This is a genomic window from Pectobacterium sp. CHL-2024, from assembly GCF_044751765.1.
In the GTDB taxonomy this organism is placed as follows: domain Bacteria; phylum Pseudomonadota; class Gammaproteobacteria; order Enterobacterales; family Enterobacteriaceae; genus Pectobacterium; species Pectobacterium brasiliense.
Genome location: NZ_JBIXKO010000013.1, coordinates 1 through 57,671, shown reverse-complemented (window position 1 = coordinate 57,671; position 57,671 = coordinate 1). Strand labels below are relative to the sequence as shown.

The following is a 57,671-nucleotide window of genomic DNA, read 5'->3' as shown; positions in this document are numbered from 1 at the left end:
CGAGACGCGCACGTACCGAGCCTGTTACTACCGGGCTGACGATTTCGAGGTGCGATGGGTTGAACGCCAGCGCCAAATGCACCAGACCACCAGCCGTCTCGAATTCAGACGAGAAGCCCTGGTGATATTTCACGTCACCGGTACCGAGGTGTTCTTTATGCTTGCCAGCGAACTCGTCGAACAGATCCTGAGATTTTTTGCCCAATACGTTGATCAGCACGTTGAGGCGGCCACGGTGTGCCATCCCCAATACGACTTCGCGAGTATCGTTTGCACCCGCATGGCGAATCAGCTCTTTCAGCATCGGAACCAATGCATCACCGCCTTCCAGCGAGAAACGCTTGGCACCAGGATATTTGGCACCCAGATAACGCTCCAGCCCTTCGGCTGCGGTTAACTCTTTCAGGAAACGGCGCTTCTCTTCCAGAGAGAATGACGGTTGCCCCATTACCGATTCGATACGCTGCTGGATCCAACGTTTCTCTTCCGTACTGGTCATATGCATATATTCCGCACCGATAGAACCGCAATAGGTGCGTTTCAGCGCGTCATACAGGTCTTCCAGCTTCATGGTGTCTTTGCCAATGGCAAAAGAGCCCACGTTGAAGGATTCCTGCAGGTCATCCTGCGTCAGGTTGTGGTAAGCCAGATCCAATTCTGCAACGGGTTCCTGCGGACGCAGGAAGATCGGGTCCAGGTTAGCTTGCTGATGTCCACGGAAGCGGAACGCATTGATCAGCTGCAAGACCTTGACCTGCTTAGCATCAATATCGGGATCGGTGACTGACGAGGTAAAGCGCGATGAGTCTTTCGCCAGACGGCGGAAATATTCACGCGTTTTGGAATGGAGTTGATCCGGTTTGACCCCACTCGTAGGCAATTGCTGGAAGATCGAGCGCCAGCTATGTTCGATCGAGTCAGGATCGGTTAAAAAATCTTCATAGAGTTGCTCTATGTAGGACTGATTCGCACCCGCCAAATAGGAGGAATCCAGCCAGGCCTTCATCGCGCCGTTCTGCATCATGATCCCTTAAGCTAATAAGCTTCAGTTTTCGCCGTGGTTAACATGTAATTAGTGTCCGTATATCGTTCGCCGTACAAACGGTTCACTTGTCGTACTTCGGTACGCGCTTAGGGTATCCATCCCCCCTAAGGAACCTTTAAAAACCGGTTCGGGCGCGTAAGCCGGTTTTTAAAGGTTTCCTGCGCTCCCTCTGAAGAATAGCAACTTCAGAGGGAGATACATGTTTTACTACTTAATCTTTATGCAATAACACGTTACGTTCTGACTACTCGTTACGCGCTACGGTGCAACAGCATCGATTTAATATGACCAATAGCCTTGGTCGGGTTCAGCCCTTTCGGACACACGTTGACGCAGTTCATGATGCCGTGGCAGCGGAAGACACTGAACGCATCGTCCAGGTCGTCCAATCGTGGCTGGGTTTCCGTATCGCGGCTGTCAATCAGGAAACGATACGCTGCCAGCAGCCCCGCTGGTCCGACAAACTTGTCCGGGTTCCACCAGAACGACGGGCAAGACGTTGAACAGCAGGCGCACATGATGCATTCATACAACCCATCCAGCTTGGCACGTTGTTCAGGCGATTGCAGATGCTCACGCGCCGGCGGATTTTTCCCATTATTCAACAGGTAAGGCTTTATTTTCTCATATTGAGCATAGAACTGTCCCATGTCCACTACCAAATCACGAACAACCGGTAATCCAGGTAAAGGACGGATAACAATTTTGCTGTTTCCGCGACGTAACGCAGAAACTGGCGTGATACAGGCCAGCCCATTTTTGCCGTTCATGTTGACGCCATCGGAACCACAGACGCCTTCACGGCAAGAACGACGGAATGACAGCGTTGGATCCTGCTCTTTCAGCAGCATCAGCGCATCCAGCAGCATCATGTCGCGGCCTTCTTCCGCCTCCAACTGGTAATCCTGCATCCGCGGAGCGTCGTCAACATCCGGGTTATAACGATAAATAGAAAATTCGAGTTTCATCGTTTGATCTCCGCAATTAATAAGTACGTACTTTCGGCGGGAACGCCGGACGCAGTTTAGGCTGCATGTTCACCTCACGGCGCGTCATGCTGTCGGTTTGCGGCAGATATAACGAATGGCACAGCCAATTTTCATCGTCGCGCTCTGGGTAGTCGAAGCGACTGTGTGCGCCACGGCTTTCGGTACGGAAGTTAGCCGACACCGCCGTCGCATACGCGGTTTCCATCAGGTTATCCAGCTCCAGACACTCGATACGCTGGGTGTTGAACTCGCTTGACGTGTCATCCAAACGCGCATTTTTCAGGCGTTCACGAATCACTTTCAGCTCTTCCAACCCTTTCGCCATCGCATCGCCTTCGCGGAAGACCGAGAAGTTGTTCTGCATACAGGATTGCAGCGCCTTGCGGATTTCAACCGGATCTTCCCCTGAACGGGTATTGTTCCAACGGTTCAGACGGTCGAGAGAGGCTTCAATATCGGAGTTGCTAGCATCACGGCTTTCGCCCTGCTCGTTCAACGACTCTTGCAGGTGGATACCCGCTGAGCGACCGAATACCACCAGATCGAGCAGCGAGTTACCACCCAGACGGTTAGCACCATGAACCGAGACGCAAGCGATTTCACCCACGGCAAACAGCCCTGGAATCACCACATCTTCGCCTTTCTCATTCACCGTCAATGCCTGACCGCTCACTTTGGTCGGAATACCGCCCATCATGTAGTGGCAGGTTGGGATAACTGGAATCGGTTCTTTCACCGGGTCAACGTGAGCAAATGTGCGGGACAGCTCCAGAATGCCCGGCAGACGGGATTCCAGAACATCTTTACCCAGATGGTCCAGTTTCAGCTTGGCATGTGGTCCCCACGGGCCTTCACAGCCGCGGCCTTCACGAATTTCGATCATAATGGAACGGGCAACAACGTCACGGCCAGCCAGATCTTTCGCGTTTGGCGCATAACGTTCCATGAAACGTTCACCGTGCTTGTTCAGCAGGTAACCGCCTTCACCACGGCAGCCTTCTGTCACCAGCACACCCGCACCCGCAATACCGGTCGGGTGGAACTGCCACATTTCCATGTCCTGCAACGGAACGCCCGCACGCAGTGCCATGCCCACGCCATCACCTGTATTAATGTGCGCGTTGGTGGTGGACTGGTAAATACGGCCTGCGCCGCCGGTCGCCAGCACGGTCGCTTTCGCTTTGAAATAGACAACTTCACCGGTTTCGATACAGATCGCCGTACAGCCGACCACCGCGCCATCCTGATTCTTCACCAGATCGAGGGCATACCATTCGGAGAAAATAGTGGTGTGATTTTTCAGGTTCTGCTGATACAGCGTATGCAGCAAGGCATGACCGGTACGGTCAGCGGCAGCCGCAGTACGTGCGGCCTGCTCGCCGCCAAAATTCTTGGATTGACCACCGAACGGACGCTGATAAATGCTGCCATCATCCAAACGGGAGAATGGTAATCCCATGTGTTCCAGTTCCAGAATTGCTTCCGGACCGGTTTTACACATATATTCAATAGCGTCCTGATCGCCAATGTAATCCGACCCTTTTACGGTGTCGTACATGTGCCATTCCCAGTTGTCCTCATGGGTGTTACCCAGCGCAACGGTAATACCGCCCTGCGCGGACACAGTATGGGAACGGGTTGGGAACACTTTCGATAACAGGGCACACGAAAGGCCCATTTGGGAAATTTGCAGCGCGGCGCGCATACCTGCGCCACCCGCACCCACAACAACTGCATCAAATTCTCTGACTGGCAAATTCATCACGCACCCCACACCACAATAGTTCCATAAATGACGTACACCAACAGCGCTACGACAATCGCCAACTGTAAAGTCAGGCGTAAGGCCAGCGGTTTAATGTAGTCGGTCAGCACTTGCCACATCCCTATCCAGGCATGAACCAGAATGGAAAATAACGTTAGCAGTGTGAATACTTTGGTGAGAGCCATTGCGAAGAAACCACGCCAGATTTCATACGTGATGTCGCCAGCCGTAGCAATAAAACCAATAATATAAATTACATACAGAACAATGACGATGGCGGAAGCGCGAATCAGTAACCAATCGTGTACGCCATTGCGTCCTAACGCAGAAGCATTGCTTACCATACGAGGACTCCAGCCAGAATTGAAAGCACGACAGTAATAATAAAGGAGATATTTGCAGAACGCTTACCTGCGGCAAAGTCTTCTTCTATATAGCCAAAATCCATCAACAGGTGACGTATACCACCAACAATGTGATAAGCCAACGCGACGAGGATGCCCCAAACGATAAACTTGACGATGAAGCTATCCATAATTTCCGCAGCGCGCAGGAACCCTTCCTCTGAAGAAAGAGAAGTGCCTAACAGCCACAGTAAAATACCGACAGCGACAAAGGTGATAACGCCGGAGACGCGGTGAAGAATAGATGCTATCGCAGTAACGGGAAACTGGATCGTCTGCAATTCCAGATTGACAGGTCTTTGTTTTTTCACGGATTTGCCCACACAGCTTTTATTATTGTTTCTTCCTCCGGGCCTGATGTGAGGTCAGACAGTATGAAAGTTACAGCCCTGAAAAGTGGGTTTACGATACGCGCTCAAACATCGACATTCCGGTGTCTAAACAGCGCATGATCCTTTCATACTGGGTGCTCCTACTGCAGGGTGATTCCGGAGACCTGGCGGCAGTATAGGTCCTTCACATTCCCATTACAATTCCCATACAAACTGTTTGGTGACATTTGCCCCGAACAGTGATTTAGATCACGAATTTCACAATTTATATAAAATTAATTATCTGATTTGACAAAAGTTCAACATTTCAATTACAACTAGGGGATTGAATTCCTTATGATGTGTTAAAGCACAACGGCGACACTTCCACACTGGCGTAACTTATGTAACAGTGGGGAGAGTCCACGTAAAAGTCATAGGTAATGACTACAATCTATTCAGAGCATTGTTAATTACCTGGAGAACGAATTTTTCATCCTGAATGCGGCTATCCGCCTTACTCTGTATCCTATTTGACGACTGTGTCACGACAGAGTTTCACCGGACATTTCTTCGCCCGGTGTACAGGCATGACGGTATTTCTTCAGTGAGAATATTTAAAATTAAAGCGCTAAGGAGACTGTAAATGGCTGATAAAAAAGCAACACTTACTCTAGAGGGTAAAGATCCAATTGAGCTAAATGTCCTATCAGGTACATTGGGGTATGATGAGATTGATATTCGTCCCCTCGGTTCTAAAGGTTACTTCACATTTGACCCCGGTTTTACCTCTACCGCATCTTGCGAATCCAAGATTACCTATATCGACGGTGACGAAGGCATCTTGCTACACCGTGGCTTCCCGATTGCCCAACTGGCTGAAAAATCGAATTATCTTGAAGTTTGTTACATCCTGCTGTTCGGTGAAGTCCCGACGGTAGAACAGTATGAAACCTTCAAGACCACCGTAACGCGTCACACCATGATCCATGAGCAGATTACTCGTCTGTTCCACGGTTTCCGTCGTGATTCACATCCAATGGCCGTATTGTGCGGCGTCACGGGTGCACTGGCGGCGTTCTATCACGATTCACTGGACATTAACATTGAGCGCCACCGCGAAATCGCGGCCTACCGCCTGCTGTCCAAAATGCCGACCGTTGCAGCAATGTGCTACAAATACTCACTGGGCCAGCCGTTTGTTTATCCGAAAAACAACCTGTCCTACGCGGGTAACTTCCTGCACATGATGTTCTCTACGCCTTGCGAAGAATATGTTGTGAATCCGGTGTTAGAACGTGCGATGGACCGTATCCTGATCCTGCATGCCGATCACGAGCAAAACGCCTCGACGTCTACCGTGCGTACCGCTGGCTCGTCTGGTGCGAACCCGTTTGCCTGTATCGCCGCGGGGATCGCCTCGCTGTGGGGACCGGCGCACGGCGGCGCGAACGAAGCTTGCTTGCGTATGCTGGAAGAAATCAGCAGCGTGGAGCACATCCCTGCGTTTATCGAGCGTGCAAAAGACAAGAACGATTCCTTCCGCCTGATGGGCTTCGGTCACCGTGTGTACAAAAACCACGATCCGCGCGCTACCGTCATGCGTGAAACCTGCCATGAAGTGCTGAAAGAGCTGGGCAGAAAAGACGACCTGCTGGAAGTGGCGATGGAGCTGGAAAATATCGCGCTGAACGACCCGTACTTCATCGAGAAGAAACTGTACCCGAACGTGGACTTCTACTCCGGTATCATCCTGAAAGCGATGGGGATTCCGTCTTCCATGTTCACCGTTATCTTCGCGATGGCGCGTACCGTGGGCTGGATTGCACACTGGAACGAAATGCACGACGACGGCATCAAAATCGCCCGTCCACGTCAGCTGTACACCGGCTACGACAAACGTGATTTCAAATCCAATCTGAAACACGATTAATCCATTCCGTACGCATAAAAAAGGCCGGATTTTCCGGCCTTTTTTACAATTGCACTAAAGGGATGACTTACAACCTAGACTTTGCGTGAATCGCAATAAATAACCATCCGGATCCTGTACCAGAAAATTACTTTCCCCGTGATACACCTCATGATCGCGATACCAACACGTATCCACCGGCCTGCGTAGCGTATAGCCTGCATGTTCAATCGCCGCCGCCAGCACCTGAACATCCGGGCACTCAATCGATAAATTCATACCGCGGCCAAACGGTGGTTCTAACGGTTCCACACGCCAGGGCGATTCGGTTAAGTAATCCTGTTCCAGCATCAGTTGGCTCCCATGAAATGAAAGGAATGCGAACTTATCTTCAGGCCTGTCGTACTCAATCTGAAATCCCAAAACATGGCAATAAAACGCCAGACTCTTTTGTAAGTCAGAGACAATCATTTCTGGAATTAACGTATTCATCTTGCGCATAAATAACTCACATTATTACTTCTGGCAGTGCGGACACCAATAGAACGGGCGTGATGACAGCATCGTTCTTTCGATGATCCCGCCGCAGCGCTCGCAGCGTTCCCCTTCTCGATGGAAAACCTTGAACGAAAAAATCGCCCCGTGATGTCGATTCTCATCAACGGTGCCGCGCGTGTTGTAGGACAAACGGGGAATCTCCAGCAGTGCTCGACTTAACCTCTGCAACTGTTCCTCATTCAACTGCGCTGCCGTGTGTTGCGGTGCTAGCTGTGCCTGCCAGAGAATCTCGACGCGCAGATAATTCCCCAGTCCGGCGAGAAAAGCCTGATCCAGCAGCAGCCCACTGAACTGGCGACGGCGAAAACGCGGTAATAACAGACGCTCACACACCTGTTCCGGCGTCAGTGAGAGATCCAAAACATCAGGGCCAATACGTTGCAGGAAAGGATGCGTCGAGAGCGTCTCCGGCGTCAGCATTTCAATATCGGACGCACTGTAAAGCAGAATGGCGCGATCTTGCGTTTCCAGCCGAACGCGCAAATCCCGTTTCGTTTCCGGCGACTCACCGGCATTCACGACTCGCCACACGCCATACAGTTGGTTGTGGCTATACAACACCCGATCGTTGCTAAAATAGGTCAGCAGCGCCTTTCCGCGCGTGTCGATCTGCCTGACCTGCTGCCCAACCAATTCTGCCTCGTATGGCTTCAGTTCTGGAAACGCAAACCAGACACGCGTCAGCGTTTTTCCCACAACGGCCTCAACCAGTTTATCGGCCGCCCGGCGAATTTCCGGTCCTTCCGGCATACCTTACTCCCTGAAAATCAGACGTATTGTGCGATTAACCACACTAGTGCAAAGCACCGCCAGTCACCGCTACATCAACCTGCTGCACCAGCGACTGCTTGATCATCACTTCCAGCGCCGCCGTGACTAACGGTGTAGGCATGCTCGGTTCACCGGGGTGGCGTGCGGCCTGTTCAGGCGAATAGGGAATGTGAACGAATCCGCCACGCACCACATCGCCCTGTTGATGTAACTGGTGTAAAAGCCCGTACATCACATGGTTGCAGACAAACGTCCCTGCGGTTTGCGATACCGAGGCGGGAATGCCCGCTGCACGCAATGCCTGCACCAGCGCTTTCACCGGCAGCGTCGAGAAATAGGCTGCTGGTCCCTTTTCCACCACTGGCGTATCAATCGGCTGGTTACCTCGGTTATCAGCAATGCGGGCATCATTAATATTAATCGCCACGCGTTCGACAGAAATATCAGCACGGCCACCTGCCTGCCCCACCGCGATCACCACTTCCGGCTGCCATTCGGCTATCGCGCGGTAAAGTTGTTCCAGCGACAGATCGAAGACGCAAGATAAACGACAGGCCACTACGCGCGCACCGCCAACTTCCCGCTGATGAAGGACTTTTACCGCTTCCCAGGAGGGATTAATCGCTTCGCCCTCAAAAGGCTCAAACGCCGTGATCAAAACGGTTTTCATCGGTTTCCCCGTCATATAAAAAGTAATGATTATGCCGCAGCAACAGCGATCTGATGCTGGCTAAAACAGTTACGCAGCTTGCGGGCAAACAACAGCGCGTGTTGTCCATCGCCGTGAATACACACGGTATCCGCCTGCACGTTCACCCAGGAACCGTCAATCGCTCTGACCCGCTGACGTTGAATCATCTCCAGCGTTTGCGCCAGCGCCAGTTCATCGCTGTTAATCAATGCCCCCGCCTGAGTGCGCGGCACCAGCGATCCGTCAGGCAGATAGCAGCGGTCGGCGAACACTTCCTGGCGCGTCTCCAGCCCCAGCCGTTGTCCGGCACGAATTAACTCGCTTCCCGCCAGCCCGACTAAGCGTAACGCCGGATTCACCACTTTCACCGCCTTGGCTATCGCATCGGCCAGTGCCGGTTCGCATGCCGCCTGATTGTAAAGCATGCCGTGAGGCTTAACGTGCGACAGCGTACCGCCTTCAGCGGCGACAATCGCGCTGAGTGCGCCAAGCTGATACACCACCTGTGCAAAGACAATTTCCGCAGGCACATTCATCGCCTTGCGGCCAAAATTTTCACGATCGGGAAAACTCGGGTGTGCACCCAGTGCGACACCATAGCCGATTCCCCAACGCACTGACTGACGCATGGTTTGTGCATCACCGGCATGAAACCCACAGGCGATATTGGCAGACGTCACCAGCTTGAGCAGCGCTTCGTCGTTCTCACTGCCTTCGCCCAGATCGGCATTCAGATCAATAATCATGCAGCCTCCACGCCAGCTGTTCGAGGTAACGTCGCTGTTCTTCGGCCGCTTTTTGCGCCTGTGCCTGCGTACAGTGAATAAAATGTATCGGTTCACCGAGCCGGATTTGCGCCAAATGGAATAAATCGGCTTCGATCACCGTCGCGATACGCGGGTAACCGCCGGTTGTCTGGGCATCCGCCAGCAGTACGATAGGGCGACCATTGTGCGGAACCTGCACCACGCCCGGCAGCAGCCCATGAGACGGCAGCTCGCGCGGTTTGCTACCCGGCAATGCGGCGCGCTGTAGTTCAGCACCCAGCAAACGGTAGCCCATGCGGTTACTTTGCGGGCTCAGTTGCCAAGACGTTCGCCAGAACAGCTCCTGCATCTCTTCACTGAATTCCTGATATTCCGGCCCCGGCAAGGCCCGCACGCGATTGCCGAACAGCAGTTGCTTGATACCGACTTCTCGCGTCAGTTCACGAGTTGGCGTTCCCAGCGGAAGTTCATCGCCATCCCTCAGCAAGCGTCCGTCAAAGCCCCCAAAACCGGCTTTCAAATCGGTACTGCACGACCCGAGCGCTTCCGGCACGTCCACCCCGCCGGACAAGGCCAGATAGCTGCGCATTCCGTTACGCGGCATGCGCATTTTCAACGTTTGTCCTGGCTTCACGGCGAAACGCCAGCCTGTCCAGAGCGGCTTACCATCCAAGTCGGCATGGCAGTCCGCACCGGTCAGCGCCACCCAGCAGGCGGTGGTGAATGTTGCGGTAAACTTGCCCAGCGTAATTTCCAGCGCGGCGGCATTCTCCGCGTTGCCCACCAGCAGGTTGGCCATTGTCAGTGCAGGCAGATCGAGCGCGCCTGACTGGCTGATACCCAAACGGCGAAAGCCGACGCGACCGCCGTCCTGCACCGAAGTATGCAAGCCGGCATGGATAACCTTCAGCATACGCCCTCCTTCTGTGGCAGAAACCGAACGTTATCGCCAGGACGCAGCAGCGTTGGCGGCATCGTTTGTGGATTAAACAGCTTCAACGACGTGCGGCCAATCAGCTGCCAGCCACCCGGCGTCGCCAGAGGATAAATCCCCGTCTGCGCGCCACCAATCCCGACCGCCCCCGCCGGCACGCGCAGGCGCGGTTCGGCACGACGCGGCATATGCAGCTTCTCGTTTAATCCACCGAGGTAGGCAAAGCCCGGCTGGAAGCCCAAAAAGTAGACCACGTACTGTGCGGCTGCGTGTGCTTCCACAACCTGACTCACTGTCAGGCCACTGTGAGCGGCAACGTCTGCCAGATCTGGCCCCGCTTCTCCGCCATACACAACAGGAATATCGATATCGCGTGGGTCAAACACCAGCGATTCACTCTCTTCCCACCAACGCTGCAAACGTTCAATCGCATCCAGCGCCACCTGCTGCGGATGCGCCAACAGCACCGTCAGATTGTTCATGCCCGGAATCGCTTCCAGCACCTCTTCATGATGATTCAGGCGCTCGGCAAGCCCCCATATCCGCTGCTGGCTCTCCAGCGACATTGGCGGTTCCAGTTCCAGAACGACAGCCCTCTCGCCCAGAAGATAACACCGTGCTCGTTGCAATCTTTCCTCCTGAATCGCGTTTTATCCGTCATGGTGAACATGGCTAAATGATTAGCGTTGCTTACTGATAAGTTTTCTTCTCAACAGCGAAGCAACAACGATGCCAATATCGAAAATGTGACATCAGTCCTGTGCGATCCCAAGACTTTCAACCCATCACGCCGGGTTAGGAATATCAATAAATGTCACATCAAAACCATGCTGTGCCGCCAGCCATTCGCCCAACGCTTTGATGCCGCCGCGTTCGGTGGCATGGTGTCCGGCAGCAAAGAAGTGCAGCCCCATTTCGCGCGCGATATGAATCGTTTGCTCAGACACTTCACCGGTAATAAACGCATCGACCCCAAAGCGGGCCGCTTGTTCAATAAAACCCTGACCGCCGCCAGTACACCAGGCCACGCGCTGTATCTGTTGCGGTGCATTATCCCCACAATGCAGCACGCTACGCCCCAGCCGTTTTTCTACACGGCGGCAAAAAGCGTCTGCCGTCATGGGCTGCGCCAGTTCGCCATACGGCACCAGCGGCTCGATTGCGCCCTGCACCTGAATCTCCAGCAGCGCCGCCAGTTGGGCGTTATTCCCCAGTTCCGGGTGTGCATCCAGCGGCAGATGGTAGCCGTACAGGTTGATATCATTGAGCAACAGCGTTTTCAGTCGGTTACGCTTCATACCACAGACAATCTGCGGTTCGTTTTTCCAGAAATAGCCGTGATGAACCAGAATCGCATCGGCCTGCTTTTCTACCGCCGCATCCAGCAGCGCCTGTGAGGCCGTTACGCCCGTCACAATACGTTTTACGTCCACACGCCCTTCAACCTGTAAACCGTTCGGTGCGTAGTCCTGAAACGTCGCCGTACTCAGTTTCTCGTTAATGATTCTTTCCAATTCCACATTACGCATACTTACTTTTCTCTTCTCGATCGTTATCCGCCATACCGATATTTTTGGCCGCCTCAAACGCCGCCAGCGTATTCTGACGCGCGGTTTTATGGTCGACGATGGGCAGCGGATAGTTCAGCTGATGGTGGTGTTTGTCAGCCCAGCGATGGGGCTGATGAATATCTTTATCCGGCACGGCGGCCAGCTCGGGCAGCCAGTGACGAATAAACCGACCTTCAGGGTCGAAGCGCTCGCCCTGCGTTGTCGGGTTAAAAATACGAAAATAAGGTGCCGCATCGGTGCCTGTCGACGCCGCCCACTGCCAGCCACCGTTATTCGCCGCCAGATCGCCATCCAGCAGTTGCGACATAAAGTAGCGTTCGCCTTCCCGCCAATCGATCAGTAAATCTTTGACGAGAAAACTGGCGCAAATCATACGCAGGCGATTGTGCATCCATCCCGTTTCATTCAGTTGACGCATCGCTGCATCCACAATCGGGTAGCCCGTTTTTCCCTGCTGCCAGGCGGCTAAATCCTCCGGCGATTCTCGCCATTTCACCCACTGCGTCCATGCGGTGAACGGTCGGTGTTTACATAGCTGCGGCCAAGACACAATCAGGTGGCGGTAAAATTCACGCCAGACCAGCTCGTTAAACCAGGTAAATGCCCCACCCTCACGCCGTTCCAGCATATCCGGGCATTCGGCACGCAGACGGTTAAAGCACTGGCGCGGCGATACGATCCCAAGCGCCAGATACGGAGAAAGTTTGCTGGTGCCGGGCAACGCAGGAAAATCCCGCTGCTGGTCATAATCCTGCACCTGCTCGCGGCAAAAACGGCGCAGTTGCTGCAACGCCGCACGTTCGCCGCTGGGGAAATCATCGCTATCCACCCCACGCTGCGGATAGCTGAACGGTACCAGTTCCACTGTGTTATTGATCGGCTCACTGCGCGCGTCCGGTGCCGGTACACACGTCGTATCCGACTCCAGCAGACGTTTGATAAAGGCCTGACGAAAGGGCGTAAACACTTTGTACATCTCGCCATTACCCGTCAGCACGCTACCCGGTGGTAACAACAGGCTGTCATGATAACCGTGACAAACTACGCTATCGGCCAGCCGATCTTTCACCTGCTTGTCACGCAGCCGTTCGTTGATTTCATACTGGTAATTGTAGAAAAGATCGGTGGCCTGCTGCTGCGCACAAAACTGTACCAGCCAGTCAACCGATGCCGAAAAATCAGCAGATTCGTGGTAATGCAGCGGGATGCCTTTCTCGGCCAGCGCCTGCTGCACCAGCGTCAGATTCTCCAGCAGAAAGGCCGCCTGACGCGGTGCCATATCGTGCTTTTCCCACTGCGCCGGCGTGGCGATAAAGACCGCCAGCACGGTGGCGTTCGGATCCTGACAGGCCGCGTACAGCGCCAGATTATCGGTAACGCGCAGGTCGTTGCGTAGCCAGACTACATGGGTGCTCATGAAATTCCTCGGGCGGTCAAACTAGTGTCCGTAACGCAGGCGTAATGCCTCGGGGTACGGCTCAAAGTAACGCTGCTGAGCCAGATACGCATCGGGGTATTCCGCCATGTAATGTTTTAACAACGTGATAGGTGCCAGCAGCGGCTGCAAACCCTGTCGATAGCGATCGATGAGCTGCGCCAGCTCCTGTCGCTGTTGAGAATTAAGCTGGCGTCGGAAGTAGCCCTGCACGTGCATCAACACATTGGTGTGATTGCGCCGCGTCGCGGGCGTCGACAGTAGCTTCATCAACCGCTTCCGGTATTCAACGATGTAGTCTTCCAGCGATTCCCACTTATCGATTCCCGCAACAAACGGCCCTAACTCGCGGTATTCCGGCTGCGAATGTGCCAACAGCAGGAGTTTATAGCGGCTATGAAAGGCAATCAGCGCACCACGGCTCAGTCCGTTTTGCCATAGCTGGTTCAGTTCGTGTAACGCATAAACGCGCTCAATGAAATTTTCCCGCAAGCCGGGATCCTGCAGGCGTCCATCTTCCTCAACCGGTAGCCAGGGCATTTGCCGCATCAGCTCCTGCGTAAACAGGCCGACTCCGCTTTTACGCGCATCTTTTTGCGCTTCATCGTAAACCTTCACGCGCTCCATACCGCAGCTCGGCGATTTGGCACAAACGATATAACCGCATAAGTGCTGAAGCTGGCTGACTTTGTCAGCGGAAAATGCCGTCATCTGCTGGGTGACATCCAGCGGAGAACCATTGCTGGCGCGCAGCGTGATATCGCTTGCCCCTTTGCGCACCAGCCTGAGCGCCGGACGTGGCACCGGTAAACCAATCGCCATTTCCGGGCAGACCGGTTCAAAACGAAAATAGGGTGCCAGTTGTTCAGCGGCAAACGTCAAACGCTTGTGCCCGCCATCAAATCGCACAGGATTACCGAGTAAACAGGCGCTGATACCAACAGGGATGAGTTCGAGCGTCATGATTTATCCTTACGCTGGTCAATAGGGTTTACCTTGATGGCATTCTGCAAACCCTCTGACCAGCATAGCGGATTTCACCACGATACTGTGCAGTCGCAGCGAAGAATAAAGTAATAAATCATGAGATTGATGGATTATGTCGATCAAATAAGCCGGTTTTCTCTGCGAGCGGTAGTGATATCCCAAACGTGCACCGCGGGTATCGTTTCGTCTGTCATCAAATAGCCTTATTCCCCCACTACAATCCCCATTCCGATATAGAGTCCCAAAGAGGATACCCCATGTTTTTTCCCCTGCTTTACTGGCGGGATGCTTTCCTATGCCCTTTAACCAGGCAGCCCGAAAGCCCCCGTCCGATCCACCGATATCAAAATGGATATCGCCTCCCGTTGTTGCACGGAGGTGATGATGACCACTGCTGAATTCGCCACGCCCGCCGCGATTGCAATCGACAAATTGTCGCACGCTTTCGCAGGCAAAACGGTGCTCGATTCCATCAGCCTCGATGTGCCAAAAGGTACCATTCTGGCCCTGCTGGGGCCTTCCGGCTGCGGCAAAAGCACGCTGCTAAAACTGCTGGCCGGTCTGTTACAGCCGGATGCGGGCACCATTCATTTTGGCGATCGTCAGGTTGCCGGTCATCAGCTATCCCTGCCGCCAGAGCAGCGCAATCTAGGCATGGTCTTTCAGGATTATGCGCTTTGGCCACATATGACCGTTGCACAAAATGTCGGATTCCCGCTGCTGATGAGGAAGGTTCCGAGCGATCTCTGCCGCCAACGCGTTGAAGTCACGCTAGCGCGCGTCGGTCTGGCTGATTTTGCCGATCGCAAACCGGCCGATTTATCCGGCGGCCAGCAACAGCGAGTCGCACTGGCGCGCGCCATCATCGCGGAGCCGAACATCCTGCTCTTCGATGAACCGCTATCCAATCTCGACCGGGATCTACGTGAATCGCTTTGTCAGGAGATGGCATCGCTCTTACGCCATCTTGGTACCACCGCCGTGTACGTCACCCACGACAGAGGCGAAGCCAACATACTGGCGCACCGTATTGTTCACATGTCGCAAGGCCACATTACTGATATCACCACTCTTTAACTTTGGGGAAAATGCAATGAAAAACACACTGTTTACCATGAATCAACGAGGCATCATTATGGGTATAGCTCTCTCATTAGCAGCGGTAGCAGGCAGCGCACAGGCTCTGACGCTGTACACCGCCGGACCGGGAGCACTGGCAAAGAAACTGGCAGCAGGTTATGAAAAGCAGACCGGTGTGAAGGTCGATGTTTTTCAGGCAACAACCGGTAAAGTCATGGCCAGACTGGAAGCCGAGCAGGCCAACCCACGTGCCGATGTCCTGATTTCCGCCTCCTGGGATACGGCGACAGATTTGCAGCAGCGTGGCTGGCTGTTGGAATTTGATAGCCCGAATGCGGCCACCGTGCCTGCACAGTTCAAAACCCCTTTCTACGTGGCACAGGGCATTTCCGCACTGGGCATTGTGTGGAATAGCAAGAGCGGCACGCCAGAGCCCAAAGACTGGAACGACCTCACCAAGCCTGAATTTAAAGATAAAGTCACCACGCCAGATCCCGCGCTGTCCGGTGCCTCACTCGATCTGCTGATTGGTTTGCAAAATGCGGAAAAAAATAAAGCCTGGGACATGTTCGATCGCCTAAAAGCTAACGGCATGATCATCGCCGGCCCGAACGCCCAGGCATTAACGCCTGTACTGCAAGGGGCGAAAGCCGCCGTCTTCGGGGCTGTGGACTACGTTTCTTACGGCAGCATGGAGTCTGGCGAATCCATTAAAGTCATTTTCCCTTCCAGCGGTACTGTCATTGCCCCCCGCCCGATGATGATCCTGAAAAGCAGCAAAAACCAACAGCAGGCAAAAGACTTCATCAACTACATGTTGTCGCCTGAAGGCCAAAAAGCAGTGGCTGAAGCCTGGTTGATGCCAGCGCGTCAGGATATTGATGCCAAACGCCCTCTGTTTAAGAGCCTGACGTTGCTGCCGGAAGGCGATAGCGCATCAGCGTCCCGTGCTGCCGTTCTCGATCGCTTTGCTACCTTATTTGGTCAGCGCTAAGCCTGTTCAGCCATCCCCCTGGATAGTTCGAATTACAGAACACGAGATAATGCCTTGCTGACGACCGTCAGCAAGGCTGGAGTATCAGATGAACAAGTTTGCTTTACTGCCACTGTTTACGGTGGCGGTACTTTTTACTCTGGTTGGCATTCCCGTATTGTTCGTTGCGCTACAGGCGATCTTCCCAAATTTGGGTGCGGGATCTTTTTCGAACCCGTTCTCGGCATTCGCGGACGTCTTTGCACAGGCGCGGCTATTCGCCCTGTTGAAAAATACGCTGCTGCTTGGGCTGGGTGTTGCTCTGTGCTGTGCGGTCATTGCTATTCCACTCGGTGCGTTACGCGGGCTCTTTGCGCTCCCGCTGGCAAGGTTTTGGGATTTACTGTTTCTCATTCCATTCCTGATCCCGCCTTATATTGCCGGGCTGTCGTGGATGCTGGCGCTACAGCCACGAGGCTATGCGGAACAGCTATTGCCCATTCAACTCGGTGAGGTTCTGTTTTCACTGCCCGGCATGATTGGTGTCATGACGCTGAATATTTTCCCAGTCGTCTATTTCGCCGTTTCACGCAGTATGGCCGCGAGCGGAAACCGTCTGGCGGATGTCGCTCGCGTTCACGGTGCCAGCGGCTGGCAGGCCTTCTTGCGAGTCACACTGCCATTATCACTACCGGCAACCGCGGCCAGCCTGCTGCTTGCCTTCACGCTGGCGATCGAAGAATACGGCATACCCGCTGCACTGGGATCGCGCGCCGGTATTCAGGTCCTGACGACAAATATCGAGCAACGTCTGGCGGACTGGCCGATCGATCTCTCCGGTTCAGCAGTGCTGTCTTTGCTGTTGGTCGCCATTGCGCTCTGCGCATTTACCCTACAGCGGGCGATAGTCGCCGGTAAGAATGTGGAAACCACCACAGGTAAACCCGCTGCCATTGTTACTCGTCCCTTAGGCGTATGGCGCTGGCCGGTATTAGTGCTGTTTAGCACCGTAGGTCTGCTGGCCGTCGGGATTCCACTGGCGTCCATGCTGATTACCGCGTTTTCTGCCACCATCTCTAGCGCGATTTCCTGGCAAAATTTAACGTGGCAGCACTTCACCATGTTGGCCGATTACGAAAACGACGCGCTACCCGCCTTGACGACCAGTCTGGGGCTAGCGGTCGGCAGCGCGTTGCTGACGGGGGCGGTCGGTTTTCTGGCATCGTGGTTTGTGGTCGCCAAGCGTATTCGGGGAGCCGCTGTGTTGGATGGGCTATCGATGCTACCCGCCGCGCTACCGGGCATTGTTGTCGGAGTAGGGTTGATACTCGCCTGGAACCAAAGCTTCTGGCCGATCACGCCCTATAACACCTGGGTGATTTTGCTGCTGTCATACAGTTGCCTGCTGCTGCCCTACCCCGTCCGCTATAGCAGTGCTGCATTGGCGCAAATCGGCAGTAATCTGGAGTCAGCAGCGCGTGTTCACGGCGCTAGCGCCATGGCAGCATTACGGCTGATTGTGTTCCCGCTGGTCTTCCCTAGTCTGCTGGCAGCGATGATGCTGGTTTTTGCCGTCGCGTCGCGCGAGCTGGTGACGTCACTCCTGCTTTCGCCTGCGGGTGTGCAAACGGTGTCCATTTTCGTTTGGCGTCAGTTTGAGCAAGGTTCCGTCGGAGATGGGATGGCGATGGCAAGCGTTGCCGTATTGATCAGCCTATCGGTGATGTTGCTGGCATTACGATTTCATGCGCTAAAAACAAAATAAGCGCCAAATCCGTAGCGGAAATGGCGCTTAATCAGTGCCGTTGACTGTTTCAAACTTGTGGCGTCAGTATGCAAAATTCAGTATGCATAACGTACTGGCGTCACTATTCACTACTACATTCACGACTACGCGCGCAGAGCGGTCAACGGTAACCTGGCGCGGTATTCTTAATAAAAATCGCAGGCGGCGGCTTCGGACTGCGCCATCCACACGGGTTTATCGCTGGTTTTCAGCCAGACGCGGTGTAAATAGCTGTAAAAACGCGCCCGATCGCGACGGAACAGCATCACCGGTAACGCCAGCACGCCGATGGCAACCACGGCAGCGCGACGCAGGAGAATACGGTGCAAGGGATAAGTAGTATAAAGCGACATAACGATCCTCCTCTGGGATAAGCACCCTCGCTCAGCGGCGCTTTTCATAACGATAAAATAAGAACTGTGACATTGGTTAAAATTTTACCGCCTTTTCTGAAAGTTTACTACTCATCTGACCAGTAAAAGATGAAATAATCGCCAGTTTTTTTCATCATCACGTTATTAAGTTACAACAACGTTAAAAATAAACTCACCATTAGTTAATTTATGGTTTTAGATTGGATCACTTTATCCCTTTCTCTTGATACCACCTTCCCACCGCAAACGATGTTGTTGGCACCGTAGTGCCATTACCGCTTCCATCGTCTACTTTTCAGCCCATTTTTATACTTTTTTTACGCCCACAGACGGGAAATTTGCACCTTCTTTTCCTGCATTTTCCTACCCTGACGCTGTCTATTTTGTTCTGGAGGTGTGTTGTGACGCTTAGCATCGTCTTAGGCGGCCTGTTCGTGCTGCTGTTACTGGTCTATCTGGTTTATGCCTTGTTAAAGGCGGAGGAATTCTGATGGCCGCTGACGCTTTTCTACTGATCTTTGGTCTGCTGCTTACCGTGCTGATCGTAGCCCAGCCGCTGGGCAGCGGACTGGCCCGTCTGATTGAGGGCGAAACGGGTGCGCTCCTGCAAAAGTTTGAAGCGGGAACGGCGCGCCTTTTCGCTTTCGATACGTCGGAGATGCGCTGGCAACAGTATGCGGCGGCTATTCTGACGCTTAACCTGATCGGCATTGCCGTCCTGTTTGTCCTGTTAATGGCGCAGGGGATTCTGCCGCTTAACCCAGAAAATATGCCGGGGCTGTCGTGGCATTTGGCGTTAAACACGGCAATCAGCTTTGTCACCAACACCAACTGGCAGGCTTACAGCGGTGAAAACACGCTGAGCTACCTGAGCCAGATGGTTGGCCTAACGGTACAAAATTTCCTGTCCGCTGCCAGCGGCATCGCCGTTGCTTTCGCGTTAATCCGCGCGTTTTCCCGCCGCTGCGTCGACACGCTGGGCAACGCGTGGCTCGATCTGTTTCGCATCACGCTGTATGTGCTGCTGCCGCTGTCCCTGCTGCTAGCGCTGTTTTTTGTCAGTCAGGGCGTGTTGCAGAATCTGCTGCCTTATCAGCATTTGACCACGCTGGATGGCGCAGCCCAAACGCTGCCGATGGGGCCGGTTGCCTCACAGGAAGCGATTAAACTGCTCGGCACCAACGGTGGCGGCTTCTTTGGTGCCAACTCGGCGCACCCGTTTGAAAACCCGACCGCGCTGAGCAACATCGTGCAAATGCTGGCGATCCTGTTGATCCCTACTGCGCTGTGCTTTGCCTTTGGTAAAGCCGTCAGCGATAAGCGTCAGGGCCACGCGCTGCTGTGGGCGATGGCGCTGATCTTTATCGTCGCCGCTGCCGTGGTGATGAAAATGGAGGTCAACGGTAACCCGCATCTGCTGGCACTAGGCGCGGACAGCGCCGCGAATCTGGAAGGTAAAGAGACGCGTTTTGGCGTTCTGACGTCCAGCCTGTATGCGGTTGTCACCACGGCTACCTCGACGGGCGCGGTAAACGCGATGCACGATTCTTTCACCGCCCTCGGCGGCATGGTTCCCATGTGGCTGATGCAGATTGGCGAAGTGGTGTTCGGCGGTGTCGGTTCTGGCCTGTACGGCATGCTGCTGTTCGTGCTTCTGACCGTCTTTATTGCCGGCCTGATGATTGGTCGCTCGCCGGAATATCTGGGCAAAAAGATCGAAGTCTACGAGATGAAGATGACGGCGCTGGCGATTCTTATTCCGCCCGCACTGGTACTGCTCGGTACGGCGCTGGCGCTGAGTACGGAAGCCGGACGCAGCGGCATTCTGAACCCCGGCGCGCACGGCTTTAGCGAAGTGCTCTATGCCGTGTCCTCCGCTGCGAATAACAACGGCAGCGCGTTTGCCGGTCTGAGCGTCAACACGCCGTTCTATAACGTTCTGCTCGCTGTCGCCATGCTGCTGGGCCGCTTTGCCGTCATGGTGCCCGTGCTGGCTATCGCCGGTTCGCTGGTCGTGAAAAAGCGCCAGCCGGAAAGCAAAGGCTCATTGTCTACTCGTAGTCCGCTGTTTATCGGCATGCTCATCGCTATCGTCCTGCTGATTGGCGCACTGACGTTTATCCCTGCACTGGCGTTAGGGCCAGTCGCTGAACATTTACAGTTCGGCCTGACTCACTAAGGCTGGAGACTTTTTATGACTCGTCACACGATGAATCATCAGGCAACACAGGAACCGACCTCTGCCCAGCAGGGCGAGGCTTCCCGCCACGTTGGCAAACGTAAACAGCAAGCGCTGTTTGACAGAGCGTTAATCCATTCTGCGCTGAAAGATGCGCTGAAGAAACTCGACCCGCGCGTACAGTGGCGTAATCCGGTCATGTTCGTGGTGTATCTCGGCAGTATGCTGACCACCCTCGTCTGGCTGGCGATTCTTGCCGGCAAAACGGAAGGGAACGCCGTGTTTACCGGACTGGTATCACTCTGGCTGTGGTTTACCGTGCTGTTCGCCAACATGGCCGAAGCGCTGGCGGAAGGTCGCAGTAAGGCGCAGGCAAATGCGCTGAAAGGCGTTAAGAAAACCAGTTGGGCTAACAAGCTCACCGCGCCACATCACGATGCCAGCTCGGAATCGGTGCCAGCCGACAGCCTGCGCAAGGGCGATATCGTGCTGGTGAGCGCGGGTGAAACCATTCCGTGCGACGGTGAGGTGCTGGAAGGCGGCGCGTCCGTCGATGAAAGCGCCATCACCGGAGAATCCGCGCCGGTAATCCGTGAGTCCGGCGGCGATTTCGCCTCCGTCACCGGCGGCACACGCGTGCTGTCCGACTGGCTGGTGATTCAGTGCAGCGTCAATCCCGGCGAAACCTTCCTCGACCGGATGATTGCCATGGTCGAAGGGGCGCAGCGTCGGAAAACGCCGAACGAGATCGCACTGACCATTCTGCTGATCGAGCTGACGCTGATTTTCCTGCTGGTCACTGCCACGCTCTATCCGTTCTCCTGGTTCGGCGTACAGGCGAATCACAGCGGCGATGTTGTCGGCGTGACCGTGCTTGTCGCCTTGCTCGTCTGTCTGATCCCCACCACCATCGGCGGCCTGCTGTCGGCTATCGGCGTGGCTGGGATGAGCCGGATGCTGGGGGCTAACGTGATTGCCACCAGCGGGCGGGCCGTCGAAGCGGCGGGCGATATTGACGTTCTGCTACTGGATAAAACCGGCACCATTACGCTGGGCAACCGTCAGGCTTCGGCTTTCCTGCCCGCACCGGGTGTGACCGAACAGGCGCTGGCTGACGCTGCGCGTCTTGCCTCCTTAGCCGATGAAACGCCCGAAGGCCGCAGTATCGTGGTACTGGCGAAGCAGCGCTTTAATCTGGCCGAACAAGACTTAACGTCGCTGGACGCGACTTTTGTCCCCTTTACGGCCCAGACACGCATGAGCGGCGTCAATGTTGGTCAGCGTACCATTCGTAAAGGTGCTGTCGATGCCCTGCGCCGCTACATTGAAGCGAACAACGGCGACTTCCCGCATCAGGTCGAAGAAGCGGTCTCCAACGTCGCACGCAGCGGAGGGACGCCGCTGGTCGTTGCAGAAGGCAAGCGCGTGCTTGGCGTGGTGGAACTGAAAGATATCGTGAAAAGCGGCATCAAAGAGCGCTTTGCCGAACTGCGCAGTATGGGGATCAAAACCGTGATGATCACCGGCGACAACCCGCTCACGGCAGCAGCGATTGCCGCAGAAGCTGGCGTCGATGATTTTCTGGCGGAAGCGACACCGGAAACCAAGTTGGCACTGATTCGCCAGTATCAGGCCGAAGGGCGGCTGGTGGCGATGACCGGTGACGGCACTAACGATGCTCCCGCGCTGGCACAGGCCGATGTGGCGGTGGCCATGAACTCCGGCACGCAGGCAGCAAAGGAAGCGGGCAACATGGTTGATTTGGACTCCAATCCAACCAAGCTGATCGAAGTCGTGCACATCGGTAAGCAGATGCTGATGACACGCGGCTCGCTGACCACGTTTAGTATCGCCAACGACGTGGCGAAGTATTTCGCCATTATCCCGGCGGCTTTTGCTGCCACCTATCCGCAGCTCAATGCGCTCAACGTGATGCAGCTGCATTCCCCCACCTCGGCCATGCTGTCGGCGGTGATCTTCAATGCGCTGATTATCGTGTTTCTGATCCCGCTGGCGCTCAAAGGGATTCGCTATCGACCTATGAGCGCCGCGGCGCAGTTAAGCCGCAATCTGTGGATTTATGGTCTTGGCGGGCTGCTGGTACCGTTCCTCGGTATCAAGCTGATTGATATGTTGCTGACTGGGCTGAATCTGGCTTAAGGACTGACGGGTATACGCTATGCGCTATTTACGTTCTTCTTTGTTTTTATTCTTATTATTGCTGCTGGTTACCGGTCTGGCCTACCCGCTACTGACAACGGTGCTGGCACAGTGGCTGTTCCCAACACAGGCAAACGGATCGCTGATTTACCGTGAGAATACCGCCGTGGGGTCATCCCTGATCGGGCAGTCATTCAGTCGGGCGGGCTATTTTCAGGGGCGTCCGTCCGCCACATCAGATGCGCCTTATAACGCGCTGGCGTCCGGCGGTAGCAATCTGACCGCCAGCAATCCGGCGCTGGACAAACAGATCGGCGAACGCGCCGCTCACTGGCATCAGGCGGTTGGCAATCAGCAGCCGGTACCTGTTGAACTGTTGACGGCATCCGGCAGCGGTCTGGATCCGCAGATTTCCCCAGAAGCCGCGCGCTATCAGGCGCTCTACATCGCGCAGGCCAGAGGAATGTCGCTCCAACAGGTGCAGCAACTGATCGATCGCTTTACCGAAACGAGTAAGCCCGCGTTCATTGGGCAGCCGGTGGTCAATGTCCTGTTGCTGAATCTGGCACTGGATAAGGAAAAACCCCTGCCTTAATCGGCAGTGCGTTACTATTAATCATCATACCCGTCATACTTCAAGCTGCTTGTGCGTTGGCTGCCCTTACTCACCCCAGTCACTTACTTGTGTAAGCTCCTGGGGATTCGCGCAGTTGCCGCCTTCATGCAGCTCGAATTATTTAGGGTATATACGGGGAGCCAGACTCCCCGCCGTCTTTGCTGCGGCCTGACCACCGTTCAGGCCGCGCTAATAAGGGATAGAACATGATTGACGGTGAAGATCGTCGCCCGGATCCCGATAGCCTGCTGGCTCAGGTCGGTGCGCCACCGCGCGGCAAGCTGAAGATCTTTTTTGGCGCCTGCGCGGGCGTCGGGAAAACCTATGCCATGTTGCAGGAAGCCCAGCGGCTACGCGCTCAAGGATTGGATATCCTTGTCGGCGTGGTCGAAACCCACGGCCGTAGCGAAACCGCTGCGCTGCTGGATGGCTTACCGCTGCTGCCGCTCAGGCATTTTCGCCACCACGGTCGCCATACTGTCGAATTCGATCTGGATGCGGCGCTGGCGCGCTGTCCGGCGCTGATTCTGATCGACGAACTGGCGCACAGTAACGTCAACGGCTCTCGCCACCCAAAACGCTGGCAGGATGTGCAGGAACTGCTCGATGCCGGTATCGACGTCTTTACGACAGTGAACGTTCAGCATCTGGAAAGCCTGAATGATGTGGTCGGCGGCGTCACGGGAATTCGGGTACGGGAAACCGTACCGGACCCAATCTTCGATCAGGCCAGCGAAGTGATTTTGGTGGACTTGCCGCCGGACGATCTGCGACAGCGCCTGAATGAGGGCAAAGTGTATCTGCCGCTACAGGCCGAGCGCGCCGTCGAGAATTTTTTTCGTAAAGGTAATTTGATCGCCCTGCGTGAGCTGGCGCTGCGGCGCATGGCGGATCGGGTTGACGATCAAATGCGTGCCATGCGTGCAGGAAAAGGACGCGAACAGGTCTGGCATACGCGCGATGCCATTCTGTTATGCATCGGCCACGGCACGGGTAATGAAAAACTGGTGCGTACGGCTGCGCGGCTGGCGGCACGGTTGGGCAGCGCCTGGCACGCCGTTTACGTCGAAACGCCGCGTCTGCACCGTTTGCCTGAACCCCAGCGACGCGCCATCTTGCGGGCGCTCAAGCTGGCACAGGATTTAGGGGCAGAAACCGTTACGCTATCTGAACCCGACGAAGAACTTGCCGTCCTGCGCTATGCGCGCGAGCACAACCTCGGCAAGATCGTTATTGGCCGCCACGTAGAGCAGCGCTTCGGCTGGTGGTGGCGCACACGCTTTGCCGAACGGCTCGGCCGACTGGGGCCGGATCTCGATCTGGTCGTGGTGGCCGTGCAGGATGACGCGCCAGCCACACCGATTAAAACGCCTGATGCCCGCGGGATAGTAGAAAAATGGCGTATGCAGCTGTTTGGCTGCGGGCTCGCCACGCTGCTGTGCGCCTTTATCACCCTGCTCGCGTCATGGTCGCCGTTCGCCATGCTGGAGCCGGTCAATCTGGTGATGATTTATCTGCTGGCCGTGGTGATCGTCGCGCTTTTCTTTGGCCGCTGGCCGTCGGTGTTCGCCGCCGTCATCAACGTCGCCAGTTTTGATCTCTTCTTTATTCTACCGCGCGGCACGTTCGCCGTGTCGGATGCGCAATATCTGGTCACCTTTGCTGTGATGCTTGGCGTCGGCCTGCTGGTTGGTAATCTGACCGCTGGCGTGCGCTATCAGGCAAGAGTCGCCCGCTATCGCGAGCAGCGAGTCCGCCATCTGTATGAGATGTCCAAGGCGCTGAACCGCAGCCTGTCCAGCGCCGATATTGTCGAAGCCAGCCAGCATTTTCTCAGCACGACGTTTCAGGCCAGAATCGCAGTTCTGCTCGCCGATAGCCTGCATCATACCTCGCCTGAACTCGCACAGCCCGCGCGGGACGGTCAGCAGTTGATTGTCGATCGTGCTATCGCCCGCTGGAGCTTCGATCATCGCGCACCGGCCGGAGCAGGAACGTCTACCCTGCCCGGCGTGTCGTATCAGATCCTGCCGCTCGCCACCACGCAGCAAATCTTCGGCGTGTTAGCGATCGAGCCCAATAACGCCCGCCAGTTGATGATCCCCGAACAGCAGCGCCTGCTGGAAACCTTTGCCGTGCTGATCGCCAATGCGTTGGAGCGTCTGCATCTGATGCAAAGTACGGAAAATGCCCGTCTGGATGCCGAGCGTGAGCAGTTGCGTAACTCGCTGCTGGCCGCGCTCTCGCACGACCTCCGCACGCCGCTGACCGTCCTGTTTGGTCAGGCCGAGATTCTAACGTTGAATCTGGCAAGCGAAGGGTCGCCTTATGCTCAGCAGGCCAACCAGATTCGCCAGCACATTTTAAACACCACGCGGCTGGTGAATAATTTGCTCGATATGGCGCGTATTCAGTCGGACGGCTTTAACCTGCGCAAAGAGTGGCAAACGCCGGAGGAACTCATCGGCAGTGCCCTGCAACAGTTGGAAAGCGCACTGGCGAAAAACACCATTCAGGTTAATCTACCTGATGAGATGGTTCTGGTTTATTGTGATGCGGGGCTGATGGAACGCGTGTTCATTAACCTGCTGGAGAATGCGCTGAAGTACGCCGGAGAACAGGCCACCATCGCGATTTCAGCGAGCGTTATTCCCACCAGCCTTGTCGCAGAGAACACAGCCTCGCAGTCTGGTACGCAGGAGAATGCGTTGGAAATCATCGTGCAGGACAATGGCCCGGGGATTGAACCTAGTCAAGAAAACATGATTTTTGATAAATTTTCCCGTGGTCACAAAGAGTCGTCGATTCCCGGCGTGGGGCTGGGACTGGCAATTTGTCGGGCAATTGTGGAAATTCACGGTGGCCGTATCTGGGCAACAAATGCGGAAAGCGGTGGTGCCGCTTTCCACTTCACGCTACCGCTATCGGCACCGCCGGATCTCGAACCGGAAGATATTGAGGAGCACTGAATCCATTGCAGGCCACTATTCTGATCGTTGAGGATGAAAAAGAGATACGTCGTTTTGTTCGTCAAGCGCTGGAAGGCGAAGGCTGTCGCGTGTTCGACGCAGAAACGATGCAGCGCGGTTTGCTGGAAGCGGCCACGCGTAAGCCCGATCTGATTATTCTCGATTTGGGCCTGCCGGACGGCAACGGTATCGACTACATCCGCGATTTACGCCAGTGGAGCAGCCTGCCCGTGATTGTGCTGTCTGCCCGCACCGACGAGCAGGATAAAATAGACGCGCTGGATGCGGGTGCCGATGATTACCTGACCAAACCGTTCGGCATCGGCGAACTGCTGGCACGACTGCGCGTCGCGCTGCGGCGTCATAGCAATACACAGCAGGAAACGCCGCTGGTGAGCTTCGGGAATATTACTGTCGATTTACTTAATCGGCAGGTGAATCGCGACGGTCAGGAACTGCACCTGACGCCCATCGAATTTCGCCTGCTGGCAACGCTGCTCGCCAGCCCCGGCAAAGTGCTGACGCAACGTCAACTCCTGACGCAGGTTTGGGGGCCGAACGCCGTCGAGCATAGCCATTATCTGCGCATTTATATGGGGCACCTGCGCCAGAAGCTGGAAAGCGATCCGGCAAGACCGCGCCATCTCTTGACTGAAACCGCTATCGGCTATCGTTTTATGCCGTAAAATCATCCTCCTGTATCAGGCAACGTCCGTGGAGAACCGCTCCCGCAGTACGTGCCTGTCTTTTCTTCAGGAATACGCCGTCATGAGTAGTTGGTTAATTTACGCCTTGCTGTCTGCTGTATGCGCCGCGATGGTCGCGATATTTGGCAAGATCGGTCTGCAAAATTTGGACGCCAATACGGCGACCGCAATTCGTGCCGTCATCATGGCACTTTTCCTGGTGGGCGTGGTGGTCGCACAGGGTAAGCTGGCGCTGGTCGGTGAGATTGTCGCCAATAAGAAAGCGCTGTTGTTCATTGTGCTCAGCGGTGTTGCCGGTGCGCTGTCGTGGCTATTTTACTTTGTGGCGTTGAAGAACGGTAACGTCGCACAGGTCGCGCCGATCGATAAGCTCAGCGTGGTCTTCGCGGTCGTGCTGGCAGTCATACTGCTGGGAGAAAAAATTTCGCTGATGGCGGGAGCCGGCGTGGCGCTGATTTCCGTCGGAGCGCTACTGGTCGCGTTGGGATAAAGGCGTTCTGCGTTTTCTGTCCGTACAAGATAAAAAAAGGCGCTGCAAGCAGCGCCTTTTCAGTTATTTAGCCGTTGCGAGTACCGCACTGACAATTTCTACCGCTTCTTTCTCGATTCGCTCGCGGTGTTCCGCCCCGAGGAAACTTTCACAGTAGATTTTGTAGGCTTCTTCCGTGCCGGAAGGACGCGCAGCAAACCAGCCGTTTTCCGTCATCACTTTCAGGCCACCAATCGATGCACCGTTACCCGGTGCCGCAGTCAGGCGTGCAGTAATCGGATCGCCCGCCAGCGTGCTGGCTGATACCTGCTCAGGTGACAGCTTGGACAGCACCGCTTTTTGCGCATGCGTCGCGGAAGCCTGAATACGGTTGTAGCTCGGCGCGCCAAAACGCTGTGCCAGCTCATCATAGTGCTGCTGCGGGTTTTTACCCGTCACGGCCGTAATTTCCGCCGCCAGCAGACACAGGATGATGCCGTCTTTATCCGTCGACCACGGCGTGCCATCAAAGCGCAGGAAAGACGCCCCCGCACTCTCTTCACCGCCGAAGCCAAAGCTGCCGTCATACAAACCATCAACGAACCATTTGAAGCCAACCGGCACTTCTACCAGCTTACGACCCAAATCTGCCACTACGCGATCGATCATCGCACTGGATACCAGCGTTTTGCCGACAGCAACAGATTGTCCCCACTGAGGACGGTGCTGGAACAGATAGTTGATCGCTACCGCCAGATAGTGGTTCGGGTTCATCAGCCCGGAAGGCGTGACAATACCGTGGCGGTCATAGTCAGGATCGTTGGCAAACGCCAGATCGAATTTGTCACGCAGCGCCAGCAGCCCAGCCATGGCGAATTCTGACGAGCAATCCATACGGATCACACCGTCATGATCCAGCGACATAAAGCGGAATGTCTGATCGACGGCATCGTTCACCAGTGTCAGATCCAGCTTGTAGTGCTCTGCAATACGCTGCCAGTAGGCAATACCGGAACCGCCCAGCGGGTCGACGCCCAGCTTCAAACCGGCGCGTTGGATCGCCGCCATGTCCACCACGCTAGCCAGCCCTTCGACATAGGCCTGAACCAGATCCTGTTCATGGACGTGTCCGCTGTTCAATGCCTGATCCAGCGTAATGCGCTTCACGTCACGCAGTTCATCCGCCAGCAGCGCGTTCGCACGCGTCTCAATGACGCTAGTAAGGTTGGTATCCGCAGGGCCACCGTTCGGCGGATTATATTTAATCCCGCCATCTTCCGGCGGGTTGTGGGACGGCGTAATCACAATGCCGTCCGCCAGTGCACCGCCCTGACGATTGTGAACCAGAATGGCGTTAGACACCGCAGGCGTTGGCGTAAAACCATTATCCAACTGAACGATCACATCCACGCCGTTGGCAGCCAATACCTCAAGCACAGAGATAAACGCCGGCTCGGAGAGCGCGTGAGTATCTTTACCGACATAGCACGGGCCGCTGATGCCTTGCTTTTTACGCTCTTCTGCAATCGCCTGCGCAATCGCCAGAATGTGCGGTTCATTAAAGCTATGACGCCCCGCGCTACCGCGATGGCCAGACGTACCGAATTTCACCGCGTGCGCTGTGTTGCCGACTTCCGGGCGCAGCACATAATATTGTGACGTTAACTGTGCCACATTAATCAAATCGCTCTGCCGGGCAGGCTGTCCGGCCCTTGGGTGATTAGCCATTGGCGCTTCTCCCTAACGCTGTAGTTAGTGTAGTTAGATAAGTGGTTAATAAATAATTAGATAGTGCCGCACACTTTTTCTGTCAGCTCCGCTGGGAACTGCATCGTCAGCATGATGTGCTCAACCATGCTGCGTTTACGACCGGTATTCGTGTTGGTAATCACCCAGTATGGCGTGCCCGGAATATGTTTGGGCTTGGTGTGTGTGCCATGCTGAAGCAACGTTTGCTGGTCGCCCGCGAAATAGACGCGGGTGCGGCCATGAAGAGATTCTGTCGCGGCAGCAAATTCCTGCGGCGATAAGGTATACAGCGTGGACAGAACCAGCATAAAGCGATTGATGGCTTTATTCTGTTCAGCGTATTCATCCGACAGCAGCAGCTCACGCAGGGTTCGTACCCGATCGCGCGGGCTCGGTGCAGCGGCAGGCTGAGACGTCGTCGTCGTTGCGGCAGCCGCTACCGCAGGCGTTGTGACAGGCTGCCCAGCGGTAAATTTCAGCATGCGCCGTAAAATATCTGATGCGCTCTCACCAATATGCTGTGTGTGGCTGGCAATATAACGATAAAGCTCTTCGTCGACTTCAATAGTTTTCATCTTTATCCAGTGCTGTTTTTACCCATTACCATGCAAATTACAGAGACATTTTCCTTTCTGTAACCCGACATCGATGGATAGATGACTCAAATCAAAAGGATTATACAGGCGTTCAAACATTATCGAACAGCGGCATAATGGGACAATAGCAAAAGTCAGACTATGCCCCAAAGCCTTTCATTCCTTGCTGCCCCTTCAGTGACAACATTCATTCTAAAGTCATGATACCCTAAGCCCATGTCTCTCTGAATGAACTTCACCATGAAATTGAATCATCGCTGGCAAAATGCGCACCAGCCCACAGATAAGCTCCCTGTCGTCCTGATTCATGGCCTGTTTGGTACATTAGATAACCTTGGCGTATTGGGCCGGGATTTGCAAAACACGCATGACATTCTGCAAATCGATTTACGTAATCACGGTTTGTCGCCGCGTTCATCGCAGATGAACTACCCCGCGATGGCGCAGGATGTGCTGGCATTACTGGATGAACTGAACATCGAACGCGCTATCGTTATTGGGCATTCAATGGGCGGAAAAGTCGCTATGGCGCTCAGCGCGCTCATTCCCGAACGTTTGGACAAGCTGGTCGCCATTGATATCGCACCGGTGGATTATCAGGTGCGTCGCCACGACACTATCTTTGCCGCGCTGCGTGCCGTAACGGAAGCGGGCGTGACATCACGCGCAGAAGCGACAACACTCATGCGCCAGCACATAAAAGAAGACGGCGTAATTCAGTTTTTGCTGAAATCCTTCCAACAGGGAGAGTGGCGTTTTAACGTGCCAGTGCTGTGGGATGAGTACGAAAACATCGTTGGCTGGCAAGAGGTTCCGGCCTGGCAAGGGCCAATTCTGTTCATTCGTGGCGGCGATTCTCCCTATCTGGACGATTCCTACCGCGATTCGCTATTGCGTCAATTCCCGGCAGCGCGTGCACATGTGATCAGCGGTGCTGGACACTGGGTTCATTCAGAAAAACCCGATGCGGTTTTGCGCGCTATCCACCGTTTTCTGGACACGAATTAACCAGACGACACTGACACTGGCGGATTCATGATAACGGCGGCAGTTAACCGTTGTCGCCGCCAGTGCGGCTAGGGTATGATGGCGCCCGCAGTAGAGGGACGGCTGATTCAGCCACAAGCATTGTAACCACTTCATCAAAATGCACGCATCACTCCCAACATGTTTCACAGATAGAAAACCGCCACCTGACAATCCTGTAGCAGGATGAGAATAGGCATCGGTTTTATCTTTTAAACAAGACGGGCAGCGCGGTGTATTTTGGTCCGAATACCTTGCAGTATCATTACTTATGGCAAAAGAACAAACGGATCGCACCACACTGGATCTGTTCGCAGACGAGCGTCGTCCGGGCCGCCCCAAGACCAACCCGCTCACGCGTGACGAACAACTAAGAATCAACAAGCGTAATCAACTACGTCGCGATAAAGTTCGTGGGTTGCGCCGTGTTGAATTAAAGATTAACAGCGACGCCGTCGATATCCTGAACAGCCTTGCTGAAGAGCGGAACATTAGCCGCAGTGAATTGATTGAAGAGATGTTGCTGGCGCAGTTGGCCGAACAGCAATCCTGATTGACGTAACCTGATATTTATAAATAACTTAAGTATTCACATCTTGTGCGGCGCCATTTCTGACGCCGCCTGAACATTCACCCAAGATTACACACGCTATCTCAGATTAAAACGACGCTTAGAACTTTTCCCAGTTGTCGTTACTGGGCGGTAGCGCCTTGCTTGCACGCGGGGCAATCGCCGGCGTTTTCTGCACCGGTTTTGCCGCCACTTGCAGTCCTGACTGCGTATCGGACAGTTGGAACAGCGATACAGTCTGGTTCAACAGCGCCGCCTGCTCTTCCAGCGACAAGGCTGCTGACGAGGCCTGTTCAACCAACGCGGCGTTTTGCTGCGTTACGCTGTCCATTTCTGCCACGGCCTGACCAACCTGTGCAATCCCTTTGCTTTGTTCTTCCGATGCCGACGCAATTTCGCCCATGATATCCGTCACGTTAGTCACCGCGCGAACGATATCCTGCATGGTGTCACCCGCGTCGCTAACCAGATTAGAGCCGGTATCCACACAACGAACAGACTCAGAAATCAGCCCTTCAATCTCTTTCGCTGCCTGCGCACTGCGCTGCGCCAGACTGCGGACTTCGCCCGCCACCACGGCAAACCCGCGGCCTTGTTCACCCGCACGCGCCGCTTCTACCGCCGCGTTCAGCGCCAGAATGTTGGTCTGGAACGCAATACCGTTAATCACAGTGGTGATCTCTGCGATTTTTCTCGAGCTGCCGGAGATTTCCGCCATGGTTTTCACCACGTTCTCAACGATTTCACCGCCCTTCTTCGCCGTTGTCGAGGCTTGTAATGCCAGTTGGCTGGCGTGGTTGGCGTTTTCGGCGTTCTGTTTCACCGTTGCCGTCAGTTGCTCCATGCTCGCCGCAGTTTCTTCCAGCGCGGAAGCCTGCTCTTCGGTACGTGAAGACAGATCGTTGTTGCCTGCGGCAATCTCAGAAGCCCCCTGATAGATGGAATCCGTGCTGTTTCTGATCGTGCTAACCGTGCTAGCCAAGCTCCCCTGCATTTCACGCAGCAGTGGGAACAAGCGACCGACACAGTTATTACCAAAGTCCAGAATCGGTTTGCCCAAGTGGCCGGAAGCAATCACGCTAAAGTGATAGCGCAGATCGTTTAACGGACGAACCAGACATACCACCAGATAGCGGTCGGTCAGGAACAGCATGATCAGGCCGATAATCAACCCGCTCAGCAAAATGTTCTGTCCAATCGTGGTGATTTGTTCAAAACGAACACCTGCGGCATCAAATTTCTCTGCGCTGGCGTTACTGAATGCTGAGAGAGAGGCGCCAAACTGACGACTCAATGGTGGCACAACGTTCTTGGCCTGATTTTGGTAGTCATCCAGCGCGTTGGCAACGGCCTTTTGGTAAAGCGGTTCAACGCCCTGAGTCACAAGGTTATTCCAGTCACGGCTGACCGCCTGTACCAGCGCAGCATCCAGACCCGCATGATCGATAGCATTAAACGCCACCAAATCAGATTTCAGTTTATCCAACGCGACAAGTGCAGAAGCCTGCTCTTTATCTGCGGTAGCATTATCACCGCTGCGACGAGCATCAACTGCACGCGCCAGACGGGTTACCATTCGGAAATATTGATCGTTGCCCTGGTTGATAAAATTCATGTTCTGAACCAGCAAGGTGCTGGTTTTCGAGGTCGCCGTCATCTCTTTAAAAGAGAACATGGTATATATCGACACGCCACCCCAAAGAACACAAAAAATGCCCAGCACCCACAGCATCGCGGTTCTGATGGCAATATTTTTTATAAGTTTCATAGCTCACTCCAAATCAGGAAAATGGTTAAAAAGATTTTTATCGCTAATCAACCGATATGAATCAGAAAATTCACACCATGAAACAGGTCACTTCTCCCTAGCGTTCACATTTCACCGAGTTGAAAACTCAAAAACCACGCTAACTCATCGGCTAAATACAGAGAATATTTAGCGTTCTCGCTATATTTATTAATATAATTTTTCACACTGAGAATAAATTCACCTATTTCTATAGATATAAGTATTTTAATCAGAGAGTTGCAATCAAACGTGCCGCGCACCCGCGTCCTGCTTGCGTTGGCACGGACATACCATTAGGCAATAAGGTGATTTGAGATGAGTTTTCATTTTATTCTTTAACATCAAAAGAATAAAACCCTTTCTTTCATGATTGCATCGTTTCAGCTGCAAATGGTTATAGTTCTTATTTCCATTCATTAAGAATATTCCCGAGAAATGTTACCGATTTTCAGCCCTATAAAACATTATCTTTTGTGTGCATTTTAATTCTCAGGAATAGTAACGTACCGCTCCGTGATTTTTATTTTTCACAAACAGAAGTCTGCTTTTAATTACAATTGAAACAACCAGCGAAATAAAAAATACATCCATAAAAAATGAAACGTCGTTGCAAATATATAACCGTAATTATATTAAGGAAATGTGTACTGAATCTCAGACAATAACATAATCCCTATTCATTATGGGGAATTTAGTATCACGCAGAGATACGTTTCGTTTCCTTACTCACCTTCGCATGTCACACGCTCTTGATTTACGCATCCTTACCGATACGAGTTTCTCCCGATGTGAGTGTCTGTTATTATTAACAGATAAGTGGGTGAAACATTACACCATACCATTAGGAATCAAGAGGTTATTTAATTCATGGCACTCATCGGAATATTCTTTGGCAGTGATACCGGCAACACTGAAAACATCGCCAAAACGATTCAACAGCAGTTAGGCACCAACGTCGCTGATGTTCATGACATCGCCAAAAGCAGCAAAGAAGACCTCGAAGGTTTCGATATTCTGCTGCTGGGTATTCCAACCTGGTATTACGGTGAAGCTCAGTGCGATTGGGATGACTTCTTCCCGTCGCTGGAAGAAGTGGATTTCACAGGAAAATTGGTTGCCCTGTTTGGCTGCGGCGATCAGGAAGATTATGCAGAATACTTCTGTGATGCCATGGGCACCATCCGTGACATCATTGAGCCTCGCGGCGCGACGATTGTCGGCCACTGGCCAACAGAGGGCTATTACTTTGAAGCCTCTAAAGGACTCGCCGATGACAATCACTTCATCGGCCTGGCTATCGATGAAGACCGCCAGCCTGAACTGACCAGCGAACGCGTAACAACGTGGGTGAAACAGATCAGTGATGAGCTGAACCTGAAAGAGCTGGTTGGCTAAGCCATTTCGGCTCTGATAATCCCTATCAGAGCCGAAAACAGCATTGATAGGTAAAACCTTTCATAATAATTGATACATTTTTTTAACTTCTATCAGTAAACCTGTACAATAATCCCATCGGCTTTGTATGTGCATCATCATTTCCTCATTCATCAACAACGAATTGCGTTGTATACCAATAGTGTGAATGGGGACAATATTGTTAACATTCCCTTGTTTTCATTTTGTATGCGCGGTTCTATAATTGAGACGCTTTTGCATTTTTTGAGCCGACCGATGTCATAGGCTAGGCAGCCTCCATTGATAAGTAAGCAACAGGATTAAACCCGCATGACTGACAACAATACCGCATTAAAGAAGGCCGGCCTGAAAGTCACTCTTCCAAGACTGAAAATACTGGAAGTGTTACAGGACCCTGTCTGCCATCACGTCAGTGCGGAAGATTTATATAAGAAACTGATTGATATGGGCGAAGAGATTGGTCTCGCTACCGTCTATCGCGTACTCAACCAGTTTGATGATGCGGGTATCGTAACCCGTCATAACTTCGAAGGTGGCAAATCCGTCTTTGAATTGACGCAGCAGCATCATCACGATCACTTAATTTGCCTCGACTGTGGCAAAGTCATTGAATTCCGCGATGAATATATCGAAGCACGTCAGCGTGAGATCGCAGAAAGACACGGCATTAAACTGTCCAACCACAGTCTGTATCTTTATGGGCATTGCAGTGAAGGGGATTGCCGAGAGGATGAAACCCTGCACGATTCCACACGATAAATCGACCGCATAAAAAAATAAAACCGCCGAGGCGGTTTTATTTTTGTCTTCTTACCGGTGGCCTTAGCCGACCCAGGTATCACGTAGCCCAACCGTACGGTTAAACACCAGATGTTCTGCACTGGAGTAAACGCGGTCAGCACAGAAATAGCCTTCACGCTCAAACTGATACGCTTTCTCAGCTTCTGCCTGCGCCAGGCTTGCTTCCACAAAGCCTTGCGTAATTTTTAGTGAATCTGGATTAATTGTCGACAGGAAGTCTTCCGCCGCGCCAGGGTTTGCCACACTGAACAGGCGATCGTACAAGCGGAATTCCGCTGGTACCGCGTGTGCCGCAGAAACCCAGTGGATAACGCCTTTCACTTTACGACCATCAGCCGGATCTTTGCTCAGCGTTTCCGCATCATAGCTACAGTAGATCGTGGTGATAGTACCCTGCTCGTCTTTTTCAATGCGCTCTGCTTTGATCACATAAGCGTTACGCAGACGCACTTCTTTACCCAGCACCAGACGCTTGTACTGCTTGTTGGCTTCTTCACGGAAGTCAGCACGATCGATGTAAACTTCGCGGCTGAATGCGACCTGACGTGAACCCATTTCTGGCTTGTTCGGATGATTTGGCATCGCGACAAACTCTTCGTGCTCGGCTGACAGGTTCTCGATCACGACTTTGACCGGATCCAGCACCGCCATGGCACGCGGCGCGTTCTCATTCAGGTCGTCGCGGATACAGGATTCAAGCGCGGCCATTTCCACGTTGTTATCCTGCTTCGTTACGCCGATGCGCACACAGAATTCACGGATAGAGGCTGCGCTGTAACCACGACGACGCAGACCAGAGATGGTCGGCATACGCGGATCGTCCCATCCTTCAACGACGTTTTCCACAACCAGCTGATTCAGCTTACGCTTGGACATAATCGCGTATTCGAGATTGAGGCGGGAGAACTCGTACTGACGTGGATGGCAAGGAATAGTGATGTTATCCAGCACCCAGTCATACAGACGGCGGTTGTCCTGGAATTCCAGCGTACACAGTGAATGTGTGATCCCTTCCAGCGCATCGGAAATGCAGTGGGTGAAGTCATACATCGGGTAGATGCACCACTTGTTGCCCGTCTGGTGGTGATCGGCAAATTTAATGCGATACAACACCGGATCGCGCATCACGATAAAGGACGATGCCATATCGATTTTTGCACGCAGACAGGCTGTACCTTCCGCAAACCCACCGTTACGCATTTTTTCAAACAGCGCCAGGTTTTCCTGCACGGTGCGATCGCGGTAAGGGCTATTTTTGCCCGGTGCCGTCAGCGTACCGCGGTATTCGCGAATCTGCTCAGGCGTCAGTTCATCAACGTAAGCCAGCCCTTTACCGATCAGCTCAACCGCATAAGCGTGCAGTTGATCGAAATAATCAGAAGAATAGCGAACGTCGCCGCTCCATGAAAAACCCAGCCATTCGACGTCACGTTTGATCGATTCAACGTATTCGATGTCTTCTTTTACCGGATTGGTATCGTCAAAACGCAGGTTGCATTGCCCCTGATAGTCACGCGCGATACCAAAATTCAGGCAAATAGACTTTGCATGCCCAATATGCAGATAGCCGTTTGGCTCTGGCGGGAAACGCGTCTGAATATGGTCATGCTTACCGGACGCCAGATCTTCATCAATAATCTGACGGATAAAGTTGGTTGGGCGGGCTTCAGCCTCACTCATTCTTCATTCCTCAATGCTAAAACGACGTATAACCGACAATGATCCAACAAGCTACGCTGGGAAACAACCGTTAGTTTCATTTAATTATTCATAACGAAAAAAAAGGGCGAGATTGCTATCTCGCCCTATCCATTTCATCGGTATAACACCGCGTTAAACGATCAACATCGTCGTATTACGCCTTGTCATACTTATACCTTGTCATACTCGGCTTTCAGCGCGGTCGCTATCGATTCAGCCTGCGTACCTACCACAATCTGTACGCTCTGCTTATTCAGACGAATAACGCCCGCCGCACCAAGACGTTTTGCCTGCGCATCATCAACCAGAGAGGAATCAGCCACGTTCAAACGCAGACGTGTGATACAGGCATCAATGCCCGTCAGATTGGCTTTTCCGCCAAGCGCCTGCAAATAGCCCCGCGCCAGCGTCGCCGTATCGCTTGATTTCTCACCCGCAGACGCCGTGCTCACGTCATAGCCATCGGCTTCACTACCGCTCACAGCCAGCTCACGCCCTGGCGTTAACAGATTGAAGCGAGTGATGGTAAAGCGGAACACCACATAGTAAATGACGAAGAATACCAGCCCCTGAGCAAGCAGCATGTACCACTGGGTGGCCAGCGGGTTACGTGAGGACAGCACCATATCGACCAGACCCGCACTGAAACCAAAGCCGGCAATCCAATGCATACTGGCCGCGATAAAGACAGAAAAACCGGTCAGCAGCGCATGCAGGAAATACAGCACCGGCGCAACAAACATGAAGGAGAATTCCAGCGGCTCAGTGATCCCAGTAAAGAAGGAAGCAAATGCCGCCGCCAGCATAATCCCAGCCACTTTGCTTTTGTTTTCAGGGCGTGCGCAGTGATAAATCGCCAGCGCGGCACCCGGCAAACCAAACATCATAATCGGGAAGAAGCCTGCCTGATAACGTCCGGTGATCCCCACAACAGCTTTACCAGAATCGATAGACTGTTGGCCGGCCAGGAAGTTAGGAATATCGTTGATACCCGCGACATCAAACCAGAACACGGAATTCAGCGCATGGTGCAATCCAACAGGAATCAACAAGCGGTTAAAGAAGGCATAAACCCCAGCGCCGACCGACCCCATCTGTTGAATGTGTTCACCGAACGACACCAGCGCATTGTAAATCACCGGCCAGACGTACATTAAAATGAACGCCACCAGAATCATCAGGAAAGAAACTAGAATCGGAACCAAACGGCGTCCGCTGAAGAACGACAGCGCCTTAGGCAACTCAACCTGACTAAAGCGGTTATACAGCTCGGCGGACATGACACCGACCAGAATCCCGATGAACTGGTTTTCAATCTTGCCAAATGCGGCGGGTACCTGTTCAACAGGGATCCGTTGGATCATGGCAACAACGGCCGGTGAACACAGCGTGGTCAACACCAGATAACCGACAAAACCGGTCAATGCCGCCGCACCATCTTTATCTTTCGACATACCGTACGCGACACCGACAGCAAACAGCACGGCCATATGCCCGATAATCGCCTCACCCGATTTGATGAGGAGTGCCGCCAACGCGTTCTCGCTTCCCCAGCCAACCGGATCAATCCAGTAACCTATCCCCATCAGGATAGCGGCAGCAGGCAGCGTCGCAACAGGCACCATCAATGCCCGACCGACTTTTTGTAAATAGCTCAGAGTACTCACTTTTCCCTCTCTTACCTTTGCGAGGTAATGAAATGTTGTGGGGCAAACAAACCTGCCAATAAATTTCACTGCCGAAGAACGTCGCTGTCGAAAACGTCATTGTCGAGAAAACGTGGCAGCGGTGGTTCTTAGGGGGAGTGTAAGAAAAATAATTCGCTACACAAATTAAACCCCGTAATTATGTGATAAAAATCACCAAAAAACTGCATACAAAAAGTTTATACCTGAATAAAACCCCAACTTATTTCAAGATTAAAAAAAACGGAGTAGACTAATTTTAATGCATAGACAAAACGCGCAACTGGCGCGATTTGCGCAATAACGTATTTAATTCCACTAAAAAATCAGGAGAGCGCCGATGAGACTCATTCCTTTAACCACCGCCGCCGACGTCGGAAAATGGGCCGCCCGCCACATCGTTGAGAAAATTAACGCTTTCAAGCCCAGCGCAGAGCGCCCTTTTATTCTGGGATTGCCGACGGGCAGTTCACCGGTGGAGGCCTACAAATCACTGGTCGCCATGCACAAAGCCGGTCTGGTGAGCTTCAAACACGTTGTCACCTTCAATATGGATGAATATGTCGGCCTGCCGACCGACCATCCAGAAAGCTATCATACCTTCATGCATCAGAATTTCTTCAATCACGTTGATATTCCGCGTGAAAACATTAACCTGTTGAACGGCAACGCAGAAGACATCACAGCAGAATGTCGCCGTTATGAAGAGAAAATAAAGTCCTACGGGAAAATTCATCTTTTCATGGGCGGCGTGGGCAATGATGGACATATCGCTTTCAATGAACCCGCCTCCTCTCTGGCCTCCCGCACCCGCATCAAAACGTTGACAGAAGAAACCCGTATCGCCAATTCCCGTTTCTTCGGCGGGGACGTCAGTCTGGTGCCTAAATTTGCCCTGACCGTGGGCGTCGGTACGCTGCTGGATGCCGAAGAAGTGATGATTCTGGTGACCGGTCGTAACAAGGCGCAGGCGCTACAGGCTGCGGTAGAAGGCAACGTTAACCATATGTGGACCATCAGCTGTCTGCAACTTCACGCCAAAGCCATCATGGTTTGTGACGAGCCTTCAACAATGGAGCTGAAGGTAAAAACCGTTAAATATTTCCGTGAGTTAGAAACGGAAAGCATGAAAAATCTCTAACCGATGCGGGAGTCGATGATGTACGCATTAACCCATAGCCGGATCTTCACCGGCCACCAGATTCTGGATAATCACGCCGTCGTGATTGCCGATGGGCTGATCGAGCGAGTCTGCCCACTTGCCGAGCTTCCTGCCGGCATTGAACAACACGACCTGAGCGGTGCGTTCCTCGCCCCGGGTTTTATCGATCTCCAGTTGAACGGCTGCGGCGGCGTGCAGTTCAACGACTCGCTGGACACGATCTCCGTCAAGACGCTGGAGATCATGCAGCAGGCGAACGAGCGTTCAGGCTGTACCAGTTTTTTACCTACGCTGATTACCTCCAGCGATGCATTTATGAAGCACAGCATCGATGTGATGAGAGACTGGCTGGCGCAGAATAAGCATCAGGCGCTTGGGCTGCATCTCGAAGGTCCGTGGCTGAATGTACTCAAGAAAGGCACGCATGACCCTGCCTTTATTCGCAAACCAACGCAGGAACTCGTCGACTTCCTGTGCGCCAACGCGGATGCCATTACGAAAATCACGCTGGCACCGGAAGAAGTCGAACCGTCGGTTATCCGCCAGCTAACAGCGGCGGGCATTATCGTCTCTGCCGGGCATTCCAACGCCACCTGGGAACAGGCGAAGCTGGGTTTTGCCGCTGGTATTCGTTTCGCTACCCACCTGTTCAACGCCATGCCGTATCTGACCGGCCGCGAACCCGGATTGGTCGGCGCGATTTACGACGCCCCGGAAGTCTATTGCGGTATTATCGCGGATGGACGACACGTTGACTGGGCCAATATTCGCAACAGTAAACGTATCAAGGGCGATAAGCTGGTGCTGGTGACCGACGCCACGGCACCGGCCGGTGCGGATATTGACCAGTTCATTTTTGCTGGTAAAACCATATACTACCGTGATGGTATTTGTGTCGATGAACACGGCACCCTGAGCGGTTCGGCACTGACTATGATCGACGCCGTACGTAATAGCGTCGAACACGCGGGCATCGCGCTGGATGAGGCGATTCGGATGGCAACGCTCTACCCTGCGCGCGCCATCGGCGTGGATAAGCAGTTAGGCAGTATTGAAAGCGGTAAAGTGGCCAACCTGACCGTCTTTGACCGTGACTATCACATTCTCAAGACGTTTGTTAACGGTAATCCTGTTTGGGGATAAAACGAGAAACGCCTTGGGGTAAAGCGAAAATACGTTGGGGTAAACTGAGATAAGGTTTACCCCAACGTTGAGTTAAACCTAAGCGAGTAACTTCTTAATGACCACAGGCGGACAAGCGCAGATAGGGAATGTCGATCTGGTTAAGCAACTAAACAGCGCGGTGGTTTACCGCCTGATTGACCAGCAGGGTCCGATCTCACGAATCCAGATAGCAGAACAGAGCCAGCTTGCCCCCGCCAGCGTGACCAAAATCACCCGCCAGCTTCTGGAACGTGGGCTCATCAAAGAAGTCGATCAACAGGCCTCCACCGGTGGCAGACGCGCCATTTCGATTATCACCGAAAACCGCCCTTTCCATACCATAGCGGTACGCCTTGGTCGCTATGACGTCACCATTGCGCTGTACGATTTGCAGGGAAAAGCGCTGGAAGAAGCGCACTACGATCTGCAAGAAAAAACGCAGGAGTCGCTAGAAGCCGCACTTTTTCACGTTATCAGCGGCTTTATCGCCAGCCATCAGCGCCGTATTCGCGAGCTCATTGCGATCTCGGTTGTGCTGCCAGGTCTGGTTGATCCCGTTGCAGGCATCGTCCGCTATATGCCACACATCAGCGTGAATAACTGGCAACTGGTCGAAAATCTGCAACGTCACTTCAACGTTACCAGCTTTGTCGGTCACGATATCCGCAGCCTGGCGCTGGCAGAACACTATTTCGGTGCCACCCACGATTCACTGGATTCTATCCTGGTACGCGTCCATCGCGGCACAGGCGCGGGTATTCTCGTCAACGGGCAAATTTTTCTCGGCAGTAACGGCAACGTGGGCGAGATCGGCCATATTCAGATCGATCCACTTGGCGATCGCTGCCACTGCGGCAATTTCGGCTGTCTGGAAACCGTCGTAGCCAACGCCGCCATTGAACAACGCGTACAACACCTGCTGGGTCAGGGCTACCCCAGCAAGCTTTCTACCGATAGCTGTACGATTTCTGCAATTTGCAAAGCGGCAAACCGTGGTGATGCCCTCGCCCGTGAAGTCATCGAACAGGCCGGACTCAATCTGGGCAAAGCGCTGTCCATCGCGATCAACCTGTTCAACCCTCAGAAAGTCGTGATTGCCGGTGAAATCACCGAAGCAGAAAAAACGCTGCTTCCCGCGATCCAACGCTGCATCAACGCGCAGGTGCTGAAAGAATTTCGTCACAACCTGCCGATTGAGATATCCAGCCTCAACCATCTTTCCGCTATCAGCGCGTTCGCCCTGGTCAAACGGGCAATGCTGAATGGCGTGCTGCTACAGCAATTACTTGAAAATGCCTGATTCCCTTTCTGGCCGGATTATGTAATCCCTAAAAATCCGGCCTTTCCCTTCTATGAATTTGACGAATCAACACCAAAAAACCGAATAAATTAACGAAACACCACACCAATGGCTTTTTTCATTAAACAATATTGAATTCCTATGGCACTTTGATGCTAAATCAATGGCACTGAGTTCGAATCTGTCATTACTGGGAGTCATGTATGTGTTCTATTTTTGGTGTGCTTGATCTGAAAAGCGATCCTGTTGAACTGCGTAAGAAAGCGCTGGAGTTATCCCGTCTAATGCGCCACCGCGGGCCAGACTGGTCCGGCGTTTATGCCAGCGACAAAGCAATTCTGGCTCACGAACGTCTGTCTATCGTTGACGTCAACACGGGCGCACAGCCGCTTTACAACGCCGAGCGCACCCACATTCTGGCCGTTAACGGTGAAATTTATAACCATCAGGCATTGCGTCAGCAATACGGTGACCGTTACGCGTTCCAGACTGGCTCCGACTGCGAAGTAATTCTGGCGCTGTATCAGGAAAAAGGCCCTGAATTCCTGGATGAGCTGCGCGGCATGTTCGCCTTTGCCCTGTATGACAGCGAAAAAGACGCCTACCTGATTGGCCGTGACCACCTCGGCATTATCCCGCTGTATATGGGTTACGATGAGCACGGCAACCTGTATGTCGCTTCTGAAATGAAAGCGCTGGTGCCGGTTTGCCGCACCATCAAAGAATTCCCGGCTGGCAGCTACCTGTGGAGCAAAGACGGTGAAATTCGCGAGTATTACCAGCGCGACTGGTTTGATTACGACGCCGTAAAAGACAACGAAACGGATAAAGAAGCGCTACGCGATGCGCTGGAAGAAGCGGTGAAAAGCCACCTGATGTCTGACGTGCCCTACGGCGTGTTGCTCTCTGGCGGTCTGGATTCCTCCGTTATCTCTGCAATCACCAAAAAATATGCGGCACGTCGCGTAGAAGATGACGAACGTAGTGAAGCCTGGTGGCCTCAGTTGCACTCTTTCGCCGTCGGTTTGGAAGGTGCGCCAGATTTGAAAGCCGCGCAGGAAGTCGCTAACCACTTGGGCACCGTGCACCACGAAATTCACTTCACCGTGCAGGAAGGGCTGGATGCGATTCGCGATGTGATTTATCACATCGAAACCTATGACGTCACCACGATTCGCGCCTCAACGCCAATGTACCTGATGTCCCGTAAAATCAAAGCCATGGGCATCAAGATGGTGCTGTCAGGCGAAGGGTCTGACGAAGTGTTCGGCGGCTACCTCTATTTCCACAAAGCGCCAAACGCCAAAGAATTGCATGAAGAAACCGTGCGTAAGCTGCTGGCACTGCACCAGTACGACTGCGCCCGCGCGAACAAAGCGATGTCAGCCTGGGGTGTGGAAGCTCGCGTACCGTTCCTGGACAAAAACTTCCTCGATGTCGCTATGCGCATCAACCCACGCGACAAAATGTGTGGCAACGGCAAGATGGAAAAACACATCCTGCGCGAGTGCTTTGAATCTTATCTGCCGCACAGCGTTGCATGGCGTCAGAAAGAGCAGTTCTCTGACGGCGTAGGCTACAGCTGGATTGATACGCTGAAAGAAGTAGCGGCTCAGCAGGTTACCGATCAGCAGTTGGAGACAGCGCGCTTCCGCTTCCCGTACAACACGCCGGGCTCCAAAGAAGCGTATCTGTACCGTGAAATCTTCGAAGAGCTGTTCCCGGTTCCAAGCGCAGCAGAATGCGTACCGGGTGGCCCGTCAGTCGCCTGTTCGTCAGCTAAAGCGATTGAGTGGGATGAATCTTTCAAGAAACTGGATGATCCATCAGGCCGTGCGGTTGGCGTACACCAGTCCGCCTACAAATAATTCGATTTAATTTCTTCAATCAACGGGTCTTTCATGGCCCGTTTTTGTACGCTTAATTGACTGGGAATGCGTGCTTTTTGGCGTTTTTCTCACCATACTGTTCACAACCCAAACAAACGGTACATTGAGGGCACTTTTCGGGAAAAAACTAGTTGACGCAATTAGGCCAACTACGCATAATGCGCCCCGCAACGCCGATGAAGGTGACGCGGAAAAGATGGCTACGTAGCTCAGCTGGTTAGAGCACAGCACTCATAATGCTGGGGTCACAGGTTCGATTCCCGTCGTAGCCACCATCTTTTTTGCGGGAGTGGCGAAATTGGTAGACGCACCAGATTTAGGTTCTGGCGCCGCAAGGTGTGCGAGTTCAAGTCTCGCCTCCCGCACCATATCATCTTCTCGGTCTGACATCGCTTTTCGAAGCTTGTTAGTGTTTTGTAGTGATTGGGGTATCGCCAAGCGGTAAGGCACCGGTTTTTGATACCGGCATTCCCTGGTTCGAATCCAGGTACCCCAGCCATTTCAAAACATATGCTGAAAAATTCGTTGTCCTGTTGGGGTATCGCCAAGCGGTAAGGCACTGGTTTTTGATACCAGCATTCCCTGGTTCGAATCCAGGTACCCCAGCCATCTACTTGATAGTAGAAGATTTGTTGAAGTGAAGTAACATTAGCAGTACATTTGGCTACGTAGCTCAGCTGGTTAGAGCACAGCACTCATAATGCTGGGGTCACAGGTTCGATTCCCGTCGTAGCCACCATATTTTTGGGGTATCGCCAAGCGGTAAGGCACCGGATTCTGATTCCGGCATTCCGAGGTTCGAATCCTCGTACCCCAGCCAAACAAAGCTGGTAAAACAGCAAAGAAACGGGGCGACAATCGAAAGATGTCGCCCCGTTTTGTTATGCATGGCGACAAAGTGGCGACAGAAAGACAAAAAGCGCCTCTTGTTATGTTCAATTTTCTTAGCTGTTATTTTGAAGACGGAATTTCCACATGGCATTAACGAAATGCAGAGAATGTAAAAAAGAAGTATCCATGTCGGCAAAAGTTTGCCCACACTGCGGGATTAAAGACCCAGGCGTCACATTAGGCATGATGTTAGTTATGATCGTTATTCTAACTGCTATCGGGTGGGGAATATTCCGTTGGGTTAGCAGTGATGAGGAAAGTGCAGCACCAAAAGCTTGTAGCCCTACCGATGGGCAATGCCTTTTCAAAGTCAATGTTGTTGACGCTACAGCTCACTGTAAGCCTCTTGTAGAAAAAGCCTCAAAATACAATTACGAATGGGCTGACGACATAATCGATAATCTCTTTTCCCGCTTTTTACTAGACAGCAAAAGCAATCAGCTAACGTTCATCGGCGACAAAGTCAAATTCACAAATATCCTTAACGACAAAACGACGATGACATATGCATGCACTTTAGATCTGAAAACTAAAGGAGTGGTTAACTTCGATATTGCAGAAGGGAAGCTGTAACACCAGAATCCCGGCAGTAGCGCAGGCTGACGCCCCCGTTTGTAGAGAAATAAAATCGATACCCGAAAAACACAGGCGGGACGACAATCGAAAGATGTCGCCCCGTTTTGTTATGTCTGGTATTAACATCATCTGGTGCTAACATATGCAAACCAATCATTCGATTTTCTCAAAAGGGCGGGCATGAAGGTTTTATCGACATCCTCTGTTATTCATGGTTTCAGCCAATTGCGGCGATCCGTGATACGTGCGCAGTTAAGCAAACTGCTACTCAGCGTGGCATTGCTGTTTTGCTTCATCACACCGGCTGATGCTGCTAGCGTCCCTTCTTTTAAGATGTCTTCGCAAGCGTTCGCTGACCGGATGAATGCCAATCTGAAGAAACTCAATATCCCTCTCGAATTGACCGTTAAGTTGGAAAAGGGAACGTCCGTCGATGATTTTCAGCACATTTTTAATGAGCACGTCGGATTAATTGGGTCGGTAGAGAGTAAAAGCCAGCAGCTTAATGGACTTGTGATACTCAACGCCGCGTCAGAATCCCCCGATGCAACAAGACAGAATCTGCAAATCGTCACTGCCGCGTTTTCTGCGCTATTGGGCGGGGCGTTGTCAGGTGAAAATAGTCTCGAAAGCCCTGAGATGACCGAGATGATGTTCGGCCTGCTTCAGGATAGCCAGGCCTCAGGTAAAGGCGTTAGGCAGATAGGACATGTTCGCTTTATAGCAACAACTAATGAGGACACCGATATTATCTTCACCGCCGAGCCTGTGCTGTAGCGGGCGGCGTCCTCATTACTCATCAGACACCAATGGCATATTTCAATGCGCGCTGTTTTAACACGCCAGCGCGCTGTGCAACCATCAGCGCCATATTGCGTGCAAAGCTCAGCGGCGGTAACGCATTACTGAACGCGTTATAAAAGAGGTCCATCCCGCTTTGCATCATCAGATTATCCGGCATACGGCGGCACTGATAACGGCGTAACACGCGCTCAGAAGCCCATTCTTCTCCTGCATTACGCGCATTAATTAACACGTCCAGCAGCGCCTCAACGTCGCGATACCCCAGATTAACCCCCTGCCCCGCCAACGGATTGATGGTATGCGCGGCATCACCCAGCAGCACCAAGCCTGGCTTGATATAGGTTTGTGCATGGCGTCTGACCAACGGGAATGAACCAGCGGAGAGCGCCTTAACCGTGCCCAATCGCTCAGGAAACGCGGCCGCAATTTCTTTATCCAACTGTGTAAGCGGCATCGCCTGAAGCTGACGAATACGCTGCGGACTGTCATACCACACCAGCGATCCCCACTGGTCAAACAGCGGCAAAAATGCACGCGGACCGCTCGGCGTAAACTGCTGCCAGGTCACATCCTGCTGGGGTTGCGAGGTCTCAACGCCGATCAACATACAAGACTGACGGTACTGCCAGCCGTTGATACCAATCCCCGCCCACTGGCGAACCTGAGAATTCGCGCCATCAGCTCCCACCACCAGCGAAGCCGTCAGTTGCTGCCCATCGGCAAGCTGTAAGCACCAGCCATCATCGGTGCGTTGCAGGTTCTGCGGCGTAGCCGGGCAATAACAGTGACAGCGCTCCTCTTCCTGTAAACTTTCCCAGAGCGCCAGTTGCAGCACGCGGTTTTCCACCATAAAACCCAGCTCGGGCAGGTGAATGTCGGCAGCATCGAAAACGACTCTGGCATTCGCCCATTCCCAGGTTTCCAACCGCCGGTAAGGCGCGCTGCGCATCTGCTGCACTCGCTGCCATGCGCCCAGTTCTTTCAATAGCGCAACCGACGCATAGCCAATCGCCGAGATCCGTAAATCTGGCGGACTGGCGGCATCAAACGGTATCGGCATTTCCTGCTCAACCACGGCAACCTGAAATCCTTGCTGTGCCAACCCAAGCGCCGCAGCTGCGCCGACCATGCCACCGCCAACCACAATCGCATCGTAATGCATATTGGCTTTATCCTCTCTGGTTCTGGTTTATTCACACCAGTAAAAATGCATGAAAATAGTGTACTGGATTTACGGGTAACTTTTCAGAAAAGCCGCATTTTTATAGAAAGTAAGGAGTTATCAAATCAGCGTGGTTTCCGGCGCTGGTCACAACGTCGGCGAGCGATTACAATACCCACCCCAAATGAGGGGAATCTTTCTTATCCGCACTGAGTAATGGTAAGTCGATGACAAAAAAACTGCATATTAAAACCTGGGGCTGTCAGATGAATGAGTACGATTCATCGAAGATGGCTGATTTACTGGGAAGTACGCACGGCTATGAGCTGACTGAAATCGCTGAAGAAGCCGATGTCCTGCTGCTCAATACCTGTTCGATCCGTGAAAAGGCGCAGGAAAAGGTCTTCCATCAACTTGGCCGTTGGAAAACGCTGAAAGATCTCAATCCGAACCTGATTATTGGTGTCGGGGGCTGCGTGGCCTCACAGGAAGGCGCGCATATTCGTGAACGTGCGCACTACGTTGACGTTATTTTTGGCCCGCAAACCTTGCACCGCCTGCCGGAAATGATTAATCACGTTCAGGGCACCCGTAGCCCGATCGTGGATATCAGTTTCCCTGAAATCGAAAAATTCGACCGCCTGCCAGAGCCGCGAGCCGAAGGGCCAACGGCTTTCGTCTCCATCATGGAAGGCTGCAATAAATATTGCACATTCTGCGTGGTGCCTTATACCCGCGGCGAAGAAGTCAGCCGCCCGTGTGATGATGTGTTGTTCGAAATCGCTCAACTGGCCGCGCAAGGCGTACGTGAAGTCAACCTTCTTGGGCAGAACGTCAACGCCTATCGCGGCGAAACCTATGACGGTGAAATCTGCACCTTTGCTGAGTTGCTGCGTCTGGTCGCCGCTATTGACGGGATCGACCGCGTCCGCTTTACCACCAGCCATCCGATTGAATTCACAGACGATATCATCAGCGTCTATGAAGATACGCCGGAACTGGTCAGCTTCCTGCATTTGCCAGTACAAAGCGGTTCCGACCGCGTGCTGACGATGATGAAACGCCGTCATACCGCGCTGGAATACAAAGCGATCATCCGTAAGTTGCACAATGCGCGTCCGGGCATTCTGATCAGTTCTGACTTTATCGTCGGTTTCCCTGGCGAAACGCAGGCTGACTTTGAACAGACGATGAAGCTGATTACCGATGTGAATTTCGATATGAGCTACAGCTTTGTCTACTCTGCCCGTCCGGGAACACCGGCTGCGGATATGGTCGATGACGTGCCGGAAGACGAGAAAAAACAGCGTCTGTATCTTCTGCAAGAGCGCATCACCCAGCAGGCCATGCGGTTTAGCCGACTCATGTTGGGCACCGTCCAGCGTATTCTGGTAGAAGGCACCTCACGTAAGAGCGTGATGGAGCTGTCTGGCCGTACGGAAAACAACCGCGTCGTCAACTTCGAAGGCACGCCGGATATGATCGGTAAATTCGTCGATGTGGAAATCGTTGATGTTTATACCAACTCGCTGCGCGGCATCGTGGTGCGCACCGAAGATCAAATGGATCTGCGCGTACATGAATCACCGTCTTCCGTGATTGCGCGTACCCGCAAAGAGAACGAGATCGGCGTCGGGTTCTATCAGCCTTAACCGATGTACGTTTCAGTCTCAGCGTGATTGATGGGTGGCTCTGCCACCCATTTTTTATTGCAGGCTATCCGCTTCAATTTCATGCCGCTTACATTTGCTTTTGCGAGGCGGCATCCCAATATCATGATTGTGACTTGCACCATCGGGCATTCACGATGAATAATTCATTCATATGGCTGACACATCAGGCCGTCTGACAACTGTTCATTTTGTGCCGGCAGAAAGCGCCAGCGCAGTAACGCTCAAGAGGAATAATTTGAACGTAACGACAAAAGAGATTGCCCTTGAACCCGCAGATAACCAACGCCTGCTCAGCCTTTGCGGTCCGTTTGATGACAATATTAAGCAGTTAGAGCGCCGCTTAGGCATCGAGATCAATCGCCGCGATAACCAGTTTAAGCTGGTCGGTAAAAACCTGCTGACGCAAGCTGCCGCCGATATCCTGCAACGTCTGTATGTCGATACGGCCCCGGTACGTGGCGTCATCGGCGATATCGATCCTGAGCAAATTCACCTGGCGATTAAAGAATCTCGCGTGCTGGAACAGTCTGCGGAGCACGTTCCTGACTATGGCAAAGTGGTCAACATCCGCACCAAACGCGGCGTAATCAAACCGCGCACGCCGAACCAGGCACAGTATGTCGCCAATATCCTCGATCACGACATCACATTCGGTGTTGGCCCTGCGGGAACGGGGAAAACCTACTTAGCCGTCGCTGCCGCCGTGGATGCACTGGAGCGTCAGGATATTCGCCGTATTCTGTTAACGCGCCCAGCCGTCGAAGCTGGCGAGAAATTGGGCTTCCTGCCTGGCGACCTGAGCCAGAAAGTCGATCCTTACCTGCGCCCACTTTACGATGCTCTGTTTGAAATGCTGGGCTTTGAGCGCGTAGAAAAGCTCATCGAACGCAACGTTATTGAAGTCGCGCCACTGGCCTACATGCGTGGCCGAACGCTGAACGATGCCTTTATCATTCTGGATGAAAGCCAGAACACCACCATCGAACAGATGAAAATGTTCCTGACGCGCATCGGGTTCAACTCAAAAGCGGTCATCACCGGTGACGTCACACAGATCGACCTGCCGAAGAATCTGAAATCCGGCTTACGCCACGCAATAGAAGTGCTGGCCGATGTGGAAGAGATCAGCTTTAACTTTTTCCACAGCGAAGACGTGGTGCGCCATCCTGTGGTTGCACGGATTGTGAATGCCTATGAAGCGTGGGAAAATGCCGAGCAGAAACGTAAAGACGCCTTAGCAGAACAGCGTAAGCGTGAAGCACAGGCTGCGGCATCAGATCAGGAGCAAAAATGAGTCAGGTGATTCTGGATTTACAAATCGCCAGCGAGCAAGCACAAGGGCTACCGGAAGAAAAAGACTTTCAGCGCTGGCTGGAAGGCGTTCTGCCACAGTTTCAGGAAGTCTCTGAAGTCACGATCCGTATCGTGGATGAGGCAGAGAGCCGCGACCTGAATAACACCTATCGCGGTAAAGACAAGCCGACCAACGTGCTGTCGTTTCCTTTCGAGGCACCGCCTGAGGTTGAGCTTCCTTTGCTTGGCGATTTAATCATCTGTCGTCAGGTTGTCGAACGTGAAGCCGCAGAGCAGGAAAAAACCGTAGAAGAGCACTGGGCGCACATGGTTGTCCATGGTAGCCTGCATCTGCTAGGGTATGACCATATCGAAGACAGCGAAGCCGAAGAAATGGAAGCGCTGGAAACCGAGATTATGCAAAGTATGGGCTATGCCGATCCTTACCTTGCAGAAAAAGATGGCCTCACCGAATAAATAGAAATACATTTTGTATAGACCCTAAATAATTCGAGTTGCAGGAAGGCGGCGACACAACGAATCCCAGAAGCTTACACCAGTAAGTGACTGGGTGAGTGAGGAAAGCCAACGCACATGCAGCTTGAAGTATGACGGGTATAGCCCGAGATCGGGAAGATATCGGGTACTTCTTTGCTCCACGTCAGCCGCTGTGTCGATTCCAACGGCTGGCAATAATCCCTTAACAAGAGTGATGTTAATTAAAACGCATGAGCGACGACCATTCTCAAAACAGCGATGCACCCAGTCCCAAAAAGGGCTTCTTTTCTCTTATTCTTAATCAGCTTTTTCACGGCGAGCCAAAAGATCGTAACGGTTTACTCACTCTGATTCGTGATTCCGAACAGAATGAACTGATCGATCCTGAAACACGAGATATGCTCGAAGGCGTCATGGATATCGCCGACCAGCGTGTACGCGACATCATGATCCCTCGCTCGCAGATGATTACGCTCAAGCGCGATCAAACGCTGGAAGAGTGTCTGGACGTGATTATCGAATCCGCCCATTCTCGTTTCCCCGTTATTAGCGAAGATAAAGACCACATTGAAGGCATCCTGATGGCGAAGGATTTGCTGCCGTTTATGCGCAGCGATTCCGAGCCCTTCAGTATGGATAAAGTTCTGCGTTCCGCCGTGGTTGTGCCGGAAAGTAAACGCGTTGATAGAATGCTGAACGAGTTCCGCTCACTGCGCTATCACATGGCGATTGTCATCGATGAGTTTGGTGGCGTATCCGGCCTGGTCACGATTGAAGATATTCTTGAGTTGATTGTCGGCGAAATTGAAGACGAATACGACGATGAAGAAGACAGAGATATTCGTCAGCTTAATCGCCAGACCTACACCGTTCGTGCGTTAACCGATATCGAAGATTTTAACGAGGCTTTCGATACACGGTTCAGCGATGACGAGGTCGACACCATTGGCGGCTTGGTTATGCAGTCTTTCGGCCATCTTCCTGCCCGTGGCGAAACCATCGACATAGAAGGTTACCTGTTTAAGGTTGCGATGGCGGACAGCCGCCGTATTATTCAGGTTCATGTCAGAATCCCTGACAATTCCCCTCAACCAAAATTGGAAGAATAATTTGGCAATGGTTGTCGCTTCTTTTCTACAACGCCAGCAGGTCAAAGCCCTGCTGGCGCTCTTATTTGGTGCCTGTGGCACGCTGGCATTTTCTCCCTTTGATTTCTGGCCTGCGGCGATTATCTCGCTCATGGGCTTACAGGCACTGACGCTCAACCGTACGAGTCGTCAGTCAGCCTGGATAGGATTTTGCTGGGGATTGGGTCTGTTCGGTAGCGGCGTTAACTGGGTTTACGTCAGCATCGCGCAGTTTGGCGGGATGCCCGGCCCTGTCAATGTTGCGCTGGTCGTTCTGCTTGCAGCCTATTTGTCGCTCTACCCTCTGCTGTTTGCTGCCCTACTCTCACGCCTGTGGCCGAAAACAACGCTGTGGCGTCTGGTGCTTGCCGCTCCCGTGCTCTGGCAGCTAACTGAATTTTTGCGCGGCTGGGTGCTCACCGGTTTTCCGTGGCTGCAATTCGGCTACAGCCAAATTGACGGCCCGCTCAAAGGTATCGCCCCCCTTCTGGGTATCGACACCATTACCTTCCTATTGATGAGCCTCAGCGGGCTACTCGTTTATGCCATCACTCAACGCAAAGTCGTTCCGGCGGCCATTGCCATCGGCGTTTTCGTTTTATCATGGCCGCTGCGCAACGTGCAGTGGTATACCCTGCAACCTGAACGCGCCGTCAATGTCGCTCTGGTTCAGGGCAACATTCCTCAGGCCATGAAGTGGGAACAAGATGAGCTGTTGAACACGCTGAAAATCTATCTGGATAACAGCCTGCCTTATATGGACAAGGCCCCCATCGTTATCTGGCCAGAAACGGCGATTCCTGATATTGAAAGCCGTCAGGGTGCCTATTTGAAGCAAATTGACGACATTCTGCGTAGCCGCAATAGCAGCCTGATTACGGGTATCGTCGATATCCGGCGTGAGGGTAATAAAACCGATTTTTATAACTCAGTCATCGTTTTGGGCGACAAAGATCCATATCACTACCCCACAACGAACCGTTACAACAAAAACCATCTGGTACCTTTTGGCGAGTTTGTCCCGCTGGAAACGTTGTTACGTCCGCTAGCGCCGTTCTTCGATCTCCCCATGTCATCGTTTAGCCGCGGAGACTACGTTCAGCCCCAGCTTTCTGTGCACGGCTTCAAGCTCAACGCCGCCATTTGTTATGAAATCATCTTAGGCCAACAGTTGCGTGATAACTTCCGTCCAGATACCGATATGCTGCTGACCATCTCGAACGATGCCTGGTTTGGTCATTCAATCGGCCCGTGGCAACACTTCCAGATGGCACGCATGCGATCACTGGAATTAGGGCGCCCTCTGGTTCGTAGTACCAATAACGGCGTCACAGCGGTGATTACGCCTGATGGTAATGTTAGCGCCAGTCTGCCGCAGTTTACGCGTGCGGTGCTGAGCACGCAGGTCGTGCCAGCAACCGGGATAACGCCTTATGCGCGCTTCGGTTCCTGGCCGCTCTGGATCATTACGTTACTGGGCGGTGTCGCTGCCGTTTTCTTCGGTTTGCGTCGCCGATAGCCATCCCCACTTCACATCCCTAAGGGCATGCTTTTGCATGCCTTTTTTATTTATGGCACGGTATTTGCCTCTTATTACCCTGTAAAGGGTTGTTTCTGTATTTTTTTGGATATTACGTCGGCGTAAAGCTCTCTATTGGGGCAAGCAATGCACCAAATTGGTGCCACCCTCTGACATTGCTGTTATTTGGTGCGGCGGATATCGCAAAAAACAAACATTTCTATTTCAATCTATTTACAATCAGCTACTTTTTAACTGTATAGACAGTAACTTCGCGCTTTAACGGTGCAGCGTTATCACAGAGAAGTCACAAAGCATTATGAGTGATACAGCAATACGATGTTAGCTTGAAGACAATGTTAACTTGAAGATGACGGGTATATAACGACAGCAAAGGAGTTAGAACATGCAAATGCGTAAACTGGCATTATCACTGCTTCTGCTTGGCACCGCCGCCAGCGTAGCTCAGGCTGAAGATCTGGCCGGTACATTGAAAAAGGTCAAAGATAATGGCGTGATCGTCATTGGACACCGCGAATCGTCCGTACCTTTTTCTTACTATGACAACACGCAAAAAGTGGTCGGCTACTCTCAAGCCTACTCTGACAAAATTGTCGAAGCGGTTAAGAAAAAACTGGATGCGCCTAATCTGCAGGTCAAGCTACTCCCTATCACCTCTCAGAACCGTATCCCACTGTTGCAGAACGGTACCTTTGATTTTGAATGTGGTTCAACGACTAACAACCTGGAACGTCAGAAACAAGCCGCGTTCTCTAACACTATTTTTGTGGTCGGTACGCGTCTGTTAACCAAAAAAGATTCCGGCGTAAAAGACTTCCCGGATCTGGCGGGTAAAACCGTCGTAGTGACTTCCGGCACCACCTCTGAAGTCCTGCTGAACAAGCTGAATGAAGAAAAACAAATGAAGATGCGTATCATCAGTGCGAAAGACCACGGTGACTCCTTCCGTACGCTAGAAAGCGGCCGTGCTGTTGCCTTTATGATGGATGATGCACTGCTGGCGGGTGAACGTGCGAAAGCGAAAAACGCCGATCAGTGGGATATCGTCGGCAAAGCGCAGTCTGAAGAAGCCTACGGCTGTATGCTGCGTAAAGACGATCCACAATTCAAGAAACTGGTTGATGACACCATCGCTGAAGTTCAGACCTCCGGTGAAGCTGAAAAATGGTTCGATCGCTGGTTCAAACAGCCTATTCCGCCAAAAGATCTCAACCTGAACTTTGAACTGTCAGATGAAATGAAGGCCTTGTTCAAGGCGCCAAATGACAAAGCGCTAAACTAATTAATAATGAGAATAAGGGCAGAGCTATCTGCCCTCTGATTGCTGATTCGTGGCAGGACAGACAGGCATGTGATGGTCGTTCCCCATCACATGTTGCCCCGAGAAATTTCGATAAACAGGAAAATAAACAATACACCTGTAGTTTGAAACAGAACGGGAATATGGCCGCTCATCAATCTTCAGGGTAGCTTCGCTACCCTTTTTTTACCGGAGTTCGTTATGTCAATAGATTGGAACTGGGGCATATTTCTACAAGCCGCCCCCTTCGGCAACACAACCTACCTCGGGTGGATTTTGTCCGGTCTGCAAGTCACCGTGACATTATCTATCTGTGCCTGGATTATCGCCTTTCTTATTGGTTCTTTATTTGGAATCCTGCGTACCGTCCCAAATCGTTTCCTTGCGGGCATTGGTACCTGCTACGTCGAACTATTTCGCAACGTCCCACTGATTGTCCAGTTCTTTACCTGGTATCTGGTGGTTCCTGAACTGCTTCCCGTCAACATCGGTATGTGGTTTAAAGCCGAACTAGATCCCAATATTCAATTCTTCCTGTCCTCAATGATTTGTCTGGGGCTCTTCACCGCGGCGCGCGTTTGTGAGCAGGTGCGTGCAGGAATTCAATCGCTACCACGTGGCCAGAAAGCCGCCGGGCTGGCGATGGGCCTGACGCTGCCGCAAACCTACCGCTATGTGTTACTGCCGAATGCGTACCGTGTGATTGTTCCGCCGTTGACCTCAGAGATGCTGAACCTGGTAAAAAACTCGGCCATCGCTTCCACGATTGGTCTGGTTGATATGGCGGCACAGGCAGGAAAACTGCTGGACTATTCCGCCCACGCGTATGAATCCTTTACCGCCATCACGCTGGCGTACGTTGGCATCAATGCCATCATTATGTTGATTATGCAGGTCGTTGAGCGAAAAACCCGTTTGCCGGGCAATATGGGGAGCAAATAAATCATGCATGAATTTGACTGGAGCTCAATTGGGCCAAGCATGCCGTACCTGATTCAGGGGATGGTCGTCACACTCAAAATTACGCTAACGGCGGTGGTCTTCGGGATTGTCTGGGGCACGATTCTGGCGGTGATGCGCTTGTCGCCGATCAAGCCTATCAGTTGGTTCGCCAAGCTGTATGTGAACCTGTTCCGCTCCGTTCCGCTCGTCATGGTGCTGCTGTGGTTCTATCTGGTGGTTCCTAGCTTATTACAAAATGTGCTTGGGCTATCGCCGAAAACCGATATTCGACTGATTTCAGCTATGGTAGCCTTCTCGCTGTTCGAGGCAGCCTATTATTCGGAAATCATTCGTGCGGGTATTCTCAGCGTGTCACGCGGTCAATCTTCCGCGGCGTTAGCATTAGGCATGACGCACTGGCAATCCATGAAGCTGGTTATTCTGCCGCAGGCATTCCGCGCGATGGTGCCGCTGTTGCTGACGCAGGGGATTGTTTTGTTCCAGGATACCTCACTGGTTTACGTGCTCAGCCTCGCTGATTTCTTCCGTACCGCCTCAACCATCGGCGAGCGTGACGGGACACAAGTTGAAATGATCCTGTTTGCCGGGTTCATTTATTTTCTCTTCAGCATTACTGCCTCAATGCTGGTCAGTTACCTGAAAAAAAGGACGGTTTGATGATTTCCCTGAAAAATGTTTCTAAATGGTACGGCCAATTTCAGGTGCTAGCCGACTGCTCCACAGAAGTAAAAAAAGGTGAAGTCGTGGTCGTCTGCGGGCCCTCTGGCTCTGGTAAATCAACCCTGATCAAAACCGTAAACGGTCTGGAACCAATTCAACAAGGTGAAATTACCGTCAATGGCATTGCCGTTAACGATAAGAAAACCAATCTGGCCCAGTTGCGTTCCAAAGTCGGGATGGTGTTCCAGCACTTTGAACTGTTCCCGCATTTATCAATTATCGAGAACCTGACGCTGGCGCAGGTGAAAGTACTGAAACGTAATCGTGAAGAAGCCAAAGCTAAAGCGCAGAAGCTGTTGGAACGCGTTGGGCTGGCGGCACACGCCAACAAATACCCAGGACAGCTTTCCGGCGGCCAGCAACAGCGTGTCGCCATCGCGCGCGCACTGTGCATGGATCCTATCGCGATGCTATTTGACGAACCGACATCCGCACTTGATCCAGAGATGATCAACGAAGTGTTGGACGTTATGGTTGAATTGGCGCAGGAAGGCATGACCATGATGGTCGTTACGCATGAAATGGGCTTTGCCCGTAAAGTAGCGCACCGCGTGATCTTTATGGATGAGGGAAAAATCGTTGAAGACACCCGCAAGGATGATTTCTTCAATAACCCACAATCCGAACGCGCGAAAGACTTCCTGGCGAAAATCCTGCATTAATAATCAGATACAGCGTGCCGCAAGGCACGCTGCTGACTGGTAAAGCGCGTCGAGCGGTGGTAATGGGTAGATCGTAAAGACGCTGCAAGTACATCCGTTGTATCTTGAACTAGGTAGTGGGTGATGGTTAGCTACCATCACCTGAAACAGGGTGAATCTG

The 57,671-nt window shown here is 52.8% G+C and carries 51 protein-coding genes and 6 tRNA genes (1 of these 57 running past the window's edge); 36 read left to right on the top strand and 21 right to left on the bottom strand.

Features of this window, described 5'->3' with window-relative positions:
• The 5 genes from sucA to sdhC all read right to left on the bottom strand — a co-directional run.
• Positions 1-1,021, bottom strand: partial view of a 2-oxoglutarate dehydrogenase E1 component gene (gene sucA / locus ACIPUG_RS16915; RefSeq protein WP_014914671.1) — the start only. Its footprint begins 1,787 nt before the window's first position; the window shows 1,021 of its 2,808 coding nt (coding positions 1-1,021); it begins with the start codon at positions 1,019-1,021; its stop codon lies beyond the left edge, outside the window.
• Positions 1,022-1,296: 275 nt separating this feature from the next.
• Positions 1,297-2,013, bottom strand: coding sequence for a succinate dehydrogenase iron-sulfur subunit (locus ACIPUG_RS16910; protein WP_010285000.1), 717 nt, complete (start codon positions 2,011-2,013; stop codon positions 1,297-1,299).
• Positions 2,014-2,029: 16 nt separating this feature from the next.
• Entirely contained in the window at positions 2,030-3,796 is a 1,767-nt protein-coding gene (gene sdhA / locus ACIPUG_RS16905; RefSeq protein ID WP_014914670.1) for a succinate dehydrogenase flavoprotein subunit, read from the bottom strand.
• Complete coding sequence (gene sdhD, locus ACIPUG_RS16900) at positions 3,796-4,143, bottom strand: succinate dehydrogenase membrane anchor subunit (RefSeq protein WP_010284997.1); 348 nt, start codon at positions 4,141-4,143, stop codon at positions 3,796-3,798. Before sdhD ends, sdhA begins: the two co-directional genes overlap by 1 nt.
• The gene (gene sdhC / locus ACIPUG_RS16895; RefSeq protein WP_010284996.1) at positions 4,137-4,526 is read right to left on the bottom strand and encodes a succinate dehydrogenase cytochrome b556 subunit; all 390 of its coding nucleotides are present in this window, start codon (positions 4,524-4,526) and stop codon (positions 4,137-4,139) included. The genes sdhD and sdhC overlap by 7 nt, the downstream gene beginning before the upstream one ends.
• Before the next feature lie 634 nt (positions 4,527-5,160).
• On the opposite strand from sdhC, the gene ACIPUG_RS16890 reads away from it, so the two are divergent.
• A complete protein-coding gene (locus tag ACIPUG_RS16890; RefSeq protein ID WP_039287843.1) occupies positions 5,161-6,447 on the top strand; it encodes a citrate synthase in 1,287 nt (428 codons plus the stop codon).
• 54 nt (positions 6,448-6,501) lie between these two features.
• Here ACIPUG_RS16890 and ACIPUG_RS16885 read toward each other — a convergent pair whose 3' ends face one another.
• The 9 genes from ACIPUG_RS16885 to ACIPUG_RS16845 form a co-directional block, all read right to left on the bottom strand.
• Positions 6,502-6,927 (bottom strand): bleomycin resistance protein, encoded by a 426-nt coding sequence (locus ACIPUG_RS16885; protein ID WP_400339366.1) that lies wholly within the window; start codon positions 6,925-6,927, stop codon positions 6,502-6,504.
• A gap of 15 nt (positions 6,928-6,942) precedes the next feature.
• The gene (gene nei, locus ACIPUG_RS16880) at positions 6,943-7,734 is read right to left on the bottom strand and encodes an endonuclease VIII (protein WP_039511135.1); all 792 of its coding nucleotides are present in this window, start codon (positions 7,732-7,734) and stop codon (positions 6,943-6,945) included.
• 43 nt (positions 7,735-7,777) lie between these two features.
• Positions 7,778-8,425 carry a pyroglutamyl-peptidase I gene (pcp, locus tag ACIPUG_RS16875; protein ID WP_010284991.1) on the bottom strand — a complete coding sequence of 216 codons (648 nt, stop codon included), beginning with the start codon at positions 8,423-8,425 and terminating at the stop codon, positions 7,778-7,780.
• Positions 8,426-8,454: 29 nt separating this feature from the next.
• The gene (gene pxpA, locus ACIPUG_RS16870; protein ID WP_010299171.1) at positions 8,455-9,192 is read right to left on the bottom strand and encodes a 5-oxoprolinase subunit PxpA; all 738 of its coding nucleotides are present in this window, start codon (positions 9,190-9,192) and stop codon (positions 8,455-8,457) included.
• On the bottom strand, positions 9,182-10,126 hold the full coding sequence (gene pxpC / locus ACIPUG_RS16865; RefSeq protein ID WP_039275605.1) for a 5-oxoprolinase subunit PxpC: 945 nt from the start codon (positions 10,124-10,126) through the stop codon (positions 9,182-9,184). The genes pxpA and pxpC overlap by 11 nt, the downstream gene beginning before the upstream one ends.
• Positions 10,120-10,776, bottom strand: a complete 657-nt coding sequence (gene pxpB, locus ACIPUG_RS16860) for a 5-oxoprolinase subunit PxpB (RefSeq protein WP_180775089.1) — start codon at positions 10,774-10,776, stop codon at positions 10,120-10,122. The genes pxpC and pxpB overlap by 7 nt, the downstream gene beginning before the upstream one ends.
• A gap of 156 nt (positions 10,777-10,932) precedes the next feature.
• Positions 10,933-11,676: a type 2 GTP cyclohydrolase I gene (locus tag ACIPUG_RS16855; RefSeq protein ID WP_349842617.1), complete on the bottom strand. Its 744-nt coding sequence runs from the start codon at positions 11,674-11,676 to the stop codon at positions 10,933-10,935.
• Entirely contained in the window at positions 11,669-13,135 is a 1,467-nt protein-coding gene (gene phrB / locus ACIPUG_RS16850; protein ID WP_400339362.1) for a deoxyribodipyrimidine photo-lyase, read from the bottom strand. Before phrB ends, ACIPUG_RS16855 begins: the two co-directional genes overlap by 8 nt.
• 21 nt (positions 13,136-13,156) lie before the next feature.
• On the bottom strand, positions 13,157-14,116 hold the full coding sequence (locus ACIPUG_RS16845; RefSeq protein WP_039498827.1) for a 2-thiouracil desulfurase family protein: 960 nt from the start codon (positions 14,114-14,116) through the stop codon (positions 13,157-13,159).
• 408 nt (positions 14,117-14,524) lie between these two features.
• Between ACIPUG_RS16845 and ACIPUG_RS16840 the strand changes: the two genes are divergently transcribed.
• From ACIPUG_RS16840 to ACIPUG_RS16830, 3 genes are all read left to right on the top strand, one after another.
• Positions 14,525-15,217: an ABC transporter ATP-binding protein gene (locus ACIPUG_RS16840; RefSeq protein WP_400339360.1), complete on the top strand. Its 693-nt coding sequence runs from the start codon at positions 14,525-14,527 to the stop codon at positions 15,215-15,217.
• Between the two features lie 16 nt (positions 15,218-15,233).
• On the top strand, positions 15,234-16,214 hold the full coding sequence (locus tag ACIPUG_RS16835; RefSeq protein ID WP_040043550.1) for an ABC transporter substrate-binding protein: 981 nt from the start codon (positions 15,234-15,236) through the stop codon (positions 16,212-16,214).
• 88 nt (positions 16,215-16,302) lie between these two features.
• Positions 16,303-17,958 (top strand): ABC transporter permease, encoded by a 1,656-nt coding sequence (locus ACIPUG_RS16830; protein ID WP_400339356.1) that lies wholly within the window; start codon positions 16,303-16,305, stop codon positions 17,956-17,958.
• Between the two features lie 167 nt (positions 17,959-18,125).
• Here ACIPUG_RS16830 and ACIPUG_RS16825 read toward each other — a convergent pair whose 3' ends face one another.
• Complete coding sequence (locus ACIPUG_RS16825; RefSeq protein ID WP_010299142.1) at positions 18,126-18,332, bottom strand: YbfA family protein; 207 nt, start codon at positions 18,330-18,332, stop codon at positions 18,126-18,128.
• A 422-nt stretch (positions 18,333-18,754) separates the two neighbouring features.
• On the opposite strand from ACIPUG_RS16825, the gene kdpF reads away from it, so the two are divergent.
• The 7 genes from kdpF to ACIPUG_RS16790 all read left to right on the top strand — a co-directional run bounded on the left by kdpF (position 18,755) and on the right by ACIPUG_RS16790 (position 27,474).
• Entirely contained in the window at positions 18,755-18,844 is a 90-nt protein-coding gene (gene kdpF, locus ACIPUG_RS16820) for a K(+)-transporting ATPase subunit F (RefSeq protein ID WP_119871642.1), read from the top strand.
• Positions 18,844-20,532: a potassium-transporting ATPase subunit KdpA gene (kdpA, locus tag ACIPUG_RS16815; protein ID WP_400339353.1), complete on the top strand. Its 1,689-nt coding sequence runs from the start codon at positions 18,844-18,846 to the stop codon at positions 20,530-20,532. The genes kdpF and kdpA overlap by 1 nt, the downstream gene beginning before the upstream one ends.
• A 15-nt stretch (positions 20,533-20,547) precedes the next feature.
• A complete protein-coding gene (gene kdpB / locus ACIPUG_RS16810; protein WP_400339351.1) occupies positions 20,548-22,692 on the top strand; it encodes a potassium-transporting ATPase subunit KdpB in 2,145 nt (714 codons plus the stop codon).
• Between the two features lie 19 nt (positions 22,693-22,711).
• Complete coding sequence (gene kdpC / locus ACIPUG_RS16805) at positions 22,712-23,287, top strand: potassium-transporting ATPase subunit KdpC (protein WP_400339348.1); 576 nt, start codon at positions 22,712-22,714, stop codon at positions 23,285-23,287.
• Between the two features lie 227 nt (positions 23,288-23,514).
• On the top strand, positions 23,515-26,277 hold the full coding sequence (gene kdpD / locus ACIPUG_RS16800; RefSeq protein ID WP_400339346.1) for a two-component system sensor histidine kinase KdpD: 2,763 nt from the start codon (positions 23,515-23,517) through the stop codon (positions 26,275-26,277).
• 5 nt (positions 26,278-26,282) lie between these two features.
• Positions 26,283-26,963, top strand: a complete 681-nt coding sequence (gene kdpE, locus ACIPUG_RS16795) for a two-component system response regulator KdpE (RefSeq protein ID WP_010309408.1) — start codon at positions 26,283-26,285, stop codon at positions 26,961-26,963.
• Positions 26,964-27,045: 82 nt separating this feature from the next.
• The gene (locus tag ACIPUG_RS16790) at positions 27,046-27,474 is read left to right on the top strand and encodes an EamA family transporter (protein WP_010284963.1); all 429 of its coding nucleotides are present in this window, start codon (positions 27,046-27,048) and stop codon (positions 27,472-27,474) included.
• 63 nt (positions 27,475-27,537) lie between these two features.
• On the opposite strand, the gene pgm is transcribed toward ACIPUG_RS16790, so the two are convergent.
• Together pgm and seqA are read right to left on the bottom strand one after the other, a co-directional pair.
• Positions 27,538-29,181: a phosphoglucomutase (alpha-D-glucose-1,6-bisphosphate-dependent) gene (gene pgm / locus ACIPUG_RS16785; protein WP_014914652.1), complete on the bottom strand. Its 1,644-nt coding sequence runs from the start codon at positions 29,179-29,181 to the stop codon at positions 27,538-27,540.
• A gap of 56 nt (positions 29,182-29,237) precedes the next feature.
• Positions 29,238-29,777 (bottom strand): replication initiation negative regulator SeqA, encoded by a 540-nt coding sequence (gene seqA / locus ACIPUG_RS16780; protein ID WP_039466630.1) that lies wholly within the window; start codon positions 29,775-29,777, stop codon positions 29,238-29,240.
• Positions 29,778-30,038: 261 nt separating this feature from the next.
• Between seqA and ybfF the strand changes: the two genes are divergently transcribed.
• Together ybfF and ybfE are read left to right on the top strand one after the other, a co-directional pair.
• A complete protein-coding gene (gene ybfF / locus ACIPUG_RS16775) occupies positions 30,039-30,806 on the top strand; it encodes an esterase (RefSeq protein WP_039503997.1) in 768 nt (255 codons plus the stop codon).
• Positions 30,807-31,095: 289 nt separating this feature from the next.
• Positions 31,096-31,377 (top strand): LexA regulated protein, encoded by a 282-nt coding sequence (ybfE, locus tag ACIPUG_RS16770; RefSeq protein ID WP_010285457.1) that lies wholly within the window; start codon positions 31,096-31,098, stop codon positions 31,375-31,377.
• A gap of 118 nt (positions 31,378-31,495) precedes the next feature.
• Here ybfE and ACIPUG_RS16765 read toward each other — a convergent pair whose 3' ends face one another.
• Positions 31,496-33,163, bottom strand: a complete 1,668-nt coding sequence (locus ACIPUG_RS16765; protein WP_039466636.1) for a methyl-accepting chemotaxis protein — start codon at positions 33,161-33,163, stop codon at positions 31,496-31,498.
• 888 nt (positions 33,164-34,051) lie between these two features.
• Here ACIPUG_RS16765 and fldA point away from each other — a divergent pair.
• Both fldA and fur read left to right on the top strand, forming a co-directional pair.
• Positions 34,052-34,579, top strand: coding sequence for a flavodoxin FldA (gene fldA / locus ACIPUG_RS16760; RefSeq protein ID WP_010285453.1), 528 nt, complete (start codon positions 34,052-34,054; stop codon positions 34,577-34,579).
• A 330-nt stretch (positions 34,580-34,909) separates the two neighbouring features.
• Positions 34,910-35,359 carry a ferric iron uptake transcriptional regulator gene (gene fur / locus ACIPUG_RS16755; RefSeq protein ID WP_010285452.1) on the top strand — a complete coding sequence of 150 codons (450 nt, stop codon included), beginning with the start codon at positions 34,910-34,912 and terminating at the stop codon, positions 35,357-35,359.
• Between the two features lie 63 nt (positions 35,360-35,422).
• On the opposite strand, the gene glnS is transcribed toward fur, so the two are convergent.
• Positions 35,423-37,081 carry a glutamine--tRNA ligase gene (glnS, locus tag ACIPUG_RS16750; RefSeq protein WP_039287896.1) on the bottom strand — a complete coding sequence of 553 codons (1,659 nt, stop codon included), beginning with the start codon at positions 37,079-37,081 and terminating at the stop codon, positions 35,423-35,425.
• A 191-nt stretch (positions 37,082-37,272) separates the two neighbouring features.
• Positions 37,273-38,769, bottom strand: a complete 1,497-nt coding sequence (gene nagE, locus ACIPUG_RS16745; protein ID WP_039529683.1) for an N-acetylglucosamine-specific PTS transporter subunit IIBC — start codon at positions 38,767-38,769, stop codon at positions 37,273-37,275.
• A gap of 358 nt (positions 38,770-39,127) precedes the next feature.
• Here nagE and nagB point away from each other — a divergent pair, with 358 nt between their 5' ends.
• The 12 genes from nagB to ACIPUG_RS16685 all read left to right on the top strand — a co-directional run bounded on the left by nagB (position 39,128) and on the right by ACIPUG_RS16685 (position 46,546).
• Entirely contained in the window at positions 39,128-39,928 is an 801-nt protein-coding gene (gene nagB / locus ACIPUG_RS16740) for a glucosamine-6-phosphate deaminase (protein WP_400339342.1), read from the top strand.
• An 18-nt stretch (positions 39,929-39,946) separates the two neighbouring features.
• The gene (gene nagA / locus ACIPUG_RS16735; protein WP_039275404.1) at positions 39,947-41,092 is read left to right on the top strand and encodes an N-acetylglucosamine-6-phosphate deacetylase; all 1,146 of its coding nucleotides are present in this window, start codon (positions 39,947-39,949) and stop codon (positions 41,090-41,092) included.
• A gap of 97 nt (positions 41,093-41,189) precedes the next feature.
• On the top strand, positions 41,190-42,413 hold the full coding sequence (locus ACIPUG_RS16730; protein WP_039498808.1) for an ROK family protein: 1,224 nt from the start codon (positions 41,190-41,192) through the stop codon (positions 42,411-42,413).
• A 203-nt stretch (positions 42,414-42,616) separates the two neighbouring features.
• Entirely contained in the window at positions 42,617-44,281 is a 1,665-nt protein-coding gene (gene asnB / locus ACIPUG_RS16725) for an asparagine synthase B (RefSeq protein ID WP_010285438.1), read from the top strand.
• Positions 44,282-44,500: 219 nt separating this feature from the next.
• Positions 44,501-44,577: transfer RNA gene (locus ACIPUG_RS16720), tRNA-Met, on the top strand.
• A gap of 8 nt (positions 44,578-44,585) precedes the next feature.
• Positions 44,586-44,670: transfer RNA gene (locus tag ACIPUG_RS16715), tRNA-Leu, on the top strand.
• Between the two features lie 56 nt (positions 44,671-44,726).
• Positions 44,727-44,801: transfer RNA gene (locus ACIPUG_RS16710), tRNA-Gln, on the top strand.
• A gap of 35 nt (positions 44,802-44,836) precedes the next feature.
• Positions 44,837-44,911 (top strand) — tRNA-Gln (locus ACIPUG_RS16705).
• 53 nt (positions 44,912-44,964) lie between these two features.
• Positions 44,965-45,041, top strand: a tRNA-Met gene (locus ACIPUG_RS16700).
• A 6-nt stretch (positions 45,042-45,047) separates the two neighbouring features.
• Positions 45,048-45,122, top strand: a tRNA-Gln gene (locus tag ACIPUG_RS16695).
• Positions 45,123-45,277: 155 nt separating this feature from the next.
• Positions 45,278-45,766, top strand: a complete 489-nt coding sequence (locus ACIPUG_RS16690) for a hypothetical protein (protein ID WP_119872286.1) — start codon at positions 45,278-45,280, stop codon at positions 45,764-45,766.
• Positions 45,767-45,949: 183 nt separating this feature from the next.
• Positions 45,950-46,546, top strand: a complete 597-nt coding sequence (locus tag ACIPUG_RS16685) for a hypothetical protein (RefSeq protein WP_400339338.1) — start codon at positions 45,950-45,952, stop codon at positions 46,544-46,546.
• A gap of 22 nt (positions 46,547-46,568) precedes the next feature.
• On the opposite strand, the gene ubiF is transcribed toward ACIPUG_RS16685, so the two are convergent.
• Positions 46,569-47,735, bottom strand: a complete 1,167-nt coding sequence (gene ubiF, locus ACIPUG_RS16680; RefSeq protein ID WP_039516515.1) for a 3-demethoxyubiquinol 3-hydroxylase — start codon at positions 47,733-47,735, stop codon at positions 46,569-46,571.
• A gap of 227 nt (positions 47,736-47,962) precedes the next feature.
• On the opposite strand from ubiF, the gene miaB reads away from it, so the two are divergent.
• The 9 genes from miaB (at position 47,963) to ACIPUG_RS16635 (ending at position 57,511) form a co-directional block, all read left to right on the top strand.
• On the top strand, positions 47,963-49,387 hold the full coding sequence (miaB, locus tag ACIPUG_RS16675) for a tRNA (N6-isopentenyl adenosine(37)-C2)-methylthiotransferase MiaB (protein ID WP_039521064.1): 1,425 nt from the start codon (positions 47,963-47,965) through the stop codon (positions 49,385-49,387).
• 256 nt (positions 49,388-49,643) lie between these two features.
• A complete protein-coding gene (locus ACIPUG_RS16670) occupies positions 49,644-50,702 on the top strand; it encodes a PhoH family protein (protein ID WP_014914633.1) in 1,059 nt (352 codons plus the stop codon).
• Positions 50,699-51,178 carry an rRNA maturation RNase YbeY gene (gene ybeY / locus ACIPUG_RS16665; protein ID WP_039275337.1) on the top strand — a complete coding sequence of 160 codons (480 nt, stop codon included), beginning with the start codon at positions 50,699-50,701 and terminating at the stop codon, positions 51,176-51,178. Before ACIPUG_RS16670 ends, ybeY begins: the two co-directional genes overlap by 4 nt.
• A 251-nt stretch (positions 51,179-51,429) precedes the next feature.
• Positions 51,430-52,308, top strand: a complete 879-nt coding sequence (gene corC / locus ACIPUG_RS16660) for a CNNM family magnesium/cobalt transport protein CorC (RefSeq protein ID WP_400339334.1) — start codon at positions 51,430-51,432, stop codon at positions 52,306-52,308.
• Positions 52,309-52,315: 7 nt separating this feature from the next.
• The gene (lnt, locus tag ACIPUG_RS16655) at positions 52,316-53,845 is read left to right on the top strand and encodes an apolipoprotein N-acyltransferase (protein ID WP_400339331.1); all 1,530 of its coding nucleotides are present in this window, start codon (positions 52,316-52,318) and stop codon (positions 53,843-53,845) included.
• Positions 53,846-54,251: 406 nt separating this feature from the next.
• A complete protein-coding gene (locus tag ACIPUG_RS16650) occupies positions 54,252-55,148 on the top strand; it encodes an amino acid ABC transporter substrate-binding protein (RefSeq protein ID WP_040034576.1) in 897 nt (298 codons plus the stop codon).
• A gap of 219 nt (positions 55,149-55,367) precedes the next feature.
• A complete protein-coding gene (locus tag ACIPUG_RS16645; RefSeq protein WP_010285409.1) occupies positions 55,368-56,108 on the top strand; it encodes an amino acid ABC transporter permease in 741 nt (246 codons plus the stop codon).
• A gap of 3 nt (positions 56,109-56,111) precedes the next feature.
• Positions 56,112-56,786: a glutamate/aspartate ABC transporter permease GltK gene (gene gltK / locus ACIPUG_RS16640; RefSeq protein ID WP_014914631.1), complete on the top strand. Its 675-nt coding sequence runs from the start codon at positions 56,112-56,114 to the stop codon at positions 56,784-56,786.
• A complete protein-coding gene (locus tag ACIPUG_RS16635; RefSeq protein WP_014914630.1) occupies positions 56,786-57,511 on the top strand; it encodes an amino acid ABC transporter ATP-binding protein in 726 nt (241 codons plus the stop codon). The genes gltK and ACIPUG_RS16635 overlap by 1 nt, the downstream gene beginning before the upstream one ends.
• The last annotated feature ends 160 nt before the right edge of the window (positions 57,512-57,671 follow it).

What these genes read in the sequence shown, in the direction of transcription:
- ACIPUG_RS16685 (WP_400339338.1), top strand. Translation starts at nt 45,950, where the DNA reads ATGAAGGTTTTATCGACATCCTCTGTTATTCATGGTTTCAGCCAATTG.
- ACIPUG_RS16790 (WP_010284963.1), top strand. Translation starts at nt 27,046, where the DNA reads ATGAGTAGTTGGTTAATTTACGCCTTGCTGTCTGCTGTATGCGCCGCG.
- pgm (WP_014914652.1), bottom strand. Translation starts at nt 29,181, where the DNA reads ATGGCTAATCACCCAAGGGCCGGACAGCCTGCCCGGCAGAGCGATTTG.
- ACIPUG_RS16845 (WP_039498827.1), bottom strand. Translation starts at nt 14,116, where the DNA reads ATGACGCTCGAACTCATCCCTGTTGGTATCAGCGCCTGTTTACTCGGT.
- lnt (WP_400339331.1), top strand. Translation starts at nt 52,316, where the DNA reads ATGGTTGTCGCTTCTTTTCTACAACGCCAGCAGGTCAAAGCCCTGCTG.
- ybfF (WP_039503997.1), top strand. Translation starts at nt 30,039, where the DNA reads ATGAAATTGAATCATCGCTGGCAAAATGCGCACCAGCCCACAGATAAG.
- fldA (WP_010285453.1), top strand. Translation starts at nt 34,052, where the DNA reads ATGGCACTCATCGGAATATTCTTTGGCAGTGATACCGGCAACACTGAA.
- glnS (WP_039287896.1), bottom strand. Translation starts at nt 37,081, where the DNA reads ATGAGTGAGGCTGAAGCCCGCCCAACCAACTTTATCCGTCAGATTATT.
- pcp (WP_010284991.1), bottom strand. Translation starts at nt 8,425, where the DNA reads ATGAAAACCGTTTTGATCACGGCGTTTGAGCCTTTTGAGGGCGAAGCG.
- ACIPUG_RS16650 (WP_040034576.1), top strand. Translation starts at nt 54,252, where the DNA reads ATGCAAATGCGTAAACTGGCATTATCACTGCTTCTGCTTGGCACCGCC.
- kdpB (WP_400339351.1), top strand. Translation starts at nt 20,548, where the DNA reads ATGACTCGTCACACGATGAATCATCAGGCAACACAGGAACCGACCTCT.
- ACIPUG_RS16645 (WP_010285409.1), top strand. Translation starts at nt 55,368, where the DNA reads ATGTCAATAGATTGGAACTGGGGCATATTTCTACAAGCCGCCCCCTTC.
- sdhA (WP_014914670.1), bottom strand. Translation starts at nt 3,796, where the DNA reads ATGAATTTGCCAGTCAGAGAATTTGATGCAGTTGTTGTGGGTGCGGGT.
- gltK (WP_014914631.1), top strand. Translation starts at nt 56,112, where the DNA reads ATGCATGAATTTGACTGGAGCTCAATTGGGCCAAGCATGCCGTACCTG.
- ACIPUG_RS16825 (WP_010299142.1), bottom strand. Translation starts at nt 18,332, where the DNA reads ATGTCGCTTTATACTACTTATCCCTTGCACCGTATTCTCCTGCGTCGC.
- ACIPUG_RS16910 (WP_010285000.1), bottom strand. Translation starts at nt 2,013, where the DNA reads ATGAAACTCGAATTTTCTATTTATCGTTATAACCCGGATGTTGACGAC.
- pxpA (WP_010299171.1), bottom strand. Translation starts at nt 9,192, where the DNA reads ATGATTATTGATCTGAATGCCGATCTGGGCGAAGGCAGTGAGAACGAC.
- kdpC (WP_400339348.1), top strand. Translation starts at nt 22,712, where the DNA reads ATGCGCTATTTACGTTCTTCTTTGTTTTTATTCTTATTATTGCTGCTG.
- kdpA (WP_400339353.1), top strand. Translation starts at nt 18,844, where the DNA reads ATGGCCGCTGACGCTTTTCTACTGATCTTTGGTCTGCTGCTTACCGTG.
- ACIPUG_RS16835 (WP_040043550.1), top strand. Translation starts at nt 15,234, where the DNA reads ATGAAAAACACACTGTTTACCATGAATCAACGAGGCATCATTATGGGT.
- ACIPUG_RS16730 (WP_039498808.1), top strand. Translation starts at nt 41,190, where the DNA reads ATGACCACAGGCGGACAAGCGCAGATAGGGAATGTCGATCTGGTTAAG.
- asnB (WP_010285438.1), top strand. Translation starts at nt 42,617, where the DNA reads ATGTGTTCTATTTTTGGTGTGCTTGATCTGAAAAGCGATCCTGTTGAA.
- ACIPUG_RS16690 (WP_119872286.1), top strand. Translation starts at nt 45,278, where the DNA reads ATGGCATTAACGAAATGCAGAGAATGTAAAAAAGAAGTATCCATGTCG.
- phrB (WP_400339362.1), bottom strand. Translation starts at nt 13,135, where the DNA reads ATGAGCACCCATGTAGTCTGGCTACGCAACGACCTGCGCGTTACCGAT.
- ACIPUG_RS16635 (WP_014914630.1), top strand. Translation starts at nt 56,786, where the DNA reads ATGATTTCCCTGAAAAATGTTTCTAAATGGTACGGCCAATTTCAGGTG.
- ACIPUG_RS16765 (WP_039466636.1), bottom strand. Translation starts at nt 33,163, where the DNA reads ATGAAACTTATAAAAAATATTGCCATCAGAACCGCGATGCTGTGGGTG.
- ybeY (WP_039275337.1), top strand. Translation starts at nt 50,699, where the DNA reads ATGAGTCAGGTGATTCTGGATTTACAAATCGCCAGCGAGCAAGCACAA.
- nei (WP_039511135.1), bottom strand. Translation starts at nt 7,734, where the DNA reads ATGCCGGAAGGACCGGAAATTCGCCGGGCGGCCGATAAACTGGTTGAG.
- ACIPUG_RS16830 (WP_400339356.1), top strand. Translation starts at nt 16,303, where the DNA reads ATGAACAAGTTTGCTTTACTGCCACTGTTTACGGTGGCGGTACTTTTT.
- nagB (WP_400339342.1), top strand. Translation starts at nt 39,128, where the DNA reads ATGAGACTCATTCCTTTAACCACCGCCGCCGACGTCGGAAAATGGGCC.
- miaB (WP_039521064.1), top strand. Translation starts at nt 47,963, where the DNA reads ATGACAAAAAAACTGCATATTAAAACCTGGGGCTGTCAGATGAATGAG.
- seqA (WP_039466630.1), bottom strand. Translation starts at nt 29,777, where the DNA reads ATGAAAACTATTGAAGTCGACGAAGAGCTTTATCGTTATATTGCCAGC.
- ACIPUG_RS16840 (WP_400339360.1), top strand. Translation starts at nt 14,525, where the DNA reads ATGACCACTGCTGAATTCGCCACGCCCGCCGCGATTGCAATCGACAAA.
- pxpC (WP_039275605.1), bottom strand. Translation starts at nt 10,126, where the DNA reads ATGCTGAAGGTTATCCATGCCGGCTTGCATACTTCGGTGCAGGACGGC.
- ACIPUG_RS16885 (WP_400339366.1), bottom strand. Translation starts at nt 6,927, where the DNA reads ATGCGCAAGATGAATACGTTAATTCCAGAAATGATTGTCTCTGACTTA.
- ybfE (WP_010285457.1), top strand. Translation starts at nt 31,096, where the DNA reads ATGGCAAAAGAACAAACGGATCGCACCACACTGGATCTGTTCGCAGAC.
- ACIPUG_RS16855 (WP_349842617.1), bottom strand. Translation starts at nt 11,676, where the DNA reads ATGCGTAATGTGGAATTGGAAAGAATCATTAACGAGAAACTGAGTACG.
- kdpD (WP_400339346.1), top strand. Translation starts at nt 23,515, where the DNA reads ATGATTGACGGTGAAGATCGTCGCCCGGATCCCGATAGCCTGCTGGCT.
- ACIPUG_RS16890 (WP_039287843.1), top strand. Translation starts at nt 5,161, where the DNA reads ATGGCTGATAAAAAAGCAACACTTACTCTAGAGGGTAAAGATCCAATT.
- ubiF (WP_039516515.1), bottom strand. Translation starts at nt 47,735, where the DNA reads ATGCATTACGATGCGATTGTGGTTGGCGGTGGCATGGTCGGCGCAGCT.
- nagA (WP_039275404.1), top strand. Translation starts at nt 39,947, where the DNA reads ATGTACGCATTAACCCATAGCCGGATCTTCACCGGCCACCAGATTCTG.
- corC (WP_400339334.1), top strand. Translation starts at nt 51,430, where the DNA reads ATGAGCGACGACCATTCTCAAAACAGCGATGCACCCAGTCCCAAAAAG.
- sdhD (WP_010284997.1), bottom strand. Translation starts at nt 4,143, where the DNA reads ATGGTAAGCAATGCTTCTGCGTTAGGACGCAATGGCGTACACGATTGG.
- fur (WP_010285452.1), top strand. Translation starts at nt 34,910, where the DNA reads ATGACTGACAACAATACCGCATTAAAGAAGGCCGGCCTGAAAGTCACT.